At 46.2% G+C, this 46,898-nt stretch carries 51 protein-coding genes and 2 rRNA genes (1 of these 53 only partly in view); 4 read left to right on the forward strand and 49 right to left on the reverse strand.

Annotated elements, in window-relative coordinates; genetic code table 11:
- From IKN49_07340 to rpsJ, 37 genes are all read right to left on the reverse strand, one after another.
- On the reverse strand, positions 1–87 hold the 5' end (the start) of the coding sequence (locus IKN49_07340) for an Rne/Rng family ribonuclease (protein ID MBR3632847.1). Its footprint begins 1,368 nt before the window's first position; only the first 87 of its 1,455 coding nucleotides appear in the window; the start codon lies at positions 85–87; the stop codon falls past the left edge of the window.
- 19 nt (positions 88–106) lie between these two features.
- Positions 107–796 carry a DUF2344 domain-containing protein gene (locus tag IKN49_07345; protein MBR3632848.1) on the reverse strand — a complete coding sequence of 230 codons (690 nt, stop codon included), beginning with the start codon at positions 794–796 and terminating at the stop codon, positions 107–109.
- 6 nt (positions 797–802) lie between these two features.
- A complete protein-coding gene (locus tag IKN49_07350) occupies positions 803–2,143 on the reverse strand; it encodes a rod shape-determining protein RodA (protein MBR3632849.1) in 1,341 nt (446 codons plus the stop codon).
- Between the two features lies 1 nt (position 2,144).
- Positions 2,145–3,938 (reverse strand): penicillin-binding protein 2, encoded by a 1,794-nt coding sequence (gene mrdA / locus IKN49_07355; protein MBR3632850.1) that lies wholly within the window; start codon positions 3,936–3,938, stop codon positions 2,145–2,147.
- Positions 3,938–4,429 carry a rod shape-determining protein MreD gene (mreD, locus tag IKN49_07360; protein MBR3632851.1) on the reverse strand — a complete coding sequence of 164 codons (492 nt, stop codon included), beginning with the start codon at positions 4,427–4,429 and terminating at the stop codon, positions 3,938–3,940. Before mreD ends, mrdA begins: the two co-directional genes overlap by 1 nt.
- Complete coding sequence (locus tag IKN49_07365) at positions 4,429–5,286, reverse strand: rod shape-determining protein MreC (protein ID MBR3632852.1); 858 nt, start codon at positions 5,284–5,286, stop codon at positions 4,429–4,431. Before IKN49_07365 ends, mreD begins: the two co-directional genes overlap by 1 nt.
- Before the next feature lie 73 nt (positions 5,287–5,359).
- Positions 5,360–6,403, reverse strand: coding sequence for a rod shape-determining protein (locus IKN49_07370; protein ID MBR3632853.1), 1,044 nt, complete (start codon positions 6,401–6,403; stop codon positions 5,360–5,362).
- A complete protein-coding gene (gene rplQ, locus IKN49_07375; protein ID MBR3632854.1) occupies positions 6,404–6,748 on the reverse strand; it encodes a 50S ribosomal protein L17 in 345 nt (114 codons plus the stop codon).
- 28 nt (positions 6,749–6,776) lie between these two features.
- Positions 6,777–7,784, reverse strand: a complete 1,008-nt coding sequence (locus IKN49_07380) for a DNA-directed RNA polymerase subunit alpha (GenBank protein MBR3632855.1) — start codon at positions 7,782–7,784, stop codon at positions 6,777–6,779.
- Positions 7,785–7,798: 14 nt separating this feature from the next.
- Positions 7,799–8,440, reverse strand: a complete 642-nt coding sequence (gene rpsD / locus IKN49_07385) for a 30S ribosomal protein S4 (GenBank protein MBR3632856.1) — start codon at positions 8,438–8,440, stop codon at positions 7,799–7,801.
- A gap of 5 nt (positions 8,441–8,445) precedes the next feature.
- Positions 8,446–8,877: a 30S ribosomal protein S11 gene (rpsK, locus tag IKN49_07390; protein ID MBR3632857.1), complete on the reverse strand. Its 432-nt coding sequence runs from the start codon at positions 8,875–8,877 to the stop codon at positions 8,446–8,448.
- Between the two features lie 22 nt (positions 8,878–8,899).
- A complete protein-coding gene (rpsM, locus tag IKN49_07395; GenBank protein MBR3632858.1) occupies positions 8,900–9,280 on the reverse strand; it encodes a 30S ribosomal protein S13 in 381 nt (126 codons plus the stop codon).
- 21 nt (positions 9,281–9,301) lie between these two features.
- Entirely contained in the window at positions 9,302–9,415 is a 114-nt protein-coding gene (gene rpmJ / locus IKN49_07400) for a 50S ribosomal protein L36 (protein MBR3632859.1), read from the reverse strand.
- Positions 9,416–9,628, reverse strand: coding sequence for a translation initiation factor IF-1 (gene infA / locus IKN49_07405; protein ID MBR3632860.1), 213 nt, complete (start codon positions 9,626–9,628; stop codon positions 9,416–9,418).
- A gap of 39 nt (positions 9,629–9,667) precedes the next feature.
- The gene (gene map / locus IKN49_07410; GenBank protein MBR3632861.1) at positions 9,668–10,420 is read right to left on the reverse strand and encodes a type I methionyl aminopeptidase; all 753 of its coding nucleotides are present in this window, start codon (positions 10,418–10,420) and stop codon (positions 9,668–9,670) included.
- Positions 10,421–10,423: 3 nt separating this feature from the next.
- Positions 10,424–11,059, reverse strand: coding sequence for an adenylate kinase (locus IKN49_07415; GenBank protein ID MBR3632862.1), 636 nt, complete (start codon positions 11,057–11,059; stop codon positions 10,424–10,426).
- A gap of 78 nt (positions 11,060–11,137) precedes the next feature.
- The gene (secY, locus tag IKN49_07420) at positions 11,138–12,475 is read right to left on the reverse strand and encodes a preprotein translocase subunit SecY (protein ID MBR3632863.1); all 1,338 of its coding nucleotides are present in this window, start codon (positions 12,473–12,475) and stop codon (positions 11,138–11,140) included.
- A complete protein-coding gene (gene rplO, locus IKN49_07425) occupies positions 12,475–12,936 on the reverse strand; it encodes a 50S ribosomal protein L15 (protein MBR3632864.1) in 462 nt (153 codons plus the stop codon). Before rplO ends, secY begins: the two co-directional genes overlap by 1 nt.
- Before the next feature lie 15 nt (positions 12,937–12,951).
- Positions 12,952–13,533, reverse strand: coding sequence for a 30S ribosomal protein S5 (gene rpsE / locus IKN49_07430; protein ID MBR3632865.1), 582 nt, complete (start codon positions 13,531–13,533; stop codon positions 12,952–12,954).
- 14 nt (positions 13,534–13,547) lie between these two features.
- The gene (locus IKN49_07435) at positions 13,548–13,916 is read right to left on the reverse strand and encodes a 50S ribosomal protein L18 (GenBank protein ID MBR3632866.1); all 369 of its coding nucleotides are present in this window, start codon (positions 13,914–13,916) and stop codon (positions 13,548–13,550) included.
- Between the two features lie 2 nt (positions 13,917–13,918).
- Positions 13,919–14,470 carry a 50S ribosomal protein L6 gene (gene rplF, locus IKN49_07440; protein MBR3632867.1) on the reverse strand — a complete coding sequence of 184 codons (552 nt, stop codon included), beginning with the start codon at positions 14,468–14,470 and terminating at the stop codon, positions 13,919–13,921.
- A gap of 9 nt (positions 14,471–14,479) precedes the next feature.
- A complete protein-coding gene (gene rpsH / locus IKN49_07445; GenBank protein ID MBR3632868.1) occupies positions 14,480–14,872 on the reverse strand; it encodes a 30S ribosomal protein S8 in 393 nt (130 codons plus the stop codon).
- Between the two features lie 69 nt (positions 14,873–14,941).
- A complete protein-coding gene (locus tag IKN49_07450; GenBank protein ID MBR3632869.1) occupies positions 14,942–15,127 on the reverse strand; it encodes a type Z 30S ribosomal protein S14 in 186 nt (61 codons plus the stop codon).
- Positions 15,128–15,139: 12 nt separating this feature from the next.
- Positions 15,140–15,730 carry a 50S ribosomal protein L5 gene (gene rplE / locus IKN49_07455; protein MBR3632870.1) on the reverse strand — a complete coding sequence of 197 codons (591 nt, stop codon included), beginning with the start codon at positions 15,728–15,730 and terminating at the stop codon, positions 15,140–15,142.
- Between the two features lie 14 nt (positions 15,731–15,744).
- Entirely contained in the window at positions 15,745–16,053 is a 309-nt protein-coding gene (gene rplX, locus IKN49_07460; protein MBR3632871.1) for a 50S ribosomal protein L24, read from the reverse strand.
- A gap of 1 nt (position 16,054) precedes the next feature.
- Positions 16,055–16,423, reverse strand: a complete 369-nt coding sequence (gene rplN, locus IKN49_07465) for a 50S ribosomal protein L14 (protein MBR3632872.1) — start codon at positions 16,421–16,423, stop codon at positions 16,055–16,057.
- 29 nt (positions 16,424–16,452) lie between these two features.
- Complete coding sequence (gene rpsQ / locus IKN49_07470) at positions 16,453–16,722, reverse strand: 30S ribosomal protein S17 (GenBank protein ID MBR3632873.1); 270 nt, start codon at positions 16,720–16,722, stop codon at positions 16,453–16,455.
- A gap of 9 nt (positions 16,723–16,731) precedes the next feature.
- Positions 16,732–16,932, reverse strand: a complete 201-nt coding sequence (rpmC, locus tag IKN49_07475; GenBank protein ID MBR3632874.1) for a 50S ribosomal protein L29 — start codon at positions 16,930–16,932, stop codon at positions 16,732–16,734.
- A gap of 1 nt (position 16,933) precedes the next feature.
- Positions 16,934–17,344, reverse strand: coding sequence for a 50S ribosomal protein L16 (gene rplP / locus IKN49_07480; protein ID MBR3632875.1), 411 nt, complete (start codon positions 17,342–17,344; stop codon positions 16,934–16,936).
- Between the two features lie 12 nt (positions 17,345–17,356).
- A complete protein-coding gene (gene rpsC / locus IKN49_07485; protein MBR3632876.1) occupies positions 17,357–18,085 on the reverse strand; it encodes a 30S ribosomal protein S3 in 729 nt (242 codons plus the stop codon).
- Between the two features lie 3 nt (positions 18,086–18,088).
- Positions 18,089–18,448 (reverse strand): 50S ribosomal protein L22, encoded by a 360-nt coding sequence (rplV, locus tag IKN49_07490; GenBank protein MBR3632877.1) that lies wholly within the window; start codon positions 18,446–18,448, stop codon positions 18,089–18,091.
- Between the two features lie 16 nt (positions 18,449–18,464).
- Positions 18,465–18,749: a 30S ribosomal protein S19 gene (rpsS, locus tag IKN49_07495; GenBank protein MBR3632878.1), complete on the reverse strand. Its 285-nt coding sequence runs from the start codon at positions 18,747–18,749 to the stop codon at positions 18,465–18,467.
- A 2-nt stretch (positions 18,750–18,751) separates the two neighbouring features.
- The gene (gene rplB / locus IKN49_07500) at positions 18,752–19,591 is read right to left on the reverse strand and encodes a 50S ribosomal protein L2 (GenBank protein ID MBR3632879.1); all 840 of its coding nucleotides are present in this window, start codon (positions 19,589–19,591) and stop codon (positions 18,752–18,754) included.
- Positions 19,592–19,611: 20 nt separating this feature from the next.
- On the reverse strand, positions 19,612–19,905 hold the full coding sequence (locus IKN49_07505; protein MBR3632880.1) for a 50S ribosomal protein L23: 294 nt from the start codon (positions 19,903–19,905) through the stop codon (positions 19,612–19,614).
- A 2-nt stretch (positions 19,906–19,907) separates the two neighbouring features.
- Positions 19,908–20,537 (reverse strand): 50S ribosomal protein L4, encoded by a 630-nt coding sequence (rplD, locus tag IKN49_07510; protein ID MBR3632881.1) that lies wholly within the window; start codon positions 20,535–20,537, stop codon positions 19,908–19,910.
- An 11-nt stretch (positions 20,538–20,548) separates the two neighbouring features.
- A complete protein-coding gene (gene rplC / locus IKN49_07515; GenBank protein MBR3632882.1) occupies positions 20,549–21,340 on the reverse strand; it encodes a 50S ribosomal protein L3 in 792 nt (263 codons plus the stop codon).
- 18 nt (positions 21,341–21,358) lie between these two features.
- A complete protein-coding gene (gene rpsJ, locus IKN49_07520; GenBank protein ID MBR3632883.1) occupies positions 21,359–21,703 on the reverse strand; it encodes a 30S ribosomal protein S10 in 345 nt (114 codons plus the stop codon).
- A 271-nt stretch (positions 21,704–21,974) separates the two neighbouring features.
- On the opposite strand from rpsJ, the gene IKN49_07525 reads away from it, so the two are divergent.
- From IKN49_07525 to IKN49_07540, 4 genes are all read left to right on the forward strand, one after another.
- Positions 21,975–22,511, forward strand: coding sequence for a hypothetical protein (locus tag IKN49_07525; protein ID MBR3632884.1), 537 nt, complete (start codon positions 21,975–21,977; stop codon positions 22,509–22,511).
- 1 nt (position 22,512) lies between these two features.
- A complete protein-coding gene (locus IKN49_07530) occupies positions 22,513–22,734 on the forward strand; it encodes a hypothetical protein (protein ID MBR3632885.1) in 222 nt (73 codons plus the stop codon).
- 9 nt (positions 22,735–22,743) lie between these two features.
- Positions 22,744–23,274 (forward strand): prepilin-type N-terminal cleavage/methylation domain-containing protein, encoded by a 531-nt coding sequence (locus IKN49_07535; GenBank protein ID MBR3632886.1) that lies wholly within the window; start codon positions 22,744–22,746, stop codon positions 23,272–23,274.
- Positions 23,275–23,611: 337 nt separating this feature from the next.
- Positions 23,612–24,133: a hypothetical protein gene (locus IKN49_07540; GenBank protein MBR3632887.1), complete on the forward strand. Its 522-nt coding sequence runs from the start codon at positions 23,612–23,614 to the stop codon at positions 24,131–24,133.
- 131 nt (positions 24,134–24,264) lie between these two features.
- On the opposite strand, the gene fusA is transcribed toward IKN49_07540, so the two are convergent.
- The 12 genes from fusA to IKN49_07600 form a co-directional block, all read right to left on the reverse strand.
- Complete coding sequence (gene fusA, locus IKN49_07545) at positions 24,265–26,364, reverse strand: elongation factor G (GenBank protein MBR3632888.1); 2,100 nt, start codon at positions 26,362–26,364, stop codon at positions 24,265–24,267.
- 14 nt (positions 26,365–26,378) lie between these two features.
- Positions 26,379–26,858: a 30S ribosomal protein S7 gene (rpsG, locus tag IKN49_07550; protein ID MBR3632889.1), complete on the reverse strand. Its 480-nt coding sequence runs from the start codon at positions 26,856–26,858 to the stop codon at positions 26,379–26,381.
- Positions 26,859–26,873: 15 nt separating this feature from the next.
- The gene (gene rpsL / locus IKN49_07555) at positions 26,874–27,254 is read right to left on the reverse strand and encodes a 30S ribosomal protein S12 (protein MBR3632890.1); all 381 of its coding nucleotides are present in this window, start codon (positions 27,252–27,254) and stop codon (positions 26,874–26,876) included.
- A 2-nt stretch (positions 27,255–27,256) separates the two neighbouring features.
- Positions 27,257–31,435, reverse strand: coding sequence for a DNA-directed RNA polymerase subunit beta' (gene rpoC / locus IKN49_07560; protein MBR3632891.1), 4,179 nt, complete (start codon positions 31,433–31,435; stop codon positions 27,257–27,259).
- Between the two features lie 18 nt (positions 31,436–31,453).
- Positions 31,454–35,281, reverse strand: coding sequence for a DNA-directed RNA polymerase subunit beta (gene rpoB / locus IKN49_07565; protein MBR3632892.1), 3,828 nt, complete (start codon positions 35,279–35,281; stop codon positions 31,454–31,456).
- 148 nt (positions 35,282–35,429) lie between these two features.
- Positions 35,430–35,816 (reverse strand): 50S ribosomal protein L7/L12, encoded by a 387-nt coding sequence (rplL, locus tag IKN49_07570; protein ID MBR3632893.1) that lies wholly within the window; start codon positions 35,814–35,816, stop codon positions 35,430–35,432.
- Positions 35,817–35,967: 151 nt separating this feature from the next.
- Positions 35,968–36,489 (reverse strand): 50S ribosomal protein L10, encoded by a 522-nt coding sequence (locus tag IKN49_07575; protein ID MBR3632894.1) that lies wholly within the window; start codon positions 36,487–36,489, stop codon positions 35,968–35,970.
- Positions 36,490–36,808: 319 nt separating this feature from the next.
- The gene (locus IKN49_07580; protein ID MBR3632895.1) at positions 36,809–37,273 is read right to left on the reverse strand and encodes an OmpA family protein; all 465 of its coding nucleotides are present in this window, start codon (positions 37,271–37,273) and stop codon (positions 36,809–36,811) included.
- 23 nt (positions 37,274–37,296) lie between these two features.
- The gene (locus tag IKN49_07585; protein MBR3632896.1) at positions 37,297–37,782 is read right to left on the reverse strand and encodes an OmpA family protein; all 486 of its coding nucleotides are present in this window, start codon (positions 37,780–37,782) and stop codon (positions 37,297–37,299) included.
- A gap of 16 nt (positions 37,783–37,798) precedes the next feature.
- Complete coding sequence (locus IKN49_07590; GenBank protein ID MBR3632897.1) at positions 37,799–45,784, reverse strand: hypothetical protein; 7,986 nt, start codon at positions 45,782–45,784, stop codon at positions 37,799–37,801.
- A 643-nt stretch (positions 45,785–46,427) separates the two neighbouring features.
- Positions 46,428–46,546, reverse strand: a 5S ribosomal RNA gene (gene rrf, locus IKN49_07595).
- Positions 46,547–46,755: 209 nt separating this feature from the next.
- Positions 46,756–46,898, reverse strand: a 23S ribosomal RNA gene (locus IKN49_07600); the annotation flags it as partial.

Here is a 46,898-nt window from a genome sequence, read left to right on the forward strand (position 1 = left end):
ATTTTCTAAAATTGCAATGCGCGTTTCTTCGAAAGAAGTATTGACCAATACCTCTACCTTCGGCGCTTCTTCTACATTTTTATTCATACTTCAAATCCTCTTTTCACTAAATGGCGTGTAACTCTCCACTGCTATCTCGCCAATATAGTGCTTCTCTAATAAATTCAATGCCCGGTAGGGCAAACACTGTTTCTGTTGGCACCGATACTTGTAACCAAGCCGCTACTACTTCCTCCGGCTTAGCCATTTTATCGGCGCTCTTTTGCAACCATAATTCCAATTGATCAGGCTGTGGCTGTGCCACGGATAACACAAACGGTTTCAAATCTTGCTGCATCGTCATACCGTTTGGCGCCTGCATTGTTACATATAAATGTTTTCCGCGGAAAAATGTTTCCGCGCCGACCGCCGGAGCATAACTGGCAAAATCTCCTTGCGCACGGTACTTCACAACTTCTGCCAAATGGCTTACGGAAGGCAACGCGTACGGCACACGCTGTACACGCAAAATGCGCAATCCGTCCGAAGCAGAAGGGACTAACTGGGCCTGTACCTGCTCTGCGGAAACCGGAGCAGAAAAATACAGGTCCGCTATTTCGCCCACACTGCGTTGTCCGTGTCCTAAGGCAGGGCCATACGCCAAACGGGGCCAACTTGGATTTACTTTTGCGGGCTCAAACGGCAACCCACTGCGCAATACTCGATTGCGCAAAGCGACAACAACCTGCTTGTGGTCCAAATCTTGGTCCACAGCAAACGTTACTCGTATTTTATAAATTTTTGGGGCATTTATCATACTTTTTTATCCGCCGGAAGTAATGCGCCGTGCATAAACAGACTGCACCACTCCCAGTGCCAGCATGCTTGACACTAAGTTGGACCCCCCATACGAAATAAATGGCAACGGGATTCCTGCTACCGGAAAAAGTCCGATAAGCATACCAAAATTAATTAACATATACGTTAAAAACATGCCAAAAATACCGCTACACACCAAATACCCATATCGGTCGCTTGCTATATAGGCAATTAATGAAATACGCCACAAAATCAGTACATATAATCCCAATACAAGTAGCGTACCCCATAATCCTAATTCTTCCCCCACTACCGCCAAAATAAAATCAGTATGTTTTTCCGGCACAAACCCTAAACGTGACTGCGTTCCGGAAAATAAACCTTTCCCCCAAATACCGCCAGATCCCATTGCAATTTGAGCCTGCAACACATTATACGAAGCTCCTTTAGGATCAGATTGCGGGGCCAAAAAAGCCTCCACCCGTTTGCGCTGATAAGGTTTAATTTGTTTGTCTACAAATACGCCGGCCGCAAATCCGGCCAAGATGACCAGTGTAGCCAATACAAAATAGAAAGAAGGAATAAAGAGGCGCAACTGTTTACATAGCTGCCAAGCAACATATCCCCCCACCATCACCAACAAGCAAAATCCACATATATACAAGGGACTAACACTTAGCCGGCAAAAAGCATCTATCAACCAATAATCTCGCAAAGCAGGATGTAAATAAAAATAAGTCCACGCAATCGTAAACATACCTGCCACTAGCGCAAACATCGCTACCAAAGCTAAATAGAAAACATTAATTCCCGCACAATATAACAATGCCAGCAAAGCCGGAAATGTAATAACAATAGATGAAAAATCCGGCTGTAGCATAATCAGTCCAAATACAGGCAGTACTAAGCACCCCAACAAGAACAGCGTGCGCATATCGCGAATGCGCCGGCCTTGTCTATCCAAAAAAGCTGCCGACACCAAAATTATTAAGACACGACATAATTCAGCCGGCTGAAAAGAAAATAAGGGCAACACAAACCAAGAACGGCTTCCACGCTGGTAACTCCCAAACAACAAAACACCCACCAGTAAGGCTAAAATTATTCCGTACAGACCTTTCCATTGTTCATCAAAAATTTGATAGTTAAAACTCCAACCCACAAAAAAAGCCATCAATCCCACCGGCACCGCTATCAAATGCGTGCGCACTACCGGATTGGATAAACTAAGCGTATTGACCGCAGACATAATACATAGAGCCCCTAATAGCGCCAGTAACAACATGGCCCCAAATAAAACAATGTCTAGTGTGCTTTTACGAGTAGTAGATTTATAATGGACCATATTAATCTCCTAAAAACTCCTCTACCAACTGTGTGGTCTCTTCCGTACGGAAATAGGCTTCTATCATTTGACGGGCAATAGGGCCTGCCACCGAGGAACCGCTTTTGCCAAACTCCACAAAAACAGCTACCGCTAATTCCGGCTCTTTTCCGGGTCTGCCGGCAAAAGCCAAAAACCAACCGTGGTCCGCGCCGTGCGGATTTTGAGCCGTACCTGTTTTGCCATACACGTCTAATCCCGGAATGTGCACCCGACGGGCTGTACCGTTTTCAACCGTGTTTTTAAGGGCTTTATACACTAAATCCCACGTAGAGGGTTGAATATCCACCTGCCCAATTTGTTCGCTCGTTCCTTGTGCCAGTATTTTTCCGTTATTCGAATCTACTACCCGGTCTAAATAATAGGGTTTCCACACCTTGCCGCGGCTGGCAAGCGCGGCCGCATATTGTGCCATCTTAATGGGCGTTACCAACAGTTCCCCTTGACCGATAGATAGATTTAAGGTATCCCCTATAAACCAATACGAACGGTTACGCGCGCGACGAGTCGGACCATACAAATTACCGGATTTTTCCCCGGGCAAATCAATTCCCGTAGGCTGCCCAAACTGAAACATTCGTTGCACTTTTTCAATCGCGGCCGGACCTATTTGCGCAGCCAAAGTATAAAAATAAACATCGCAGGAACCGGCCATTCCACCAAAAAAGTCCACCGGGCCGTGCGTACTCCAACACTTAAACACGCGTGAACCGGCATCATAATGGCCCGGGCAATAAATAATCTTGTGCGGGTCAAAATCCCCTTTTTCAATCGCGGCAATGGCGGTAATTACCTTAAAAGTGGAAGCGGGCGGATAGATACCTTGTACGGCCAAATTATACTCGCTGATTTTTCTGGATTTTGTCTCTCCTTCATCAGAATAAGGAACAAATAGGGCCGGATCGAAAGCCGGAGCTGTCGCTAAAGCCAAGATAGCACCGCTTCGCGGATCGATTGCCACCGCGGCACCTCGCCCCGTCGGAGAGTTTTTTAATCCGATTTCAGCCGCGCGTTGCACATCGTAATTTAATGTTAAATAGACATCCGCCCCACTACGCCATTTCCGGTCTTCAATCACTCTTTTAACACGTCCTCTATAATCAACTTCTAAGTACACTCCCCCGTCTAGACCTTTCATTTCTTTCTCAAATTTTTTCTCTAATCCGTTCTTACCTATTTTAGCATTGAGGCGATAATCTAAAGATAAATCACGGTTCTTCCATTCCTGCCCCTCCATACTACCCAAGTACCCTACCAAGTGGCTGGCCACCGAACCGTACGGATAAGCCCGTTTGTTTCCCTCAATCAAATAAATACCGGGATAGTACAATTGTAATTCTTTTAGGGCGATGGCACTTTTGGGCGATAAATTTTCTGCCAAAGCAACGGCTTTTCCGCTGCGAATGGCTTGTTGTAATTTATCGGACACCGCTTCTTGTTCAACTCCTAAACGCGGGGCCAAATCTTTCGCTAGTTGCTCTAGGTAGTCCGTTTCTTTGGGGCCGGACCCCAAGTAGTATAAATTAAAACTGGGGGCATTGGCTGCAATCGCCTTACCGTCGGCGGTAAAAATCTGTCCGCGAGGAGCCGTCTGGTACAGAATTTGCGTACGGTTTCGTTCCGCCAGTTGCAAATAACGATTATGCCTGAGTAACTGAATATCTATCAAACGTAACGCAATCACTCCCCCCGCCAGCAAGGCCAGCGTGAGCAGGATACGTAAACGATTGTTGAATATAAGTTTTGTTACCGGCATTAGTAATTTTTCGTTCTTATCGGAAAGGTGCGGCGCACCGCCCAAAAAATAGCCGGAGCTATCAAGGCTGTTAAGATAATTGCACTCACAAACGGCCACCAACCATTCCAAGTAGAAAGACCTACAAAAAATTTGAGTAGTACTCCGTTAAACACAGCAGCCAACAAACCCAACACGAAAGCAGATACCACTTGCGGCACCACTGCTTCCAAATCTACTCTCTTCTCCAAACTATACACTGCCACTGCACACCACATAAACACAAAAGCGTTATGACCAAATAATTTCACTCCGAAAAAATCTAAAAACAGGCCGCAAATAAATGCCGTCGGATATCCATATTCCGGTTTCAAACACGCGCACACTGCCATCACAAAAACCAGCATGACATTGACGCTAATGCCCCATGCTCCCAACAAGGCCAAACAGCCCCAATGCAAGATGGTGGCCGCCCAAAAAAGTAGCATTAATTTAAGAATTGTTTTGAGCATTAATTCTCCCCCAAAGAAGGCACCAAGATAAATAATTCACGAATTACTCGTCCTTCTGCCGCAGGCTCTACACGTGCGCTTACGGAAGAGGATGTATTTTCCTTTCTTTCTACCACATGCACTTTACCTACCAAAATTCCTGCGGGAAAAATACTGCTAGAGGCGGAAGTATATACCAGTTCCCCTTCTTGTACTTTAGAGAGCAAGGGTAAGTAACTCAGTTTTAACTCCGCAGGCCCCGCTCCGCTTAGTAACGCCTCTTCTTGAGAAGGCGAGATATAAACCGCCGCTGAAAAATCTTCATCCCGCACCAATAACACTTTTGCTGTGTGTTCATTTGATTCCAACACCACTCCGGCCAACACCGGCTGGCCTTCCTGATACACAATAGCTGCCGCGCGCGGCAAAATCCCCTCCTCACGCCCTTTATCAATTACCACACTATTCCACTGGCTGGGCTCCCGATATGCGGTTTTAGCCCAAATTCCTTTCCAAGAGTGGGGCGCACGTAATTGCAAGGCACCGCTCAAGCGCTGATTTTCTTGCATAGCCTCGCGCGCCTGCGCATTTTCAAGTTGCATGCGGCTCAACTGCTCTTTAAGCTCAATATTTTCTTGATGGGTATTTAGTAATTCGTGTACACTACCCCACACTGAAGCAGCATATTCCACGCTTTCATGTGAGGCACGTATTTGCGGAATAAATATGTAAGACAAAATCATTTTTACCGATGCAATAGGGCCTTCTAAAGGCAACAACATAAGTAATAAAGACAACAAAATCCCTACCGCAGGTAATACTCTGCGGGAACGCACCGTAACTACACTTTTTTTCGCGGAACGTTTTGCCTGTTTCATAGGTTTATTTTCATAAAAAAGCGGACAAAGTTCCTAAACATTAGAACCCTGTCCGCTTTTGTTGATATCAAACTTAATAAGATTTGTTTCTGTTGTTAAAGAAACGCGAACCTTTCTCGTTTAACTGTTCCAAGAAGCGGCCGGTACCTAACGCTACACAACTCAAAGGATCTGCCGCACGATGTACAGGAATATCAGTTTCTTTGCGGATCAAATCCGTAATACCGCGCAGCAAACTACCACCACCTGCCACTACTAAGCCTCTGTCCACTAGGTCAGCTGCTAATTCCGGCGGGGTTTCTTCCAAAGTAGTCTTAATAATGTCTATAATGGAACGAACCGGCTCCATCAAGGCTTGACGGATTTCCTCTGAAGTGACGGTTAAAGTACGCGGCAAACCTTGCGTCTGGTCGCGTCCTTTCACTGCCATAGATTTTTCTTCTTTGAGCGGATAAACAGAGCCTAAGTTTATTTTCACTTCTTCGGCTGTCGTTTCTCCGATAATCAAATTGTATTTTTTACGGAAGTATTGCACGATGCATTCCGTCAGTTCGTCGCCGGCCACATCAATAGATTTAGCCACCACCATGCCGCCTAAAGAAATAACGGCTACTTCCGTAGTACCGCCGCCGATATCCACAATCATGCTGGCATGCGGTTCCGCAATGGGCAAATCCGCTCCCATCGCAGAGGCCATAGGCTCTTCAATTAAGTAGACTTCCCGCGCACCGGCTTGGCGGGCTGCGTCATCCACAGCCCGTCTTTCTACGCCGGTAATATCAGAGGGAATGCCAATTACAATCCGGGGCCGCAATAAACTGCTGCGGCTATGTACTTTGCGGATAAAGTAGCGAATCATTTCTTGCGTCACTTCAAAATCAGCAATGACGCCGTTTTTCAAGGGACGCACAGCAATAATGTTCGCGGGCGTACGGCCCAACATCTGCTTGGCTTTCGCTCCTACCGCTTTTACTTCACCGGTTTCTCTTTCTACAGCCACTACAGACGGTTCCCGCAACACGATGCCTTTGTCCTTAACATAAATCAGACAGTTGGCTGTGCCGAGGTCCATCCCCAGGTCTGAAGAAAATAAACCGCCCAGATAGTCTAGCACCATTTAGTCCACCAATTTAATAATGGCCACTTGTGCGTTGTCGCCTTGGCGAACACCCGCACGATAAATGCGGGTAAATCCACCCGCGCGGTTTTGATAACGAGCCGCCAACACATCAAACAATTTCTTGTAGGCGTCTTTATCTTTCAATGTATCTTTGACGGCTAAGTGATTGTTGGCTTTAGCCAAAGTAATCAAGCCTTCTACCACGCGGCGCACTTCTTTAGCTTTAGGCAACGTGGTTTTGACTTCTTCGTGCAAGATAATGCTGGTAGCCATATTTTTAAGCATCGCATTCTTGTGAGAAGAAGTTTTGCCGAGTTTACGGTATCCGGTATTTTTAATCATCTTTACAATCCTTTAAATGGGTCGTACCCTAAATTTTCATACCCAGTGTCAAATTCATTTCACTGAGTCTTTCTTTAATTTCGTCCATTGATTTAGCACCGAAATTCTTAATCATCTTCAAGTCGTCTTCGGTCATTTTGACCAAATCACGTACCGTGTTGACGTTTTCGGATTTCAAGCAATTAATAGAGCGAGAAGAAAGCTCAATAAATTCGATTGACTGGTTTAACGTGTCTTCCAATTTGGAATTGACGGGAGTGGCCCCGCTGACACTGCCGGTCATAGAAATCGGTTCCGTTTGCATATCAGCAGCCGTGCTGACAGCCACGGTGCCCGGTTCTTCACCTTCAATGGTGAAAATATGCAAGGAGCCAGAGAGCAATACCGCGGCGCGGTGCAAAGCACGGGCCGGCTCTAAGGTACCGTCAGTGGTGATTTCCAAGATCAAGCGGTCATAGTCGGTTTTCTGTCCGACGCGGGCCGGTTCTACATCGTAGTGCACTTTCACAATCGGAGAGAACAGCGCATCTACAGGAATAAAACCAGCAGGGCGTTGGATTTTGGCCAAATCTTCTGCAGGAACGTATCCCTTACCGCGGGAAATTTCAATTTCCATTTCCAAGCTTCCGCCTACTTCCAAGGTGGCCAGTTGTAAGTCTTTGTTAATAATGCTTACGCCGTCCACTTCTTCAATATCGGCAGCGGTTACCGGGCCGGCTTTAGTAGCAGACAAGGTAACATATTCGCGGTTTTTGTGGTCCATCTTAATGCGCAATTGTTTCAAATTGAGCAAGATGTTGATAACGTCTTCCCGCACGTTAGGCAGCGTGGTAAATTCGTGAATGGCCCCGCTGATGCGTACGGCTGTAACAGCTGCTCCTTCCATACCGGAAAGTAAAATCCGGCGCAAGGAATTTCCTACTGTATGGCCATAGCCGCTTTCGTAGGGCTCGGCGGTAAACTTACCGTAGCGGTCCGAAGCTGTTTTTTCATCCAATTGAATTTTCTGGGGAAGAACTAATTCATTAAAAGCCATCTCATCCTCCACGCTTATTTAGAGTAGTATTCTACAATGAGCTGTTCATTGACGGGATAGGACATTTCTGCCCGATCCGGCCAGCGCAGCAATTTGCCGGTCAATTTTTCGGCGTCATATTCCAAGAAGCTGGGGCGTTGATTGCGTTTTTCAGTTTCCAACAACCCTTGCTTAATCATGGCATTTTCAGCCAAAGCGGAATTCAAAACCACTTTGTCGCCCGGTTTTACTTGGAAAGAAGGCACATTGACGGCTTTCCCGTTAACGGTTACAGCACCATGCAATACCAATTGGCGAGCTGTTTTGAGTGACACAGCAAAACCAATGCGGCGCACGATGTTGTCCAAGCGGGTTTCTAGCAAACGCAAGAAATTTTCACCGGTTTGTCCTTGCAATTTAGCCGCTTTATCAAACATGTTGCGGAACGGAATTTCCGACATGCCGGATTGGAAGCGTGCTTTCTGTTTTTCTTGCAAGCGCACACCATACTCGGATAATTTAGCGCGGCGTACTTTGCCGGCAGCTTTCCCACCGCGCAATTTGGCGGAAGCCAATTTATCGATGACGCAGTTGGTATAGCATTTGGTTCCTTTGAGGAACAATTTGCAATCTAATTTTCTGCATTTTTTGCAGCTAGCTTCAGTATTTCTAGACATAAATCTTATACTCTCCGTGCTTTAGGGGGTCTGCATCCGTTATGCGGGATGGGGGTTACATCTTTAATGGAAGAAACTGTCAGTCCGGCTTGTTGTACAGCACGAACTGCCGTTTCACGTCCTTGACCCGGGCCGCATACTTTTACGGCCACTTCGCGCATTCCTAATGCAACGGCTTTTTCAGCGGCTTTATTGCAGGTAATCTGAGCAGCAAACGGCGTGCTCTTTTTGGTACCCTTAAAACCGTGAGAACCGGCGGTAGACCAAGCGATGGTGTTACCTTTATCGTCAGACACCGTTACAATGGTGTTGTTAAACGAACAGTAAATATGCACCACACCGAAGGCCGGCGCTTTGGCATTTTTCTTTTTGCCTTTTGCAGCTGCGGGGGCTTTTGTTTCCGCAGCAGTGGTTTGAGTTTCTTTTTCTTCTGCCATAATTTAAATCCTAAAAATTAATTTATTTTGCAGCAGCCTTGGAACCGACAGTTTTGCGGCGTCCGCGGCGGGTGCGGCTGTTGGTTTTGGTACGTTGACCACGCACGGGCAGATTTCTGCGGTGGCGTTGGCCTCTGTACGAACCAATCTCAATAAAGCGGTGAATATTTTGTGCCACTTCACGGCGCAATTCACCTTCCACCTTATATTCTTTCTGTAAGATGGTGTTCAAAAGACCGGCCTGTTGTTCGGTGAGGTCTTTGACGCGGGTAGCGGGGTCAATTTGGCCATCCAATTTAGCAAGCACTTCTTTGGCGTTTTTCTTGCCGATGCCGTAAATATATTCCAACGCTACATCAATTCTTTTATTTTTCGGTAAATCAATACCTGCGACTCTAGCCATATTCTATGAATACTCCTTAAATTAACCTTGGCGCTGTTTGTGTTTAGCAACTTCACACACCACACGCACGACGCCATTGCGTTTAATGATTTTGCATTTTTGGCATATCTTTTTTACACTAGCTCTGACTTTCATTTATTTCTCCCTATAAGTTATTCTGCCTTTGGTTAAATCATACGGGGACAATTCTAATTTCACTTTGTCTCCGGGCAAAATTCTTATATGATGCACTCTCATTTTCCCGGATATGTGTCCTAGAATAATTTTGCCGCCCGGGATTTCAATTTTAAACATCGCGTTTGGCAAGGATTCTAAGACTTTGCCTTCAACTTCTATTTTATCGCTCATACATCTCCGGTTTGGGTTAAATTTCAGAATAAACTAAGTTTATTCAAAAGCAGTAAAAATTTCACTGCCGTGAGCTGTGACTGCTACCGTATGTTCAAAGTGGGCCGCATAACTGCCGTCCCGCGTGACCACCGTCCAACCGTCACTAAGCTGCCTGACTCTCCATGTTCCCGCTGTAAGCATTGGTTCAATGGCAAGTACCATGCCTGCCTGTAAAACAGGACCGGTGCCCGGTTTTCCGAAATTCGGAATAGAAGGCTCCTCATGCATCGTACGGCCAATGCCGTGGCCGCAATAATCGCGTACCACGCCCATGCCCTGTTGCTCGGCATAAGTCTCCACCGCGTGTCCGATATCTCCTAGCCGGATACCCGGTTTGACTAGCCCGATGGCTTTATAAAGTGACTTTTTTGTCACATCCATCAATCGTTGGGCTTCCTCAGAAACTTTGCCGACGCCGAGGGTGATCGCGGCATCCGAACAGAAACCGTCAAGCTTGGCTCCTGTATCGATACTGATAATATCACCACTCTTTAATATTCTACCTTTTTTGGGGATTCCGTGCACGACTTCTTCATTAATGGACGCACAAATACTTCCCGGAAATCCACCATAGCCCAAAAAAAGCGGCACCGCTCCGAAGGAACGGATCGTTTTTTCGGCTATTTCGTCCAAATCGAGTGTTGACACTCCCGGCTTAACCGCTTGTGTCATTTTTTCAAGCACGGCCGCAGTTACTTTTCCTGCGTTGCGCATTAATTGCAATTCGTGCTCATTTTTAACTTCTATCATAATCTATGCCTTCAATACCGCTAACAAATCAGCCAAAACTTGATCCGGGGTTTGATCCCCTTTGACAGCCACAAACCGGCCCGCTTTTTTATAAAAATCCATCACCGGTTCCGTTTGTTTATGATATACAGACAAACGGTGGGCAATACTTTGCGGCATATCGTCTTTGCGCGTAAACACTTCCCCGCCTTGTGCGGCACAATCTTCCAATGAAAAATTAGGACCAATTTGTTTTGTTTCACCGCTGGGCAACTTGCATTGTTTACGGGCAGATAAGCGGGCTACTACCACTTCATCCGGCAAAGCGATTTCAATTACTTTGCCCAGTTTGCGTCCCAACTCTGCCAACATTTTGTCCAACATCTCTGCTTGTACTACCGTGCGGGGAAAACCGTCAAAAATAATATCCCCTTTGGCAGTTGAAACAACTTGCTTCAAAATGGACAGCATCAACTCATCAGAAATTAAATCCCCTTTGCTGATGATAGCCGAAACCTTTTTCCCCAATTCACTACCGGACGCAATTTCTTTACGCAACACATCACCTGTAGAAATATGCGTGTAGTGCAATGTTTGTTCTAAACGTTCGGCCTGTGTACCTTTTCCGGCACCTGGAGCACCCATCAGTACAATATCCATTTTGTTTCCTCTTAAGACGGCTTTTGCGTTTAAACCCCTAAGAGCTTAAACGCAAAAGTTCAAATTATTGCCGTGAGCTTATTGGCCCACATTAAACCAACGGCCTTTAATTTTCTTACTGCCTTTGAGCAGCGGCTCGTAATTGCGGGCCAGCAAGTGTGCTTGAATTTGGCTGACCGTATCCAATGCAACACCGACCACAATCAGTAACGCCGTACCACCGAAATAGAAATCCACGTTAAATTCTGCGCGGAAGAAATCCGGTAATACTGCGATCAGACATACCGCAATTGCACCACAGAACGTCAAGCGGTTCATCACCCACTCAATATAATTCTTGGTAGGTTCTCCCGGACGAATTCCCGGAATAAAACCGCCCCATTTCTTCATATTATCGGCCAAATCAGCCGGATTAATGGTCATGGAGTTGTAGAAATAGCAGAAGAAAATAATGAGCGCAGAGAACAGTACCATATACCATATACTGTTATGGCTCATAAATTCTAACAACCGTTGTGCCCACGCGGCATCACGGTTAAAGCTGGCTATTGTCAACGGCAAGGAAATAACAGAGGAGGCAAAGATTACCGCGATTACGCCGCTCTGATCAATCTTGAGCGGTAAATAACTGGTTTGCCCACCATACATTTTATTGCCGACTTGACGCTTGGCATATTGCACCGGAATTTGGCGTTGAGCTGTTTCCAACCATACAACCAGTCCGGTAATTACAATCGCCGCACCAAAAATAACCATGGCCATAAAGAAATCCATTTCATCGGCTTGTACGCGGCTGATGACTTCCATAATGGCACTGGGCAAGCGGTCCATGATACCCGCAAAAATGATCAATGAGATACCGTTTCCGACGCCCTTTTCCGTAATTTGTTCACCCAGCCACATCACAAACATCGTACCGGCACACAAGGTCAGTACAGTCGTAATGAAAAAGAAAACGGACGGGTTAACTACGGCAGACACCCCGCCGGCTCCTTCTACCTTGGTGATGGCGAAGGTCATCATAGCGCCTTGCATCGCCGCCAAAAACAGCGTGAATATTCGGGTAATTTGGTTTTCTTTCCGCCGACCGGCTTCGCCTTCTTTATGCATACGGTCCAGCGCAGGGAAAATATGAGCACCGCGCACCAAGCTGATAATAATGGATGCGTTGATGTAAGGCATAATGCCGAGGGCTAAAATGGAGAATTTTCCCAGCGCACCGCCGGAAAAAATATTCATAAAGCCCAAAATACCGTTTTCATGCGCGGCAAATAATTGGCGCAAGACATCGGTATTGATCCCCGGTATGGGGATGGCGGCCGCTAAACGGAAAACGGCCAACGCCCCGAGCACGAAGAGAAGTCTCTTCTTGAGCTCGGGAGCGTTAAAAATATTCGCCACTGTATTGTTTTCCATTATTTGGTCTTCTTTTCAAGTACAGTTACGTTTCCGCCGGCTTTTTCAATAGCGGCTTTGGCCGTTTTAGAAAAACCGTGAGCGGATACTTTCAGAGCTTTGGACAGTTCGCCCATGCCCAAGATTTTCACGCTGGTTTGGTCATGAATGGCACCGGCTTTTTTCAAAGCTTCCGGCGTTACTTCCGCACCGGCTTTGAACAATTTTTCCAAAGTACCTACATTGACATAGTCAAACCGACGAGCAAAATCTTTGTTAGAAAAACCGCTTTTCGGGGTTTGGCGCACGAGCGGCATTTGACCGCCGGCTTTACTTTCTTTGCGGGTATTACCGGAACGAGAAGTTTGACCTTTCATTCCTTTACCGCAATAATTACCAAGACCCGAGGCAGCACCTAACCCCAAGCGTTTGCGGGGTTTGCGGGATCCGTGTTTAGGGAAAAGTTTATTTAAGGTTACCATAGTGTTTCCTCCAAACTAATTGGCCGCCGCTTCTGCTGCAGGGGCTTCTTCTACAGCGGCTTGAGCCGTTTTATCGGCTTTGCCGCGGATGGCGTTGACTGTTTCTTTATTTTTGAGCATTTTCAACGCTTCTAACGTTGCATAGACCAAGTTGCAAGGGTTATTGCTTCCCAAGCTGCGGGCCAAGACGTCTTTGATACCAGCGGCTTCAAACACCAAACGCACACCGGCACCGGCGATTACACCGGTTCCCGGAGCGGCAGGTTTCATCCACACAGAGGCAGCACCGAAACGGCCGATAACTTCGTGCGGAATCGTATCCCCTACGACAGGGAAAGTAACCATGTGTTTGCGGGCATGGGTTTCAGCTTTGCCAATGGCTAACTGAACTTGGTTAGCTTTACCGATGGCGACACCCACTTTTCCTTCTCCGTTGCCCACTACAACTAAGGCGCGGAAACCAAAGCGTTTACCACCTTTTACCACTTTAGCCGTGCGGGCCACGTGAATAACGGTGGTTTTCCCTTCGGATGCGGGTTTCACCTTTTGAAACTCGGCTTTTTTGCCTTTCGCTTCTTTTTTCATTTCGTTGGTCATTAAATTCACCTTACTTAGAATTTGAGTCCTGCTTCGCGCGCAGCATCAGCCAAGGCTTTGATTCTGCCGTGATATACGCGGCCGCCGCGGTCGAACATGACTTCGGTAATACCTTTTTCCAAAGCCTTTTTAGCAATCACAGCACCTAAGGCTTTGGCAGCTTCTACGCTTTTACCGGAAGTTTCAAACTTACCTTCCAATTCTTTAGACAAAGTCGTTGCAGACACTAAAGTGCTGTGCGTATTGTCGTCAATGATTTGGGCGTAGATATATTTTAAGCTTCTGTAGACAGACAAGCGCGGGCGATGTGCACCGGCTGCCGCGAGCAGGTGTTTGCGGCTTCTGTCTTTTCTGAATTGATATCTTTCTTGTTTAGTAGCCATAATTATTTGCCTCCTGCCGCGGTCTTACCAGCTTTGCGAGCAATATGTTCGCCTTGATATTTGATACCGCTGCCTTTGTACGGCTCTGGCGGGCGGATGCGGCGGATTTTGGCGGCAAAATCACCTACTTCAAATTTATTGCTGCCTTTAATTTCCAACAGGTTGCTCTTGGGGTCAGCCACGACGGTTAATCCGGCCGGCACTTCCATCACCACCGGATGAGAAAAACCGAGTTCCAAAGTCAGCTTTTTGCCGGCTACGGAAGCACGATAACCCAAACCGTTGATTTCCAAGTTTTTGCTAAAACCGTTGGTGACACCTTCTACGATATTAAACACGTTGGCGCGAGTAGTACCGTGAATGGCGTTTAATTCTTTGGCACGTTTTTCGTCGATAGACAAGGTCAAAGTTCCGTTATCCAATTTGATTTGGACATCGGCCGGAACGGTATAGGACAAGGTGCCTAATTTGCCCGTTGCGGTAATGATTTGGCCTTTGACATCTACTTTAGTACCGGCGGGAACATTGATTACTTTTTTACCAATTCTGCTCATATTCCCTCCTTACCAAACTTGGCACAAGAGTTCGCCACCGATTTTGTCAGCTTTGGCTTGTGCGTCGGTCATGATACCTTTGGACGTAGATAAAATCGTGATACCAAAAGAACCACGGACTTTGGGGATATTATTGTACGCGCTGTACACCCGTTGGCCCGGTTTGGAAACGCGGCGCAACCCTTGGATGACACATTCGTTTTCCGGCGTATATTTCAAAAATACGCGGACCACGCCACCCTTGGTTTCGTTATGCACGGCTTTGAAGTTGGCAATATAACCTTCTTCTTTCAAGATGCGCGCAATTTCCGTTTTAATTTTAGAAAAAGGGATATCCACTTTTTCTTTTTTCTTCATATTTGCGTTTCTGATTCTGGTCAAGAAATCTGCAATTGGATCCATATATTCAGGCGGCACTGTAAATTACTTTCCTGTTCGGAGTTAACTTCCAGCAGCTGCCTCCTCCTGTGTTTACCAGCTCGATTTTTTCAGACCCGGGATCAAACCCTGGTGTGCCATTTTTCTCAGGCAGATACGGCAAAGACCGAAATCGCGGTAATACCCGCGGGAACGACCGCAGATTTGGCACCGGTTATGGTAGCGTACTGCGAACTTTTGGTCCTTGGCCATTTTTGCAACCCATGCTTTCGTAGCCATATATTCTGCTCCTTATTTGGCCGACTTTTTAAACGGCATACCCATATATTGCATCAGCAAGTTGCCGTCTTGGTCGTTCTTGGCGCTGGTAACAAACGTAATGTTCATACCATAGGCTTTGGGCGATTTTTCCACATCAATTTCAGGGAAAATATAATGTTCTTTAATGCCCAAGTTCAAATTGCCGCGGCCGTCAAAAGACGGATTAAAACCCTGAAAGTCGCGAATGCGCGGGCAGGCAATATTGATGAAGCGTTCCATAAATTCATACATGCGAGCCCCACGCAGGGTAACACGTACGCCGATAGGCATACCTTCACGCAGTTTGAAGTTGGAAATAGATTTTTTAGCGCGGCGCACTTGGCTGGCTTGACCGGCAATAGCCGTCAAATCATCCTTAGCGATATCAAGCGCTTTAATATCTTCTCTGGCTTCTTTTACACCGATATTGATGACAATCTTTTCCAATTTAGGCGCGGCCATCGGGCTTTTAACACCCATGTCTTTCAGCAAGGCCGGCAGTACTTTCTCTTTGTAGAGTTTCTGCAGGGTCGGCTGATAGTCGGACGCGGTCTTGGTTGTTTTTTTCGTTTCTTTAGTCATGTTATGTACCTAGATTAAATAAGCGTCTCGTTGCATTTGCGGCAGACACGCACTTTTTCGCCGTTGTCCAAAATTTTGATTTTGGGGGTCATGGCTTTTTTGCATTTGCCACAAACGACGGCGACATTGGAAGCATCTAACGGCGCTTCCATCTTTTGAATGCCGCCCTGTTTGTTTTGAGAAGGTTTCACGTGTTTGGAAATCATATTGATACCCACTACCGTCACCGTATTTTTAGACGGATTGACGGATTTCACTTCACCTTTCTTACCTTTGTCTTTGCCCGCAATAACGAGCACGGTATCTTTTTTCTTGATTTGCATATTAGACTACCTCCGGTGCCAGCGAGATGATTTTCAAGAAGTTCTTTTCGCGAAGTTCTCTCGCAATCGGCCCGAACACACGTGTACCTTTGGGTTCGCCATTGTCGTTAATGATGCAAACAGCGTTGTCATCAAAACGAATATAGGAACCGTCTTTGCGTCTTTTTTCACGGGCTACGCGCACTACTACGGCACGTACCACGTCGCCTTTCTTAATGGCGGAAGTAGGGATCGCATCCCGAACGGAGCACATCACGACGTCTCCCAGAGTTGCGATATCCCGATGGTGGCCGCCGCGCACCTTAAAGCATTGCACTTTGCGGGCGCCGGAATTGTCAGCCACGTTGACGATGCTTCTAATTTGAATCATACATTAACTCCGTATTTTGCTAACAAATACTAGGCCTGGGCTTTTTCCACAATTTTGGAAATACGCCACTTGGTCGTTTTCGAGAGCGGACGGCAGCTCATGATTTCCACTTTGTCGCCGATTTTGGTTTCATTGGCTTCATCGTGAGCATGATATTTGGTCGCTCTTTTCAAAGTTTTGCTATACAGACCGTGACGAACTAAGCGTTCCACTTTGACGACGCGGGTCTTGTTCATCTTGTCTGATACCACTTCACCGGTGAGTACCTTTCTCAAACCGCGGGTTTCATTCTTTTCCATATAAACCTCTTATTTCTCTTCTTTCTGGTTAATCAGCGTTTGCAGAAGAGCAATCTCGCGTCTGACCGCCCGGATTTCTAACGGGTTAGAAAGCGGGGTGGTGCTATGTTTGAAAAGAAGGTTAAATTTCTTTTCTTGCGCCTTGGCCAACGCTTCTTTGAGCTCGGCCACGGTTTTATTTTTCAAAGCTTCTTTTTCTTTGGTCTTCATACTATCTTCTCGCTACCAATTTGGTCTTAATCGGGAGCTTGTCAGAAGCCAGGCGCATAGCACGTTGTGTATCTTCCAACGTAGCACCTTCCAATTCAAACAAGATGGTTCCCGGTTTTACGACGGCCACCCAATGGTCCGGAGCACCTTTACCTTTACCCATACGGGTTTCGGCAGGGTGTTTGGTGATGGCCTTATCGGGGAAAACGCGAATCCAGAGTTTACCTTTTTTCTTGATAAAACGGGACAGCGTAATACGGGCCGCTTCAATTTGACGCGCGGTAATCCATTTCGGTTCCAAGGCCTTTAAGCCGAATTCACCGAATACCACGGTAGCACCGCGGGTTGCGTTACCCTTAATGCGGGGCGCGCTATGCGGTTTGCGATATTTTACTCTTTTAGGCATCAACATAAGTAAATTCCTCTATTTGGTCTCCACCGCGGCTTCTACGACGCCGGCGTCAACATTTCCCTCTAACATATCACGATGTTGTTTTTTGAGTTCGTTCATGATTTCTTTGGGAGATTTGGCAAAATGCGTCCGTTTGAAAATCCAAACTTTGATGCCGATTTTGCCGCTGACGGTTTGCGCTTCGGTGAAACCATAGTCAATGTCCGCACACAAGGTGTGTAAAGGCACGCGGCCTTCACGTTTCCATTCCGTGCGAGCAATTTCCGCGCCGCCTAAACGGCCAGACACCATGATTTTAATACCCAAGGCTTTACCTTGCAAGGCTTTTTCAATAGCCTTTTTCATGGCTGCTCCATAGTGAGCGCGTTTTTCAAGTTGTTGGGCGATATTTTGAGCCACTAATTGCGCATCCGTTTCCGGATTTTTGATTTCGATAACATTGACGAAAGTTTTGCTTCCGGTCAAGGTTTCGATTTCTTTGCGCAAGGCTTCAATATCGGCACCTTTTTTACCGATGACCACACCCGGGCGAGCGGTATGAATGTTCAGGCGCAAGAAAGCACCGGCACGTTCAATACCTACATAGCTGATGGCGGCCATTTTAAATTTGTCGTCCACGATCTTGCGAATCTGGAAATCTTCCATGATCAAGGCCGGCATATTCTTGGGGGCGAACCAGCGGGAACGCCAATCTTGAATATAACCCAGTCTAATAGATCGCGGGTGAATTTTGTGTCCCATAGTTTAGCGACCTCCCTTTTTTTCGTCGGAAACAATGACCGTTAAGTGGCACATGCTCTTTTTATACGGCATGGCGCGGCCTTGCGGGCCCGGTTGAATCCGTTTCAAGTGGCCGCTGGGGCCCAAGTTTGCAAATGCTTCTTTAATGAAGATTTTGCTGAAGTCCAGCTTTTTACCAGCTTTGACTTCTAAGTTCGCGGCAGCACTGTGAATCGTTTTGGCTACTAAATCAGCGGTGCGTTTGGCGATAAACGGAAGTACATCTTCCGCCGCCTTGACGTTTTTACCGCGGATTTGGTCCAATACCAGGTTCACCTTGCGGCTGCCGTAGCGTTGAAATTTAGCTTTTGCACAAGCTTCCATATCCAATCCTCAACTCTTATTTCAAGGCGGTGGAGTCTTTGGTCATACCACCATGGCCTTTGAACAAACGGGTGAAAGAGAATTCACCGAGTTTATAACCTACCATTCTCTCAGAGATGTAGATGGGCAGGAATTTCCGTCCGTTGTGTACCAAAAATGTATGGCCCACAAATTCCGGAATAATCGTGCAAGCTCTCGCCCACGTTTTGATAGGTTTCTTTTCGTTGGAAGCATTCATTTTTTGAACCTTTTCCAACAGGTTTAAATCCACATAAGGACCTTTTTTAGTTGATCTTCCCATAGTTATTTAACCTTGTTTTTGCGTCTATCGCTGACGATCATCCAGCCCCACACTTTCTTGGTAGAGCGGGTCTTTAAGCCGCGGGCCGGTTGGTTCCACGGAGAGCGAGGGATGTTACCACCCTTACCATGACCACGTCCACCACCCATCGGGTGATCTACTGCGTTCATGGCGCTACCGCGTACCGTCGGTTTGACACCGATATGGCGTTTGCGGCCGGCATTACCGAAGACCACGTTAGCGTGATCCACGTTGCCCACTTGACCGATGGTCGCGCAGCAAGAGCTGGGGACCAGGCGAATTTCGCCAGACGGCATTTTGATGTGAGCATAGTCCGATTCTTTAGCCATTAATTGGCCTTGGGAACCGGCACTGCGCGCTAGTTGTGCGCCTTTGCCGACTTTTAATTCAATGGCGTGGATAAAAGTACCTTCCGGAATATTTTTGAGTGCAAGGCAGTTACCCACTTTAATATCCGCTTGAGGACCGCTCATCAAAGTATCACCCACTTTTACTCCAATCGGGTGCAAGATGTAGCGTTTATCGCCGTCGGCATATTTCAAGAGACAGATACGAGCGCTGCGGTTCGGGTCGTATTCAATAGAAACGACCGTGGCCGGCACGCCGTGTTTTTCTCTCTTAAAATCGATTTGTCTGTATGCGCGTTTATGACCGCCGCCGATATGGCGTACCATGATCATACCAGTGTTATTGCGTCCGCCGGTTTTGCGCAGACCTTTGGTTAATCTCTTTTCCGGAGTCGTTTTGGTGATGTCGGAGAAATCAGACACCGTAATCGTTCTGCGGGAAGGAGTATAAGGTCTAAATGATTTAATAGGCATAGTTAGTAGTTCTCCTTATTCTACTTCGCAGTGGCTTCTACCACTTCGATTTTATCGCCTTCTTTCAACGTTACAAAGGCTTTTTTGTAGTCCGGTCTTTTTCCTTCAAACCGGCCCATGCGGTGCATTTTGCCACGCACGGCAATGGTGTTAATCTTAACGACAGTAACGTTGAAGATTTTTTCTACGGCTGTTTTAATTTCGCCTTTGGAAGCATCTTTCGCTACCACAAAACCGTAGCGGTTATTGTTGTCGCGTTCCACAAGGCTTTTCTCTGTCAAAAGAGGTTTCTTTAAAATGCTGTAGGTTCTCATACTTATTTGGCCTCCTTCACAAACGTTTTAGCCAAGGTATCCACAGCTTCTTTGGTCAAGATGACTTTGCTGCTGTTGAGTACGGCATAAGCGTTGGTGTCTTTCGGCGCCAATTGCGTTAGTCCCGCAATGTTGCGGCTGGCTAAACGGGTCGTGTTGTCTAAATCAGCAAGCACGAGCGGTTTGCGGCCGGCAGCAATTACATGGAGCATATCGGCAAATGCTTTGGTTTTGGCTTCTTTGAAAGTTAAATTGTCGAGGACAACGATATTGCCTTCGGCAAATTTAGCAGACAAAGATTGCGCCACCGCAGCGCGGCGTTTGGCGACGGGAAGGTCCTGACGGAAAGAATGCGGGGTCGGCCCAAAAGCCACACCACCATGGCGGAATTGCGGGGCACGCAAGCTACCTTGACGGGCGCGGCCGGTGCCTTTCTGTTTCCACGGTTTCTTACCGGTGCCGGACACTTCAGAGCGGGTTTTTACATCCGCTGTACCACTTCTTTGGTTAGCCAAGAAAGCGGTGATGACTTCGTGAAGGAAGGTCGGGTTCGCCTTGACACCGAATAAGCTATCGGGCAAGTTAATAGAACCCTGTTCTTTACCTTTAATATCTAAAACTTTCGTTTCCATGGTCAAAGTCCTTACTTCTTGTTAGCAGCCTTAGAAGCAGAGATTTTCTGCACAATCGGGGCTACTACATGTTTTCTATTCTTGGAAGTTTCCAAAACAGACACAATGCTGCCTTTGGCACCCGGTACGGAGCCTTTTAAGAACAGCAAATTGTTTTCATTGTCCACTTTGATAACTTCAATTTTAGCGACGGTGTGGGTGGTGGTACCATAGTGGCCAGCCATGCGTTGACCGGAAAGTACTTTACCCAAAGAGCGGCGAGAGGCTAAACCGCCTGGTGCACGCGCTCTGTCAGATTGACCGTGCGTAGCAGGTTGACCGGCAAAGCCGTGGCGTTTCATACCGCCGGCAAAGCCGTGGCCTTTAATGCTACCCTGCACGTCAACATAGTCGCCGGGTCTAAAAATTTTTTCGAGTGAAATGACTTGACCGATTTCAAAACCGTTAACGTCAGCCACGCGATGTTCTTTGAGGTGGCGGACCGGAGTCGTGTTGGCTTTTTTGAAATAGCCGAGTTCGGGCTTATTTAATTTGCTTTCTTTCACTTCGCCAAAACCGATACAGACAGCATTGTAGCCGTCTTTTTCTTGGGTTCTGACACGCACAACCTTGCAGGGGCCTGCCTTTACTACAGACACACCATGCAGATTGCCTTTTTCATCAAAGAGCTGGGTCATGCCCACTTTTTCGCCGATTACAAAACGTAACGTAGCCGGAGCTTCTTTGACAGTTTCTGCTTTGGCCGCTTCAGCAACGGGAGTTGCCTCTTGGGCACCAGCAGCATTTTTGTTTTCTTCTGCCATACTTATTTGTTTCCTTTATTAGTTGCTTTTAATAGCCACATCTACACCAGCGGGCAAATCCAGTTTCATGAGTTCGTCCACAGTTTTAGAGGTGGGGCTTTTCAAGTCAATCAGCCGTTTGTGAATACGCATCTCAAACTGCTCACGGGATTTCTTGTCGGTATGCGGAGAACGAAGTACGGTGTACTTCTTAATACGCACCGGCAACAAAACCGGACCGGCGACAATGGCGCCAGTTTTCTGCGCAGTTTCAACGATGCGGGCAACACTGTTGTCTAGCATGCGGTGATCATAGGAGCGCAGTTTGATGCGAATTCTTTCTTGGCTGAGAATTTTCGCTTTCTTTTCAGTTTTTTCTGCCATTTTAGTTTCCTTAAGATTACTCTTTTCTAAAAAAAATTTATCGGCAGAAAACCCCACACTGCCTCCGTTTTCCCGACGGAACAGTTAGGAATTTTTTGCCTTTTTCCTACTTCAGTACTATAACATTGTACCAAATTAGGGGCTATTTGCGCTATGTTTTTTAGTGCGTTCACCATGGCACATAAAACACAGCTTAAATTCGCTTGTTTATATTGTATAATAATTGAGGTTTGTTGTAAAGATATTTATATATTGTATTAAAGGATTTTTTATGACTAATAAATACGGACTAACGATTGTAAAAGATTATCCCATTAAGGGAGTTAATTTTATTGATATTAACGGCCTGCTGGCTACGCCGCACTATTTTACAGCAGTAATTGAAAAATTTTGCGAAACGATCAAACAATCTTTGCCGGCCGAACAATTAAAGCAAGCCGCTATTATCACGCCCGAATCTCGCGGGTTTGTATTTAGCGCGCCGGTGGCGGACCGTTTAAAACTGCCCCTATTGCTAATCCGCAAAAACGGCAAAATTCCCAACAATCCCTATTCCTTCCGTATTACCAATGAATATTCCACCTATAATATGGAAATGGATGGCGATTTGTTGGAAAAGCACAATCATTTTATTTACATTGATGATATTTTGGCTACGGGGCAAACCTTGGCTTCCGTGCGTAATGCCATTGGCAAAAAAGGCAAAGAAGTGGTGCTAGCGGTACACTTAACAGCCGTGACAGATTTGAAACCCATGCGCGATGAAAACATTGACTTGAAAGGCCTCCCCACTAAGGAGATTATTTAATATGTTAAACAAAAAAGGAATGTCTTTTTTAGGGATGCTGATTGCGCTGGCCTTAATTATGACCGTGATGGTTTTTATGATTAAAACCTATCAAAAAAACTTAACAGTCATGACCGGGAACCAATCCCCCAGCCAATCTGTCCAAGACATAATCAATGCAAAAAAGAACATTGAAAAAGCCGCCGCCCAACGAACAGAATTAGATAGCAAATTATATAAGTAGGCTAAGATGATAAAAAAGGGGTTCACACTTATTGAACTGTTGGTAGTGGTCATAATTATTGGTATCTTGGCCGCCATTGCTTTGTCGCAATATGAAAAAGCGGTAGAAAAAAGCAAAACGGGCCAAGCGGTTGTTATGCTTAAATCTCTTTATCAGGCCGCTATAGAATATCAAATGGCCAACGGTACATGGCCCTCTTTCTTTTCCGATTTATCTGTATCTCCGCCATGGACCGGCAAAACGAATTGGTATGAATCCTCACTCACCAAAGACGTTTTATCCAACAAGGATTGGTCTTTACAATTAACCACTAATCCCCCTTCTCATACGGGAATCAATATCGGCCGGTTAAACGGAACATATAAAGGGGGCGGTTTTGCAATCTGGTTTCAACACGATAATAATCATATTCCACGCGAGACACTACTTTGCGCAGAAAAGAAAGCAGATATTACCGTGGCGGGAGATTTTTGCCAAATGCTTATGCAAAGCGGTGATTTAATATATGACGGAAGCGTATTACGCCTATACGATTTTTAGATAAGTAAATATGGCGATTTGGAAAAACAGTTGTATAAGTAAATTCAAAATTTGTTATACTAAAAAGTAGTAAAGAAGTATTACAATTTGATCTGTTTTTGGAACCGTATGTAGAATACGGATAGCTGGCAGAAATCTGCCGGCATAATGACGCTCCAAAAGCAGTCGTTTTAGGCACTGCACGTCCGAGCTGATCCCTCGGAAGTGTGGTGCCGAGTGTTTGCTATCATCATCGAATGATAGCAAACCACGGCTGTTGTATTTTGGGTTAGCGTCATTAGCTCAAGTACAACAGCCGTTTTTGTTGTCTTGGGCTCGAAAAAATAAGGAGAAGAAGATGAAGAAAATAATGCCAGTTCTTTTAATGGCGGTCTTATTAACCGGATGCAGTACTTTCAACCGGCATACTGGCAAAGAAGCCATAAAACTCTCTCACGACAGTATTGCTGCGTATCCTATGCAAGCTGATATGCAAGTGTTGCAACCCATCAAGGGTGTTGCTGTTTGTGAAAGCTGGGTAGGCGGCCTCTATACCAAAAAGCCCGCTAGCCAAAATTTCGGAGCCAGTTTACAAGTCAGCAAAGGAAATATAGCGTGGGATGAATGCACCCGGGGGGCTATTTATGATGCTTTAAGCAAAAACAAAGCGGAATATATCGTAGCTCCAACATACAATACCACTAAAAAACGTGATTTATGTTTGCTGGGTATCTGCTTGCACAAAACCTATACTGTAGAAGTAACTGGATATAAAGCAGTTATCAAGGATTTCCAACCGATGGATAAAGAATTAGTCAAAAGTATGTATGGACGTCCTGTCTCTATAACTAGTACACATGTGACTTGGTCACAATTCTAAGTTACATATTCTCCTAAAAACTACCCTATTTAGGAGAAAAAAGCCTCTGTATTGTTTAAGAGACTTTTTAAAGACACAGAACCCCGCTCGAACGAGCGGGGTTTTGTAAATTACAACTGTAGAAGCTGTTATTAGGCAGCTTTGGCGGCGGTTCTCTTTTCTACGATTGCCTTAGCCACATTGCCCGGTACTTCAGCATAGTGGCTCGGTTCCATCGTGAAAGAGGCACGGCCTTGAGATAGAGAGCGTACATTGGTAGCGTAACCGAACATTTCGGCCAACGGTACTTCCGCTTTTACGTAGCGGACGTTTCCGCGTACACCCATCTCGCCGATTTGACCGCGGCGGGAGCTCAAGTCCCCGATGATGTCGCCCAAGTTGGCTTCCGGAGCAACAACTTCTACTTTCATAATCGGCTCCAAGATAATCGGGTTGGCTTTTTTCGCGCCGTCTTTAAGTGCCATAGAAGCGGCAATCTTAAAGGCCATTTCGGAGGAGTCTACCTCGTGGAAGGATCCGTCGTACACCGCTACTTTAATATCCACTAAGGGGTAACCGGCCAAAGCACCGGAGTCCAGCGCTTCGCGGCAACCCTTTTCAATAGCCGGGATATATTCTTTCGGAATACGGCCTTGAGTGATTTCGTTGACGAATTCAAACCCTTTGCCTTTTTCCTGCGGTTCAAGCCTGAGCAGTACGTGACCATATTGACCACGTCCACCGGACTGACGTACGAACTTGGTTTCCTGTTGTACAGTTTTGGTAATCGTTTCGCGATAGGCCACTTGCGGGGCACCCACGTTGGCTTGCACGTTGAATTCGCGTTTCATGCGGTCCACGATGATGTCCAAGTGAAGTTCACCCATACCGGAAATAACGGTTTGACCCGTTTCTTCGTCGGTGCGGACGCGGAAGGTTTGGTCTTCTTCCGCCAAGCGTCCTAAAGCGATACCCATCTTTTCTTCGTCTTCTTTAGACTTCGGCTCTACGGCTACGGAGATAACCGGTTCCGGGAAGGTGATGCTTTCCAAGATAATCGGAGCGTCCGGAGAGCAGATGGTTTGACCGACTTGAGAGTTTTTAATAGCTACGGTAGCGGCAATTTCACCGGCACCGAGTTCTTTCACTTCTTCGCGTTTATCGGCCATCATACGCATCATACGGCCTACACGTTCGGTTGCGCGTTTGGCAGGGAACAAAATCGTATCGCCTGCTTTGAGCACACCGGAATAGATGCGGAAATAGCTGAGTTTACCGACGAAAGGATCGGTCTGGACTTTGAAGATGAGTCCGCAGAACGGTTCTTTGTTAGAAGCTTTGCGGGTGGTTTCTTCGCCATTGTCCGGGTTGGTTCCTTTTACAGGCGGGATATCTTCAGGAGAGGGAAGATAGAGGTTCACGCAGTCCAGCAGCGGCTGCACGCCTTTGTTTTTATAAGAAGAACCACACACCACCGGGAAGAATTTACCCGTCAGCGTGCCGGCACGAATGGCCTTGTTGATTTCATCTTCGGTAAAGTTGGTTTCGCCGTTCAAATAGCGTTCCATGATATTTTCGTCGAAATCGGCGAGTTTTTCAATCATTTCGGTACGATATTTTTCAGCGGTTTCTTTCAGGTCGGCCGGGATATCTACATAGTTAAAGGTAGCACCGTTATGGTCGCCATCCCAAATAATACCTTTCATTTTAACCAAATCTACCACGCCGACGAATTTATCTTCGGCTCCAATGGGGATTTGGATCGGGCAGGCATTACCACCCAATTTTTCTTTAATGGAGTTAGCGGAGCGGAAGAAATCAGCACCCGTGCGGTCCATTTTATTGATGTAAGCAATACGCGGTACATGGTATTTATCGGACTGACGCCACACCGTTTCGGATTGGGGTTCTACACCCTGTACACCGTCGAAACAGCAGATGGCACCATCGAGCACACGCAAAGAACGTTCCACTTCGGCCGTGAAGTCCACGTGTCCCGGAGTGTCAATAATGTTGAGCTGGCAGTCTTTCCACACACAGTAAATAGCGGCAGAAGTAATAGTAATACCTCTTTCGCGTTCCTGTTCCATCCAGTCGGTTACGGAAGCACCATCGTGCGTTTCGCCGATTTTGTGCACTTTGCCCGTGTAGTACAAAATGCGTTCAGATGTAGTGGTCTTACCGGCATCAATGTGAGCGATAATACCAATGTTACGAATTTTATTCAAAGGATAGGTTTTAAACTCAGCCATATCTTAGTCCCAGCTTACCATTTGAAATGGGCAAAAGCACGGTTGGCTTCGGCCATTTTGTGCACGTCTTCACGTTTCTTGAAAGCCGTGCCTTCTTTTTTGGAGCCCAAGATGATTTCTTCGGCGAGTTTTTCCGCCATCGGGCGGCCTTTGCGGCTTTGAGCGGCGCCGATTAACCAGCGCATCGCCAACGACGTGCTGCGCAAGGGCTTAACTTCGGTGGGCACTTGATACGTGGCACCGCCGACGCGGCGGGCTTTTACTTCCACCAAGGGGCGTACGTTTTCAATGCATTTATTGAAAACGGCTACACCGTCTTCTTTCGTTTTTTCGGCAATGATGTTAAGCGCATCATTTAAAATGCGTTCAGCGGTTGCTTTTTTTCCTTCAAAATTGAGTTTATTGACAAAGCGCGCCACTAACACGGAATTGTGTTTGAAATCCGGAGCCGGCTGCGGTCTTCTGTCACGGGGTCTTAAACCTTTTCTAGGCATATCTTATTTCTCCTCTTATTTTCCAGCTTTGGGTCTCTTCACACCATAGAGTGAACGACCTTGTTTTCTATTTTCCACACCGGACGCATCTAACGCGCCGCGGATAATGTGATAACGCACACCCGGCAAGTCTTTTACACGGCCACCGCGCACGAGCACGATAGAGTGTTCTTGCAGGTTGTGTCCCACACCTGGAATATAAGCGGTTACTTCGACTTTAGAAGTCAATTTTACACGGGCCACCTTGCGTAAAGCAGAGTTCGGCTTTTTCGGGGTGGTGGTATAAACACGGGTACACACACCGCGACGTTGCGGGCAAGCCTGCAAAGCCGGAGATTTCGTGCGATTATTTTCTTTCGTACGCCCGTATTTTACTAATTGATTTACTGTAGGCATTACTATTTCTCTCCTGTTTCTTTCTTTTCTTTGCGTTTTTGTTCAAATTCGTTGGTAATCTGTCTGGCCGAAATACCTGTACCGGCGGGGATCAGATGTCCTACGATTACGTTTTCTTTTAGGCCCTGTAAATTATCTACTTGGCCTGTGATAGCGGCGTCTGTCAGGACTTTTGTTGTTTCCTGGAAGCTGGCCGCTGAGATAAATGATTCAGATGCTAACGAAGCCTTACTGATACCTAACAGGATAATTTCAGCTTCTGCCAAACGTTTGCCGGCTTTTTTCATCTTCGCGTTTTCACGCAACCAGCTGGCGCGGCTGATAATTTCTCCTTTTAGGAAGTGGGTATCGCCCTCATCCAGAATTTTTACGTTCCCTAACATCTGCCGTACAATCACCTCAATATGTCGGTCGTTGATGGTTACGCCCTGCAGTCTGTACACTTCCTGGATGGCGTTTAATAGGAACTCTTGCGCTTCTTTTTCACCTTTGACACGCAGTACATCGTGCGGATCAATGGCTCCGTCGGTCAGCGCTTCTCCGACGCCCACATGGTCGCCTTCATAGACTACCAAGTGTTTTCCTTGCGGAATACTATAGGATTTTTCCTGATTCGTTTCCGCATTGCGAACTACAACTTCAATCAAACCTTTCGGCGAAGTTTCCAAGCTCACAATCCCTTCAAATTCAGAGATAATGGCCGGATTTTTGGGGCGTCTGGCCTCAAACAACTCCGCAATACGGGGCAAACCGCCCGTAATATCTTTGGTGCCGCCGGATTCACGGCCGATCTTGGCCAACACATCTCCGGCTTCTACTTCTTCACCGTTTTCTACCATCAAGATGGTATCAATCGGTAACGGCAAGCTGGTTTTACCGGCTTTGCTTTCAATGGTAATGCGCGGGTTTTTCTTGCCCATACGGCTGGCAATAATCTTACGTTCAATAACACCCGTCACTTTGTTGCGCTCTTCCTGCAAGGTAATACCTTCCGTAACGTCAGAAAGTTTCACCACGCCCTTGGCTTCCGCCAAGACGGGGATAGAGTGCGGGTCCCATTCGGCCAGTAAGTCGCCTTTATTTACAGTCGCTTTATCACTGGTATAAACAGTGGCACCATACTGAATCTTATATTCTTTTATTGTACCATTTCCGGCCTCTACAAAGATAGAGCCGTTGCGGGACAAACAAATTTTGTTGTCATACACATTGGTAATTACTTTCATGTCTTTGAAAGTGACTTTACCGGAAATTTCCGCTACTGCTTGAGAGCGAGACAATACACGGGAAGCCGTACCACCGATGTGGAACGTACGCAACGTCAGCTGCGTACCCGGTTCACCAATGGACTGGGCGGCAATAATACCCACTGCGTCGCCCGGATTGCTCATTGTGGACGTGGCCAACGATAAACCATAGCATTTGGCACACACACCATACGGGGCTTCACAAGTTAAAACAGAGCGAATACGTACGGACTCAACTCCATATTTTTTAACGAGTTTGCTTTGTTCCAACGTGATGACGTCGCCTTCTTTAATGATGGTTTTGTCTTCTTCCGTACCATCGGCTTTTTTCACTTTGACTACTACATTTTCCAGTGAAGTGCGGCCCAAGATACGTTCTTCAATGGGTTCTACCATTTCTTCGCCGCTCATCAAGGATTTCACCACAATACCGTTGTGAGTATGGCAGTCATCTTCCGTAATTACTACGTTATGCGCCACATCTACCAAACGGCGGGTTAAGTAACCGGCGTCGGCTGTTTTCAAAGCGGTATCAGACAAACCTTTACGACCACCGTGCGTAGAAATAAAGTACTCTAACACGGACAATCCTTCGCGGAAGTTAGCGGTAATAGGACTTTCAATAATTTCGCCCTGACCACCGGTCAACTTTTTCTGCGGTTTAGCCATCAGACCGCGCATACCGGCTAGCTGGCGTACCTGTTGGCGGCTACCGCGAGCACCGGAATCGGCCATCAAATATACAGAGTTAAAACGTTGGCCAAGTTTCGGATCGTATTTGCCGTCTTCAAATTTCTTCATTTCTTTGAAGAGTTCAGCACCCACATCATCCGTGATGCGGGTCCAAATATCGATCACTTTGTTATAACGTTCGCCTTCGGTAATAATACCGGCTTCGGCTTGGGCTTGAATGGATTTGACTTGCTTTTTGGCATCGTCAATATATTTCTGTTTGACAGACGGAATAGTCATGTCGGCCACAGAAATAGACAATCCAGACTGCGTAGCATAACCATAGCCGAGTTTCATGATTTTGTCCAAGAGTTGTACGGCTTCATAGCGGCCATACTTTTTGCTCTTGTAACATTCATCTACCAAGGCAGCCAATTCTTTCTTACCGATTGCTTTATTTACATACGGCCAACCGGTAGGCAAGATATTGTTAAAAATAATGCGTCCTACGGATGTATAGTCTTTCCACTTAGCTGCATTTTGTGCATCTTTCGGATCTAATCCTTCTTCAGCTAAAGCATTAATGCCGCGCACTTTAATTTTGGCATGCAAGGAAAGTTTGCCATATTCCAAAGCCACCAAGGCTTCTTCTTTGCTTCCGAAAATGGAACCTTCACCGATATCACCGTCTTTAATCTTGGTAATAAAGTTCACACCCAAGACCATATCGTGAGACGGAGAGGCAATAGGTTTACCGGAAGCGGGAGACAAAATGTTGTTGGACGCGAGCATCAAAGTGCGGGCTTCCATTTGCGCTTCCAAAGAGAGCGGTACGTGTACAGCCATCTGGTCACCGTCGAAGTCAGCGTTGAAAGCGGCACAAGTTAACGGGTGCAATTGAATGGCTTTACCTTCAATAAGTACCGGTTCAAAAGCCTGAATACCTAAGCGGTGCAATGTCGGAGCGCGGTTTAACAAGACCGGATGGTTTTTGGTTACTTTTTCCAAAATATCCCAAATTTCCGGACGGACACGCTCTAACATTTCCTTGGCGGATTTCAACGTCACGCCTTCTTTTTTCATCAGTTCGCCGATAATGAAGGGTTTGAATAGTTCCAAAGCCATGAGTTTCGGCAGACCGCACTGGTGAATTTTGAGGCTCGGCCCTACGACGATTACGGAACGACCGGAATAGTCCACACGTTTACCGAGCAAGTTCTGACGGAAACGACCGTGTTTTCCTTTAATGCTGTCAGACAAAGATTTTAACGGTCTTCCACCCGGACCAATAAATACTTTACCGCGAGCACCGTTTTCAATCAAGGCATCTACGGCTTCCTGCAGTAAGCGTTTTTCATTGAAAATCATTACTTCCGGAGCGCGCAAAGATTCAATGTGTTTCAAGCGGTTGTTGCGGTTGATAATGCGGCGATACAAATCGTTCAAATCAGACGCGGCAAAGCGACCACCGTCGAGCGGTACTAACGGGCGCAAATCCGGCGGAATGACCGGCAGGACGTTCAAAATCATCCATTCCGGGCGGTTACCGCTTTCTTTGAACTCTTCCATTGTTTTGACGCGGCGGATGAGTTTGCTGCGTTCCATTTCACTTTGCGTATTCTTTAATTGTTCGTGCAAAGCCGGAATTTCTTTATCAAAATCAATTCCTTCCAGTAAGGTACGAATGGCAGGTGCACCGATATCTACTTTAAGGCGGCTGCCGTGTTTTTTACGAGCTTCGCGCACTTGTGCATCATTGAGTAAAGTACCTTTCTTAAAATCCGTACGGCCGGTTACGCTGTCTACGCAGTCTTCAATGACTACATAAGAAGCATAATAGACCACGCGTTCCAAATCCGTCGTACGCATATCGAGTAAAATACCGATACGGCTCGGATTTTTGCGCAAGAACCACACATGCGCTACCGGCACAGCCAGTTCAATATGGCCCATGCGTTCGCGGCGCACTTTGGCTTCGGTAATTTCTACACCGCAGCGATCGCAGGTAATACCTTTGAATTTAATCCAGCGATACTTACCGCAGGCACATTCGTAGTCTTTGGTAGGCCCGAAAATACGTTCGCAGAACAGACCATCTCGCTCTGGTTTGAGCGTACGGTAATTGATAGTTTCGGGTTTTTTCACTTCCCCATAAGACCAGCTCATGATTTGTTCCGGGCTGGCAATCCCTAATTTAATCGCATCAAAATCAAAGAAGTTTAATTCTCCAAGTTTTTTGATCTTTTTCGTCGTCGTTTGCATGTTCAATTCTCCGAACGCTTATTTTGCGGCTTCTTCCGTTTCCGGTTCTGCGGCAGGCAGTTTGGCTGCGTTATTTTTCATCTTTTTAAGCAAGTCTACACTGAGTCCCAAGGCCTGTAATTCCTTAATTAATACTTTGAAGGATTCCGGCACTCCGGGTTGTGCAGGGGCATCACCCTTGACGATGGATTCGTACATTTTGGTGCGGCCGGCAAAGTCGTCGGACTTCACGGTTAAGAATTCTTGCAAGGTATACGTAGCTCCGTAACCTTCGATAGCCCACACTTCCATTTCCCCGAAGCGCTGACCACCGAATTGTGCTTTACCACCCAACGGCTGGCGGGTAATTAAGCTGTACGGACCTGTAGAACGGGCATGTACTTTGTCTTCCACCAAGTGAATCAGTTTGAGCATATACATGTAACCAATCGTCACTTTTTCTTCAAACGGAAGACCGGTGCGGCCGTCATACAAGGTAATCCGGCAATAATCATCGGGCAAGTATTTCTTGGCATACTCTTCCCGTTCTTTACCTTTCAAACCTTTATCGTCCAAGATTTTTTCTTTGGCCAGTCTTACCTGTTCTACTACTTCAGCTTCCGTCGGACCGTCAAAGACCGGGGTAGCTGCATTATAGTTCAAATGTTTGGCTGCCCAACCGAGCATGGTTTCTAACAACTGGCCGACGTTCATACGAGAAGGAATACCCAGCGGCGACAGCACTACATCAAGCGGCGTGCCGTCCGGCAGGTAAGGCATATCTTCTTCCGGCAAGATGCGGGCGACCACCCCTTTGTTTCCGTGGCGGCCGGACATCTTATCACCCACATGTAATTTACGTTTAGAAGCGATGTAGACTTTGACTGATTTATTCACGGTCACAGCCAATTCGTCGCCTTGTTTGGAAAATTCAATTTCGCGCTCGAAGTGTTCCACTGCTTTTTTCTCTAAGAGTTTATACAAGGAGTTCAAGCGAGAAGTTTCTTTCTTTAAGGCGTCGGCACCTTTGATAGAGGCCTTAGCATTATCTAATGCGCGTTTACGTTGTTCAGCTAACAACTGTAAAGCCTCGTCTCTTTCTGTTTCCAACGCTTTCAAGCGAGCTTTTTCTTCGGCTTTCGTCAATTTCTCTTTGCGCACAAAAACGCGGGTACCGATTACTTTGCCGCTGGTGCCGGGAGGCACGCGCAACGAAGCATCTACCACGTCATCTGCTTTTTTACCGAAGATTACTTTTAACAATCTCTCTTCCGGAGTAAGTTGTTGTTCCCCTTTCGGAGTTACTTTACCTACTAAGATATCTCCCGGTTCTACTACGGTAGCCGGCATCACGATACCGTCATTGTCTAAGTGAGACAAGGCATCGGCACCGATATTGGGAATATCGCGGGTGATTTCTTCGGCTCCGAGTTTAGTATTGCGGGCATCTACGTTAAATTCGTGCAAGTGAACAGAAGTAAATACATCATCGCGCACCAAACGGCTGGACACCAAGATAGCGTCTTCGTAGTTATACCCTTCCCAGCACATAAAACCTACGAGCATGTTGCGGCCCAAAGCCAAACAACCGTTGTCCATAGACGGGCCATCTGCTAATACTTGGCCTTTTTTAATGCTCTCACCGGCAAAAACGACCGGGCGCTGATTGATACAGGTATCTGCGTTAGAACGTTTATATTTCAAAAGTTCATAGACATCGGTAGAACCGTCATTGGCTTCTACCACAATGCGAGAACCGTCGGCAAATTGTACTTTACCGGCGCGTTTGGCAATTACAGCCGTACCGGAGTCATGAGCTACTTCGTGTTCAATACCGGTGCCCACAAACGGAGCTTCCGTAACGAGTAAAGGTACACCCTGACGTTGCATGTTACAACCCATCAAAGCACGGTTTGCATCATCATGCTCTAAGAACGGGATCAAAGCAGCAGATACGCTGATTACTTGCAACGGAGATACATCCATGTAATCTACGTTCTTGGGAGCTACCAACGGATAATCGGCACGGACACGACACGCAACGGCCTCATCCATAATTTTGCCGTTTTTATCTAAGCGCGTATTGGCCTGAGCGACTAGCTTATCGTCTTCCGCATCGGCGGTTAACGATTCTACTTTATCCGTCACTTTTCCGTTTTCTACTTTGCGGTACGGAGTTTCAATCAATCCATATTTATTAACTTTTGAGTAACAAGCTAAAGAGGTAATCAACCCGATGTTCGGACCTTCCGGCGTTTCAATCGGACAGACACGACCGTAGTGCGTATAGTGTACGTCGCGCACTTCGAATCCGGCGCGTTTTCTATTCAAACCGCCCGGTCCCAAGGCAGACAGACGGCGTTTGTGCGTCAGCTCGCCTAACGGGTTAATTTGGTCCATGAATTGAGACAATTGAGAAGTACCAAAGAATTTGCGTACAATGGCTTGTACCGGTTGAGCATTGACCAAAGCACGCGGCGTAAAGGACGTGAGCTCACGGTTCATGCGGTCACGGGCGGTTTTGGCCATTTGAGACAAACCAATACGAATTTGGTTTTCCAAAAGTTCGCCGATACCGCGCACACGGCGGTTACCCAAGTGATCAATATCATCTACTTTGAAAGTAAAATCATTGCCATACATCTTTTGAGCATCTTCGCCGGCGTTCAACGCCAACAAGTATTTAACGGTAACAATCACATCTTCCGGCGCCAAGGTGCGGCGGCGGTCAGACGGAGTGGTGAACTTCTTGAATTTTAAGTTGCCTAATTGCTCAAACATGCGGGCAAATTTTTTGTTGATTTTGTAGCGGCCCACAAAGCTCAAGTCATAGCGGCGGATATTGTCAAATACTAAATTATCCAAATAATGTTCGGCTTGTTCTTTGACTACGAAATCCTGTCCGCGCATTTTCTTATAAATTTCTTCTTGGGCAGCCGCAGCAGTGCGAATAGAATCTTTGCGGTGTTCCAAGGTGGCCAAGATACCGGGATCTTCCTGACGGGGTTTACCGGCAATGACCTTAATGGTTTTCACTTTCTTTTCCACTAACGTTTGGAACAATTTATCATCCACGGGGATGGTGGCTTTTTCATCCAAGTTCCAAATTACTTCACCCGTAGTCGGGTCATAAATATCGTCAGCGGCGTAGCGGCCGATTACATTGTCAATTTCGGACGGTTTAATAGCTACGTCTTCGCATTTGTAGAAAGTTTGAATAATTTGCGCATTGGTTTCCAGTCCGCAAGCACGTAAGAAAGTAGAAGCCAACACTTTTTTCTTGCGGTCAATACGTACCCACAAGGCGTTCATCAAATCGAAGGAAAATTCTACCCAAGCACCGCGGTAGGGTATGATGCGTGCTACATACAATTTCTTACCCAGCGTAGATTGTTTTTTCTCTTCGTCTTCTTCGAAAATAATACCGGGGGAGCGGTGCATCTGGCTGACCACCACACGTTCAGCTCCGTTAAATACAAAGCAACCGGCATCGGTCATCAAGGGCAAATCACACAAAGTGACGTCTTGATCAGACGCTTCTTTCATTTTGCCGTTTTTGCCTTTTACATACAAGCGCAACATCGCTTTGAGCGGAGCGGAGTATGTGCTGTCGCGCACGGCCGCTTCTGCCGGAGTGGCATAGCGCGGAGCGCCTAATTCATATTTCAAAAATTCCAGACGCATGCTGCCATCGGGAGCTTCCACGGGGAAAACATCTTCGAAAGCGGCTTGCAAGCCTTTGAGTTCCCGTTTGGAAGGAGCGACGTCCTCTTGCAAAAAATCCACAAAGGATTGTTTCTGCATAGCCAGCAAATCGGGAAGCGGTAATTTAGAAGAAATCTTGCCAAAATTTTTCTGTTGTATCATTGCGTTTATTCCTGCCTTGGTTTCAGCCAAATAAATTTATTTTTGTGCACGCATAGTACAAAAATAAATTCACTGGCTTGGCTTCAAAAGAAGCGGGTTACAGCGCAAATCCCTAGCCCCAAAAGGGGCTAGGGAAATAGGTTGTTGACTATTTGAGTTCGACGGTGCCGCCGGCTTCGGTCAATTTCTTTTTGAGTTCTTCGGCTTCAGCTTTGGCAACGTTTTCTTTTACTGCTTTGGGGGCGCCTTCCACTAAGTCTTTAGCTTCTTTCAAGCCCAAACCAGTGATTTCGCGCACTACTTTAATGACACCGATTTTCTTGGCGGCATCTACAGCAGTCAACATTACATTGAATTCATCTTTTTCTTCGGCAGCGGCAGCACCGGCAGCAGCAGGAGCAGCAGCAACGGCTACAGCAGGAGCAGCAGCCTTTACACCGAATTTTTCTTCAATCGCTTTCACGAGTTCGGACAATTCCAAAACGGTGAGTTCGGCGATTGCATTTACTAATTCATCTTTGGTCATTTTAGCCATTTTATTTTTTCCTTTTATTTCTAGAGTAGCGGCCTTCTGCTTAACCGAGTTAAGCCCGTACCTTTATCCCTTTCGGGGCTACTACCGCTCTTTGGCGGGTTTGGATCATGCCGCGTTTAGTTGGCCCAAGGGCCAACCGAACGCTGACGCGTTATTTTTGCTTATCTTCCAAAGCTTTAATAACGTAGGCAAAATCCCGGATCGGAGCTTGGAGCACTTGAGCCGATTGGGCAACTGCGTTGTACAACGCACCGGCCAATTTGGACAAGTTTTCTTCTTTGCTACCAATGGTAGCTAATTGTTTTACTTGTGCCTCATCGTACCATACGCCGTCGGAATAGCAGGCTCTAAGCTTCAAAGCCGCTTGCGTCTTTTGAAAATCAACGAGTGCTTTGGCTACGGCAGCTACATCGCCGCCAATGGCCACAGCGGTCGGCCCTTGGAAGAGCTTTGCATCGGCTCCTTCAATTTTGGCCTGGCGCATAGCGTGGTCTAAGATCGTGTTGCGTTCCACGCGGAATTTAGCTCCGGTGGGGGCAAGTTTCGTTCTTAAATCGGCCATGTCCACAAACTTCAAGCCTTGATAGGCCGTGAAGAAAATGGTACCGCCATTCGTGATTTCAGTAGACAAGTCTTGCGACTTTTGTTTTTTCTGTTCTTTCGTCAGGTTCATTTTATTGCCTGTTTTTAAACGTCTGTTTTACCGTCTGATTTCTCGTCTGAAAAGTATTTTTTAGGCGAGAAAACGACAGCCATAGATACCTCATCCGCCGTTCTCCGACGAAGGTATCATGGTTGACGTTCAAATCTGATTACTACTATTGATATTTTATCAATAAAAGCAGCCAACTTGCAAATCATTTTGCAGTGTCTTATCCGCTGCTTCTGTTTATATTATAACAAAATTTTCTGTAATTATACAACAAATATTCATCAAATTAAAAAGACTCCTCAAGTTTTCACTTAAGGAGTCTTTAAATCTATTTTCCTACTTATTTTTCGCTATCTTTGATAAGTATGACATCTACGCGGCGGTTTTGAGCACGGCCTTCTCTGGTATCGTTAGAGGCAATAGGCTCATGATACCCTTTCCCCTCCGTACGAACGGTATTGGGGTAATGCTGTTGCTCAAGAATCTGCTCCATAGAGCGAGCCCGCGCCACAGACAATCTGTCATTATATTCTTCCGGTCCTATATTGTCCGTATGGCCCTCTATCAAAATGACAGTTTCGGGGTGAGCTTTAATATCTTTGTCTAGCGCTGCCATCTTTTCTCGATTCACTTGGGCTACTTTACTGTCAAACTCAAAGTTGGCTACTTCAGGAAAAGAATAACGAACAATCACCGGATCCTGTGGTTCCGCTACTTTTTCTGTTGCAGTTTCTTGAACTCCTTTATGGCAAACGAAACATCCTGCCACCAACACGGAACTTAACAATACCAAGAGTTTTTTCATTTTCCTTTCCCTAATAGTAAGATTTATTTACCTTCTTTCACGAGTAGCACATCTACGCGACGGTTTTTGGCACGGCCTTCTTCCGTCTCGTTGGTGGCAATCGGAGCACTATATCCGGCACCATAAACACGAATTTGGTTCGGATAGCCTTGTTGTTCGATTACAGCCGCCACAGCATGTGCTCGTTCCAAAGATAAATTTTTATTATATTCTTCGGATCCGACATTGTCCGTATGGCCTTCCACCAAAATCACGGCTTCGGGGTGGGCTTTAATGTCTTGATCCAAGTCTGCCATTTTGTCCATATCCGCTTGGGCTACTTTGCTATCAAATTCAAAGTTAGCCAGCTCTGGGAAAGAATGGCGCGTAATAATATCTTCTTCTTCTACTGCCACCTGTTGCTCTACAATCTTCGGAGCTTCTTTTTCAACTTCTTTGTCCGCTCCTCTGTGGCAGACAAAACAGCCTGCCACAAGAACGGAGCTTAACAGTACAAAAAGTTTTTTCATGCGCTTCTCTCCTGCCTTACCAGGTATACGCTACACCCAAGTTGCCGTAGCAGTTGGTGGATTTGTTGTTGAGGCCCAAGTCCACGTTACCGAACAGGCTCCAATTGTTGTTGAGTGCGTAGTTCAAGCCCACTTGGCCGCTGAAATAGGTTCTTCCCAGTTCAGCACTGATGATGTCCATGCGGGTACCCGGCAAATCCAGAGACATATGCAACTTAGCATAGTCATTACCGATGAACTGTTTGACAGCCACAGAGGTGTACCAACCCAGTCTGTTCTTCACTTTACCGTCAAACTTGACACCTAAGCGAGCTTGCGAGTTGAATTGGTTTTTGCTTTCTACATGCAAGTTCAAGGAATCAGCACCGGTTTCGGTGAAGGATTGTTGATAAGCATAGCTATTCAACACACCCACGAACGGCTTAATATTCACCCAATCCGTGACGGCCCAGTTATAAGAACCTTCCAAGTCTAAGGCCAAGTTCCAGCCTTTGTAGTGTGCGTGAGCGGTGCGGCCCATGAAAGCAATAGATCTGTCGCCTTCATAAGATTGATAGCCGCCGGACAAGGTTCCTTTGAATACCCAGTCTCCGGGTCTCCAACCGGCATACACACCCAAGGTGGTATCTTCGACGTCTAAGTTGCCGCCGTGTTGGCGCAAGTCATTCTTGCCAAAGCCGGTGTATACACCGAGCAGCACATCTTCAGAGGAGCGGTCGTAGCCTACTAAGACACCGGACATATCGTTGGTAAAGCGCGGTGAATTTTCATCAGCGTACACTTTATCGTGTTGATTGTAATACTCTACCCACACATTGTCATGGCAGGTGGGGCAATTGCCAGCAGACGGATTGCGTTTAGCAATTCTGTCATACACATGGGCAGTCTTGGCATTGAACAAGGTCGTCAAAGCACCGTTCGCATACAAGACACCATGGATGTCATTCAAAGCAGACTTCAAGGTAGAACCCGGATTAATTAATGTTACGTTCTGCGGGTTCAAGCCGCCCAATTCTTCTAATTGTAATAAGGCGTTGGTAATATCGCCACCGAATCCGGTAGATACTCTATCCATTGCAGTCGCTGCTTCTTTTTGGTTGCGGGACAAGTCTGCCGCAGCCGGAACGCTACCGTGTTCATAGTCAGTTGCTTTACGTTTAGCAACTAAGGCTACTTTGGTCGGATCGCTGTAATCTACTTCTACATCGATACGGCTGGCATCGTAATCGGTGATCGTACCGTCATAGGTAAATTCACCGGATACCGCACCGGATTCAATAATGTCAAAGCGTTTCCATTCAAAGTAACGTCCATTTTCGTTGGAAACGGTCAAGTTGGCACCGCTATTGATATTGGTGTTTCCGGTTACAACTAATTTATCGCTGGCCGGAGTTTCGTTAATTTCAATAGCCGTGGTGCTACCGTTGGCTAAGTTCAAGTCACCGGTGATGGTCAAGGTGTCAATGCTGTTGCCCGGAGCGATTGTAGCACCGGATTCTACATTGACGGTACCGGTAATGTTACCGTTACCTTGCAACTTGGCACCACTCTTAATATTCATTGTGGTGGCGGTTAAAGCGCGGTTCGCGGCAAACGTACCGGCCATAATATCTGCTTGAGCAGCGCTGAAAGCATTGCTTTGAACATTCAATTTAGCACTACCATTTTGTATGAAATTACCTAAGGTGTTGATTTCATTCAAATCAGCATCTGTGGTATCGTTAAATTCAACTATCGTACCGGCCGCGCCGTTGACAACATTATTAATGTTGCCGGTGTTGCCGATTAACTTACCTTCATCTACATAGGTATCACCCTCGTAGGTGTTGGAAGCCATCGCAAAAGTCATCGTCCCTGCGCCTTCTTTATGGAAGTCAGCAGCGGAGTCAATCGTACCTTGTAAGGTCAAGTCGTTGGCATTGATGACTTTAATATCATCGGCGGTGGTGGCACCGAGTAAGTTGCTGGTCAAGGTGCCTGCATTGCCTACGGCTAAGTAACCGTTGTCGGCGAATGTGACATCCCCTGTACCGATATTTTCTTGACCGGCTACTAATAAACCGGCCGCATTACCAATTAAGGTACCGCCTTCATAATTGTTCTGAGCAGTTAAGATGGTATCGGCAGTGACTTGTACATCACCCGTACCATTAATCTTGCTGCTTCCGGTAGAAGCGGCGTTAAAGGCTAAGGTACCGCTATTGTTAATTTCGTTGGTTGCCACTAAGTTTTCGGCTGCACCGGTAATAGTGGAACCTTCGGCGTTGGTAATGTTGGTTTGGTCAATCAAGTGAGCAAGCGTTAAGTCCGCCGTAACGTTCGTGTCACCTGTACCGCTAATCGTATTTTGAGTAGTACCACCGGCCAAGTTGACTGTACCAGCGTTGCTTACAGCAGCGTTCAAATAATCAGCTTGGGAGTTAATGGTACCGGTTGCGGCGTTATCAATCTTGTTGGTAGCGGTAATAGTAGCACTGTTGTCAATTACACCGCTGTTGGTTACCAACGTAGCATTAATAGCACCGCTGTTTTCAAAGTTGGCACTGTTGGTGATACTGTCTTGCGTAATGGCTTGATCATTGATCAAATCACCATTGATATACATATCACCCGTACCGGTAATCGTATCGTACACCACACCACCGGCTACGTTTAAAGTACCGTCGTTGGCAACTGTACCTGCCAAGTTATCGGCAGTAGAGTTAAGGGTACCGCCGACTTCATTGGTAATACCATCGGTGGCGGAAATAACGGCTTCGTTATTTACGGTACCGGTTTTGTTGGTGAAGGTTTTTGCTGTAATATCAGCATTGTTAGTCAAAGTGCCGTCTGTATTGACAACATCTTTTTGCGTAATAGCGGCATTGTTGACTACGTCGTTTTTAAAGTTGGTGGTACCGGTTGCATTGGTAATGACGTTTTCGTTGGTACCGCCGGTTAAGTTCAATTCATTAGAGTTATCAATACCGTTGGCAAAGGCGAGCAAGTCCGCATCAGAGGTGAACTTCCCGTCATTGTCCAAGGAGGTTTGTTCAATATTACCTTGGTTGGTAATGACACCTGCCGCATCTACCTGTATATTACCTGTACCACTAATATCGTTGAGGTTGATGCCTTCACCTTGCAAGATCAATTTGCCGGTGCTGGCAATACCGTTCACAGTTGTCACATCATCAATGTCTTCAATGGTGAACTCACCTAAAGTGGCAATGTTAATGGTATCTTGGTTAATGGTTTTGCCGGTAGCATGAGCGTGTGTTACATCTCCGGTTACATTCAAGGTACCGGTGGTGCCTTGAATCTTATTGGTGTTGGTACCGGATTGCATTTCCAAGACACCTGCGTTATCGATGGCAGTGTTCAAGGTGACGTCATCCATATCGGTTGCCACAAAGGTAGCACCGTTGGCAATCGTCATTTTTTCCTGAGTCACTACTTCCGTATTGGTCGTAGAACCTTGGATATACAAGTTACCTGTACCGGTAATTTTGTTGTCGTTATCACCATCGGTAATGTAATAATCACCGTTGTTGGTAATATCACCATCTACGCCGGTTCCATCTGTAATGAAAGATGCATTCGCAACGTTGGTTACATCACCGGTAATTAAACCGGCATTATTGGTAAATACACCGCTGTTGGTAACATCGGCCAAGATATGAGCACCGTCGTTGGTAAAGTCACCATTGGCGGTTACCTTTAAGCCACCGTCTTGGTCAATGATAGCTTTATTGATTACTTCTCCGCTGACAGTTACAATGCCTGTACCGCTAATCGCGTTGGTGTTCGTACCGCCGGTTAATTCTAAACCGCTAGTCGTACTACTACCTACATTGTTGGTAATACCATTGGCAGAGGTCAGTAAGTCAGCATTCGTCTTTAAAGTACCGTTCGTAATGGTAATATTGTCTTGGCTGATAGAAGCGCTGTTGGTAATTGTTTTACCGGAATTGTTAATGGTTAAAGAACCGGTTCCGGTAATAACGTTACCGTTTGCTTCACCGCCGTTCCAGATTAAATCTCCGTCGTTGGCAACGGCCGCGCTGATGCTTTCGCTATTGCTGGTTAAAGAAGCATTGGAGGCAATGTTAACGAGGCTTTGTTCAATAGAAGCACCAGCTTGTACTTCGGTATCGCCCAAGATGTTTAAGGTACCCGTACCGGAAATTTTACCGTTGTGAGAACCGTCTTTGACGATATCAGCATCAACTAAGTCTGTGGTACCGCGGTTGTCCAATTTGGCAAGCACATCTGTGGCTGTACCATAGTGGGCACCGGTATTGACGGTAATTTCGCTTTCAATATCGGCCATGTTTTGTACGGTACCGTCAATATACACCATACCAGCACCGGAGATTGCATTTGAGTTATCCCCGCTGGTGAAGGAAATAGCATCGGTCGTGGCGGTCAATGTAATGCCGCCGGTAGTGGTCAAGGCATCGGCCGCGGTGGTCAATTTACCGCCGTTTACGGTAATGGTAGCTTGCTCAATGGTAGATTGGTTGCTCACATCACCGCCGATGGTCATAGAACCCGTTCCGCCAATGGCGTTGGTGTTGGTACCGCCGGTTAAGGTTAAACCGCTGGCCACATTGTTGGTAATACCATTAGCAGAGGCTAGCAAATCTGCATTGGAAGATAAGGCACCTGCTGTAATGGTAATATTGCTTTGGCTAATCGCCGCATTGTTGGCAATCGTACCGCCGGTGATATTTAATTTACCATCTCCGGTTACGGCGTTATTATTGGATGTACCGCCGTTCCAGGTCATGGTACCTTGGTTTTCAATCGCCGCGGTTACCGTGTTGGCAGAGGTAGTGAAATTGCCAGCATTGCCCACGACGACTTTGTCTTGTGTAATGGTACCGCTGTTGGAAGTAGTACCCAAGATATTCGTCGTACCGGTACCGGTAATGGCAATACCGTTATCGCCGTTTGTAATATTATAAGTACCACTGTTGGCTAAAGCACCGTTAATGTTGCCACCCAAAGAAGTTAAGGTGCCTGTATTGTTAATAGCCGCAGTAATCAAAGCATTGTTGGTTAAATTGGCGCTGTTGGTTACAGCATATTGGGTAATAGCGGCTTCGTTGGTAGCATCACCCGTAAAGTTGGTGGTACCCAATGCATTGGAGATTACGCTATTGTTGGTTCCACCGGTGACATTATAGATACCGGCGTTGGCAATCGCCCCACCCATTAAGTCTGCATTAGAGGTTAAAGTACCTGCACCGCTAATGCTCACATCTTGACCAATGTTGGCTTCGTTGGCCACCGTACCGTCGATTACGGTCGTACCGCCGCCGGTAATGGCATTGGTATTGGTGCCCGCGGTGAAGGTTAAACCTTCTGCCACATTATTGGTAATACCCGAGGTGGTGGCCAGTAAATCAGCCTTGCTGGCTAATTTACCGTTTCCGCTAATTTCAATAGCGCCTTGGGTAATCGTGTTAGTATTGATAATATCACTGTCGCCGGTGATTTCCAATTTACCGGTACCGGTGATAACATTTTGATTAGCCGTACCGGCGTTGAAAGTTAATGTACCGGCGTTGTCAATCGCAGCGATTACATTGCTAGAAGAGGTAGTTAACGAACCGGAAGTGGCAATATTCAAATAATTTTGTTGAATAGAACCATTGCCTGTGTTTTCAACATCACCTAAAATATTGGTGGTACCGGTTCCGTAAATAACATTAGCATTATCACCATCGGTAATATTATAAGTACCGGTGTTGGTAATCTGACCATTATTGGTAATGGTAATCAAGTCTGCCGCAGAGGTTAAAGTACCACTGTTGACTACATCAGTTGCAGTAATCGCAGCGTTGTTGGTTAAGTTAGCACTGTTGGTTACTGTAGTTTGGGCAATAGTGGCATTGTTTGTAGCATCACCGGTAAAGTTGGTAGTACCGTCGCCGGTAATAGCATTGGTAGCGGCTAAGGTACCGCCGGTAATGTTGAAGTCACCTGCGGTGTTAGCAATACCATTTGTAGCAGCAATCAAATCTGCATTGGTATTAAAGGTACCATTGTTGGTCAACACATTGGTCAAGGTAATATGACCGGTGTTGTCAAAAGTACCATTGTTGATTAAAGTTTTTTGAGCAATGGTGCCGCTGTTGGAAGAAATACCGGTACCGCTTGTTGTTATAGTACCTGCGCCGGCAATTTCATTGGTATTTTTAAAGTTGTCGGCAATTACAGCACCTTCGTTCGTAAATACACCGCTGTTGGTTACGGTGCCTTGTTCAATGATGGCACCTGCGGCGTTGGTTACATAGCCGGTCATATCTACGCGGCCGTCACCAGTAACTTTGCTGGTATTGGTCCCGCCGGTGTAATTAATGGTTCCGGCATTGACGATACCATCTGTGGTATCTGTAGCTTTGAAGTCATCGGCGTTGGTGGTTACCACTGCACCGTTAGCTACATTAATATTTTTTTGATTGATAGAACCGTTGTTGGTTAAATCTTTTTCAATATCTGTGACACCTGCACCCGTTACATTAACAGATAAAGTGCCTTTTTCATTTAAAATTAATTGTCCTGCGTTGGCTACATCACCGCCCAAGTTATCAGGGTCGGTGTACAACTTAGCAGTGTCCTCGTTGGTAATGGCAGCGAGCAAGAAACCGTTGTTGGTTAATGTGCCACCTGCTTTATTTAAGATAGAGGTTTGGGTAATGTCGGCATTGTTGGTTACGGTGTTAGAGAATACGGTAGCACCGGTGCCGTTCACTTCGTTAGAGTTGATACCGCCGGTTAAGTTCAATGTACCTTCGTTAAAGATTTCAGTAACGGTGGATAAAGTGTTGGCATTGGCGGTAAGGGTAGAATTGGAATTGACTTGAATGGTGTCTTGAGAAATCAAACCATTCGTTGCATCTACTACTACTTCTCCGGGGGCAACCACTTGGGTTAAACCATTATTGCCGGTGATGGCTACATCCAAAGTACCGGCTTGACTTAATCTAACAGTACCGGCATTGTCCACGGCTCCGTCCAAGTTGTCCGGATCGGTCACTAAGGAAGATCCGGCATCTACTGTGGTAGCCGCCGCGAGCAAACCAAAGTTATCCATGGTAGCATTGTTGGTGATGGTTAGGCTATCTTGTGTAATATCATACAGGTTGTTTAAGTCCGCCGTAATGGTGGTATCACCGGTACCGGTGATATCGCCTTGGAGAGTACCGCCGGCTAAATTAAGCGCGCCGTTATTGGCTATGTCACCAACTAAGTTTTCAGCAACAGAATTGATTGTACCTGCATTGGTAATAGCGGCTGTAATGTCGGCGCTGTTATCAAGGGTAACGCCGCTGTTAACGGTTACAGTTCCTTGGGTAATAGCATAGCCGTTGGTTAAGTTCGCCGTGATGGTGGTATTACTGTTGGTGCCACCGGTAATGGTGTTTCGCACCGTACCGCCGGCTAAGTTCAGTTGGCTATTGTTAGTAACTGCACCGTTTAAGTTATTGGCAGTAGAAGTTAATGTCCCTTCGTTGGTAATCGTAGTGGCAGTAATAAGAGCATTGTTGGTCAAAGTAGCACTATTGGAAACAGTGTTTTGGGTAATAGCATTGGCATTAGTAGTAGTGGTACCGCCAAAAACAAAATTACCGCCTCCTGTTATTGTACCGTTAGATAAGCTGCTTCCCGTATAAGTCATGGTACCGGCGTTGACGACGCTACCTGACAACGTGTTAGCTACGGTAAATTCAGTTACACCACCGCCGATATTAAACAGCGGGTTGGAAGTAGTCTGATTCAAGGAATAACCTGTGATGATATTCCCATTATAATTAACAGCAATTGTGCTATCCGCATCTAATGCTGTCGTTACATTGTAACTTTTTCCGGGGGTGATGGTTTGAATATATGTTCTCAAATCATCCCAGTCGGATACGTCCGTCGCGGCAAACACAAAACCGGTTTGCTGCATCATGAACGCACAAATCACTGTAACGGAAAGTATTTTTTTCATTACCTTCGTTAAGGACATTTAGTTGCTCTCCTTTATAATTTTTTGATTTTAATATGACACAGAACCCCAAACGAACGTTTGTGGTTCAAACTAACTGTTACATTTTATCAATATATTTGCGCGAAATGCAAGCATTTTTTTCTCGTCGATAAAAATGCTTTAAAAAGGCCTTGATGTTTTGTCAGAAAATATATTTTTTACAATTTCTCGTCGAGAAAATGCTTTTTTATATTATCCATCCATGCACGGTATAGTGGAGCACTCTTATGATTTTCAAATTTTTCTCTGCTCGTCATCCCGCAATGTCGTAATGCGGGGTATAATGTTGTTACGCTATACCCCGCACAAAAACTCTGCGGGGTGACAACAAAAGAAGCACACAAAGCAACTATAAATTCGTAACATAATTTCTGCCGTTCATCTATAAGCGGTATAGTAGAAGATTATATGATTTTTCAAAACCGCTTTTAGTTGGCGGGATTAGTTGCCCGTATAGGCGTGGCGGAGTCACGTCAAGGGCAAGAGACCGCCAAATAAACAGGTTTTGGAAAATTGTTTATCAGTAACACGCAAACGAGGGGTGGTATCTTTATGTACCACCCCTCGTGCGTGCTGACTAAAAATTGCATCAGTCGTTATAAAATGGAAAAGGCTTTAATGAGACCGACATCGATCTACTCTCTCAGCACCGAATTGGGTGCCAATACCATCGACCCTGATAAGCTTAACTGCCGTGTTCGGAATGGGAACGGGTGTTGCCTTATCGGAAATAATATCAGTCTCATTAAAGCCTTTTTGGTTAAAAGATCAAATCTGTTTACAAAGAAGTTATCATCGGACGGGAACAACAACTCCTTTGCAACCGGTTGGAATCCTTCTCGCTGCTTACTAGGCAGGTCATCAACTTACTTCCAACCCTTTTTTATATTATATCAAATAACTTTAGAAAAGCGCAAGTGTTTACACTTACCAGTCTAGGATTAAAGAATACGGCCAAGCCTCACGACCTATTAGTACAGATTAGCTGAACACATTACTGTGCTTACACACTCTGCCTATCAACCCGGTAGTCTTCCGGGGGTCTTCTGGGTAGTTAATCTACCAGGGAAACCTTATCTTGAGGCGGGTTTCA

This window comes from Elusimicrobiaceae bacterium, from assembly GCA_017528825.1.
GTDB lineage: Bacteria > Elusimicrobiota > Elusimicrobia > Elusimicrobiales > Elusimicrobiaceae > Avelusimicrobium.

What these genes read in the sequence shown, in the direction of transcription:
- rpsH (MBR3632868.1), bottom strand. Translation starts at nt 14,872, where the DNA reads ATGGATCCAATTGCAGATTTCTTGACCAGAATCAGAAACGCAAATATG.
- rplX (MBR3632871.1), bottom strand. Translation starts at nt 16,053, where the DNA reads ATGCAAATCAAGAAAAAAGATACCGTGCTCGTTATTGCGGGCAAAGAC.
- IKN49_07585 (MBR3632896.1), bottom strand. Translation starts at nt 37,782, where the DNA reads ATGAAAAAACTTTTTGTACTGTTAAGCTCCGTTCTTGTGGCAGGCTGT.
- rpmC (MBR3632874.1), bottom strand. Translation starts at nt 16,932, where the DNA reads ATGAAGACCAAAGAAAAAGAAGCTTTGAAAAATAAAACCGTGGCCGAG.
- IKN49_07435 (MBR3632866.1), bottom strand. Translation starts at nt 13,916, where the DNA reads ATGGCTACTAAACAAGAAAGATATCAATTCAGAAAAGACAGAAGCCGC.
- rpsL (MBR3632890.1), bottom strand. Translation starts at nt 27,254, where the DNA reads ATGCCTACAGTAAATCAATTAGTAAAATACGGGCGTACGAAAGAAAAT.
- rpsS (MBR3632878.1), bottom strand. Translation starts at nt 18,749, where the DNA reads ATGGGAAGATCAACTAAAAAAGGTCCTTATGTGGATTTAAACCTGTTG.
- rpsK (MBR3632857.1), bottom strand. Translation starts at nt 8,877, where the DNA reads ATGGCAGAAGAAAAAGAAACTCAAACCACTGCTGCGGAAACAAAAGCC.
- rplE (MBR3632870.1), bottom strand. Translation starts at nt 15,730, where the DNA reads ATGACTAAAGAAACGAAAAAAACAACCAAGACCGCGTCCGACTATCAG.
- rpsJ (MBR3632883.1), bottom strand. Translation starts at nt 21,703, where the DNA reads ATGGCAGAAAAAACTGAAAAGAAAGCGAAAATTCTCAGCCAAGAAAGA.
- rplL (MBR3632893.1), bottom strand. Translation starts at nt 35,816, where the DNA reads ATGGCTAAAATGACCAAAGATGAATTAGTAAATGCAATCGCCGAACTC.
- rpmJ (MBR3632859.1), bottom strand. Translation starts at nt 9,415, where the DNA reads ATGAAAGTCAGAGCTAGTGTAAAAAAGATATGCCAAAAATGCAAAATC.
- secY (MBR3632863.1), bottom strand. Translation starts at nt 12,475, where the DNA reads ATGGAAAACAATACAGTGGCGAATATTTTTAACGCTCCCGAGCTCAAG.
- rpsG (MBR3632889.1), bottom strand. Translation starts at nt 26,858, where the DNA reads ATGCCTAGAAAAGGTTTAAGACCCCGTGACAGAAGACCGCAGCCGGCT.
- rplQ (MBR3632854.1), bottom strand. Translation starts at nt 6,748, where the DNA reads ATGATTAAAAATACCGGATACCGTAAACTCGGCAAAACTTCTTCTCAC.
- IKN49_07450 (MBR3632869.1), bottom strand. Translation starts at nt 15,127, where the DNA reads ATGGCTACGAAAGCATGGGTTGCAAAAATGGCCAAGGACCAAAAGTTC.
- rplB (MBR3632879.1), bottom strand. Translation starts at nt 19,591, where the DNA reads ATGCCTATTAAATCATTTAGACCTTATACTCCTTCCCGCAGAACGATT.
- IKN49_07350 (MBR3632849.1), bottom strand. Translation starts at nt 2,143, where the DNA reads ATGGTCCATTATAAATCTACTACTCGTAAAAGCACACTAGACATTGTT.
- fusA (MBR3632888.1), bottom strand. Translation starts at nt 26,364, where the DNA reads ATGGCTGAGTTTAAAACCTATCCTTTGAATAAAATTCGTAACATTGGT.
- map (MBR3632861.1), bottom strand. Translation starts at nt 10,420, where the DNA reads ATGATAGAAGTTAAAAATGAGCACGAATTGCAATTAATGCGCAACGCA.
- IKN49_07505 (MBR3632880.1), bottom strand. Translation starts at nt 19,905, where the DNA reads ATGAGAACCTACAGCATTTTAAAGAAACCTCTTTTGACAGAGAAAAGC.
- IKN49_07590 (MBR3632897.1), bottom strand. Translation starts at nt 45,784, where the DNA reads ATGTCCTTAACGAAGGTAATGAAAAAAATACTTTCCGTTACAGTGATT.
- rplV (MBR3632877.1), bottom strand. Translation starts at nt 18,448, where the DNA reads ATGGAAGCTTGTGCAAAAGCTAAATTTCAACGCTACGGCAGCCGCAAG.
- rpsC (MBR3632876.1), bottom strand. Translation starts at nt 18,085, where the DNA reads ATGGGACACAAAATTCACCCGCGATCTATTAGACTGGGTTATATTCAA.
- IKN49_07530 (MBR3632885.1), top strand. Translation starts at nt 22,513, where the DNA reads ATGTTAAACAAAAAAGGAATGTCTTTTTTAGGGATGCTGATTGCGCTG.
- rpoC (MBR3632891.1), bottom strand. Translation starts at nt 31,435, where the DNA reads ATGCAAACGACGACGAAAAAGATCAAAAAACTTGGAGAATTAAACTTC.
- rpoB (MBR3632892.1), bottom strand. Translation starts at nt 35,281, where the DNA reads ATGATACAACAGAAAAATTTTGGCAAGATTTCTTCTAAATTACCGCTT.
- infA (MBR3632860.1), bottom strand. Translation starts at nt 9,628, where the DNA reads ATGAGCGATAAAATAGAAGTTGAAGGCAAAGTCTTAGAATCCTTGCCA.
- IKN49_07575 (MBR3632894.1), bottom strand. Translation starts at nt 36,489, where the DNA reads ATGAACCTGACGAAAGAACAGAAAAAACAAAAGTCGCAAGACTTGTCT.
- rpsE (MBR3632865.1), bottom strand. Translation starts at nt 13,533, where the DNA reads ATGACCAACGAAATGAAAAAAGAAGCGAAAGGCAAAAAAGCCGAGTTT.
- rpsD (MBR3632856.1), bottom strand. Translation starts at nt 8,440, where the DNA reads ATGTCTAGAAATACTGAAGCTAGCTGCAAAAAATGCAGAAAATTAGAT.
- rplP (MBR3632875.1), bottom strand. Translation starts at nt 17,344, where the DNA reads ATGTTGATGCCTAAAAGAGTAAAATATCGCAAACCGCATAGCGCGCCC.
- IKN49_07345 (MBR3632848.1), bottom strand. Translation starts at nt 796, where the DNA reads ATGATAAATGCCCCAAAAATTTATAAAATACGAGTAACGTTTGCTGTG.
- rplO (MBR3632864.1), bottom strand. Translation starts at nt 12,936, where the DNA reads ATGGTAACCTTAAATAAACTTTTCCCTAAACACGGATCCCGCAAACCC.
- IKN49_07580 (MBR3632895.1), bottom strand. Translation starts at nt 37,273, where the DNA reads ATGAAAAAACTCTTGGTATTGTTAAGTTCCGTGTTGGTGGCAGGATGT.
- rplF (MBR3632867.1), bottom strand. Translation starts at nt 14,470, where the DNA reads ATGAGCAGAATTGGTAAAAAAGTAATCAATGTTCCCGCCGGTACTAAA.
- rplC (MBR3632882.1), bottom strand. Translation starts at nt 21,340, where the DNA reads ATGGCAGAAGAAAACAAAAATGCTGCTGGTGCCCAAGAGGCAACTCCC.
- IKN49_07370 (MBR3632853.1), bottom strand. Translation starts at nt 6,403, where the DNA reads ATGGTGCTAGACTATCTGGGCGGTTTATTTTCTTCAGACCTGGGGATG.
- rplD (MBR3632881.1), bottom strand. Translation starts at nt 20,537, where the DNA reads ATGGAAACGAAAGTTTTAGATATTAAAGGTAAAGAACAGGGTTCTATT.
- IKN49_07365 (MBR3632852.1), bottom strand. Translation starts at nt 5,286, where the DNA reads ATGAAACAGGCAAAACGTTCCGCGAAAAAAAGTGTAGTTACGGTGCGT.
- mreD (MBR3632851.1), bottom strand. Translation starts at nt 4,429, where the DNA reads ATGCTCAAAACAATTCTTAAATTAATGCTACTTTTTTGGGCGGCCACC.
- rpsQ (MBR3632873.1), bottom strand. Translation starts at nt 16,722, where the DNA reads ATGGAAAAGAATGAAACCCGCGGTTTGAGAAAGGTACTCACCGGTGAA.
- mrdA (MBR3632850.1), bottom strand. Translation starts at nt 3,938, where the DNA reads ATGCCGGTAACAAAACTTATATTCAACAATCGTTTACGTATCCTGCTC.
- IKN49_07415 (MBR3632862.1), bottom strand. Translation starts at nt 11,059, where the DNA reads ATGGATATTGTACTGATGGGTGCTCCAGGTGCCGGAAAAGGTACACAG.
- IKN49_07380 (MBR3632855.1), bottom strand. Translation starts at nt 7,784, where the DNA reads ATGGCTTTTAATGAATTAGTTCTTCCCCAGAAAATTCAATTGGATGAA.
- rpsM (MBR3632858.1), bottom strand. Translation starts at nt 9,280, where the DNA reads ATGGCTAGAGTCGCAGGTATTGATTTACCGAAAAATAAAAGAATTGAT.
- IKN49_07525 (MBR3632884.1), top strand. Translation starts at nt 21,975, where the DNA reads ATGACTAATAAATACGGACTAACGATTGTAAAAGATTATCCCATTAAG.
- rplN (MBR3632872.1), bottom strand. Translation starts at nt 16,423, where the DNA reads ATGATTCAAATTAGAAGCATCGTCAACGTGGCTGACAATTCCGGCGCC.
- IKN49_07540 (MBR3632887.1), top strand. Translation starts at nt 23,612, where the DNA reads ATGAAGAAAATAATGCCAGTTCTTTTAATGGCGGTCTTATTAACCGGA.